This window comes from Variovorax sp. UC122_21 (assembly GCF_044056785.1).
Lineage (GTDB): Bacteria > Pseudomonadota > Gammaproteobacteria > Burkholderiales > Burkholderiaceae_C > Variovorax.
Genome location: NZ_CP172004.1, coordinates 3,428,046 through 3,481,479 on the forward strand (window position 1 = coordinate 3,428,046; position 53,434 = coordinate 3,481,479).

52 protein-coding genes, 1 tRNA gene and 9 pseudogenes (2 of these 62 only partly in view) are annotated in these 53,434 nt (G+C 69.3%); 20 read left to right on the forward strand and 42 right to left on the reverse strand.

The annotated features are described in order from the left end of the window. Positions 1–594, forward strand: the 3' portion of a protein-coding gene (locus ACHMXE_RS28520) for a hypothetical protein (RefSeq protein WP_209544917.1). 111 nt of this gene lie to the left of the window's left edge; 594 of the gene's 705 nt are visible here — the last part of the coding sequence; its start codon lies off the left edge, out of view; the stop codon is at positions 592–594. A gap of 144 nt (positions 595–738) precedes the next feature. On the opposite strand, the gene ACHMXE_RS28525 is transcribed toward ACHMXE_RS28520, so the two are convergent. From ACHMXE_RS28525 to tolB, 5 genes are all read right to left on the reverse strand, one after another. Continuing rightward, positions 739–814: transfer RNA gene (locus ACHMXE_RS28525), tRNA-Lys, on the reverse strand. Positions 815–897: 83 nt separating this feature from the next. After that, on the reverse strand, positions 898–1,686 hold the full coding sequence (locus ACHMXE_RS28530) for a ThiF family adenylyltransferase (RefSeq protein WP_395347568.1): 789 nt from the start codon (positions 1,684–1,686) through the stop codon (positions 898–900). A 109-nt stretch (positions 1,687–1,795) separates the two neighbouring features. Then, the gene (gene ybgF, locus ACHMXE_RS28535; protein WP_203205876.1) at positions 1,796–2,554 is read right to left on the reverse strand and encodes a tol-pal system protein YbgF; all 759 of its coding nucleotides are present in this window, start codon (positions 2,552–2,554) and stop codon (positions 1,796–1,798) included. After that, the gene (gene pal / locus ACHMXE_RS28540) at positions 2,554–3,078 is read right to left on the reverse strand and encodes a peptidoglycan-associated lipoprotein Pal (RefSeq protein ID WP_203205875.1); all 525 of its coding nucleotides are present in this window, start codon (positions 3,076–3,078) and stop codon (positions 2,554–2,556) included. The genes ybgF and pal overlap by 1 nt, the downstream gene beginning before the upstream one ends. Positions 3,079–3,102: 24 nt before the next feature. Next, complete coding sequence (gene tolB, locus ACHMXE_RS28545) at positions 3,103–4,428, reverse strand: Tol-Pal system beta propeller repeat protein TolB (protein WP_172705446.1); 1,326 nt, start codon at positions 4,426–4,428, stop codon at positions 3,103–3,105. Between the two features lie 200 nt (positions 4,429–4,628). Here tolB and msbA point away from each other — a divergent pair, with 200 nt between their 5' ends. Next, the gene (gene msbA / locus ACHMXE_RS28550) at positions 4,629–6,419 is read left to right on the forward strand and encodes a lipid A export permease/ATP-binding protein MsbA (RefSeq protein ID WP_395347570.1); all 1,791 of its coding nucleotides are present in this window, start codon (positions 4,629–4,631) and stop codon (positions 6,417–6,419) included. On the opposite strand, the gene ACHMXE_RS28555 is transcribed toward msbA, so the two are convergent. Beyond that, positions 6,401–7,144, reverse strand: coding sequence for a GntR family transcriptional regulator (locus ACHMXE_RS28555; protein ID WP_209544909.1), 744 nt, complete (start codon positions 7,142–7,144; stop codon positions 6,401–6,403). The two genes, msbA and ACHMXE_RS28555, sit on opposite strands and share 19 nt — an antisense overlap. A gap of 100 nt (positions 7,145–7,244) precedes the next feature. On the opposite strand from ACHMXE_RS28555, the gene ACHMXE_RS28560 reads away from it, so the two are divergent. From ACHMXE_RS28560 to ACHMXE_RS28570, 3 genes are all read left to right on the forward strand, one after another. Next, positions 7,245–8,027, forward strand: coding sequence for an SDR family oxidoreductase (locus ACHMXE_RS28560; RefSeq protein ID WP_203205872.1), 783 nt, complete (start codon positions 7,245–7,247; stop codon positions 8,025–8,027). A gap of 40 nt (positions 8,028–8,067) precedes the next feature. Beyond that, positions 8,068–9,000 (forward strand): 3-keto-5-aminohexanoate cleavage protein, encoded by a 933-nt coding sequence (locus tag ACHMXE_RS28565; protein ID WP_395347571.1) that lies wholly within the window; start codon positions 8,068–8,070, stop codon positions 8,998–9,000. Between the two features lie 91 nt (positions 9,001–9,091). Further along, positions 9,092–10,426 (forward strand): MFS transporter, encoded by a 1,335-nt coding sequence (locus ACHMXE_RS28570; protein ID WP_395347572.1) that lies wholly within the window; start codon positions 9,092–9,094, stop codon positions 10,424–10,426. A 12-nt stretch (positions 10,427–10,438) separates the two neighbouring features. On the opposite strand, the gene rng is transcribed toward ACHMXE_RS28570, so the two are convergent. The 8 genes and pseudogenes from rng to ACHMXE_RS28610 all read right to left on the reverse strand — a co-directional run bounded on the left by rng (position 10,439) and on the right by ACHMXE_RS28610 (position 17,460). Continuing rightward, positions 10,439–11,965, reverse strand: coding sequence for a ribonuclease G (gene rng / locus ACHMXE_RS28575; protein ID WP_395347573.1), 1,527 nt, complete (start codon positions 11,963–11,965; stop codon positions 10,439–10,441). Positions 11,966–11,990: 25 nt separating this feature from the next. Beyond that, positions 11,991–12,602, reverse strand: coding sequence for a Maf family protein (locus ACHMXE_RS28580; RefSeq protein WP_395347574.1), 612 nt, complete (start codon positions 12,600–12,602; stop codon positions 11,991–11,993). Between the two features lie 73 nt (positions 12,603–12,675). Further along, positions 12,676–13,143 carry a 23S rRNA (pseudouridine(1915)-N(3))-methyltransferase RlmH gene (gene rlmH, locus ACHMXE_RS28585; protein ID WP_395347576.1) on the reverse strand — a complete coding sequence of 156 codons (468 nt, stop codon included), beginning with the start codon at positions 13,141–13,143 and terminating at the stop codon, positions 12,676–12,678. Continuing rightward, positions 13,140–13,826 (reverse strand): ribosome silencing factor, encoded by a 687-nt coding sequence (rsfS, locus tag ACHMXE_RS28590; protein WP_395347577.1) that lies wholly within the window; start codon positions 13,824–13,826, stop codon positions 13,140–13,142. The genes rlmH and rsfS overlap by 4 nt, the downstream gene beginning before the upstream one ends. Continuing rightward, a complete protein-coding gene (gene nadD, locus ACHMXE_RS28595; RefSeq protein ID WP_395347578.1) occupies positions 13,826–14,452 on the reverse strand; it encodes a nicotinate (nicotinamide) nucleotide adenylyltransferase in 627 nt (208 codons plus the stop codon). The genes rsfS and nadD overlap by 1 nt, the downstream gene beginning before the upstream one ends. After that, the gene (hemF, locus tag ACHMXE_RS28600; RefSeq protein ID WP_395347580.1) at positions 14,449–15,375 is read right to left on the reverse strand and encodes an oxygen-dependent coproporphyrinogen oxidase; all 927 of its coding nucleotides are present in this window, start codon (positions 15,373–15,375) and stop codon (positions 14,449–14,451) included. The genes nadD and hemF overlap by 4 nt, the downstream gene beginning before the upstream one ends. Then, positions 15,375–16,676: pseudogene (purD, locus tag ACHMXE_RS28605) on the reverse strand (phosphoribosylamine--glycine ligase). The gene hemF and the pseudogene purD overlap by 1 nt, the downstream one beginning before the upstream one ends. A gap of 57 nt (positions 16,677–16,733) precedes the next feature. Next, a pseudogene (locus ACHMXE_RS28610) lies at positions 16,734–17,460 on the reverse strand (YebC/PmpR family DNA-binding transcriptional regulator). A gap of 391 nt (positions 17,461–17,851) precedes the next feature. Between ACHMXE_RS28610 and ACHMXE_RS28615 the strand changes: the two are divergent. After that, a pseudogene (locus ACHMXE_RS28615) lies at positions 17,852–18,217 on the forward strand (hypothetical protein); the annotation flags it as partial. Next, a complete protein-coding gene (locus ACHMXE_RS28620) occupies positions 18,132–18,749 on the forward strand; it encodes a Rid family hydrolase (protein WP_395347581.1) in 618 nt (205 codons plus the stop codon). The pseudogene ACHMXE_RS28615 and the gene ACHMXE_RS28620, both read left to right, overlap by 86 nt. Before the next feature lie 207 nt (positions 18,750–18,956). On the opposite strand, the gene ACHMXE_RS28625 is transcribed toward ACHMXE_RS28620, so the two are convergent. Beyond that, the gene (locus ACHMXE_RS28625) at positions 18,957–19,124 is read right to left on the reverse strand and encodes a hypothetical protein (protein ID WP_395347583.1); all 168 of its coding nucleotides are present in this window, start codon (positions 19,122–19,124) and stop codon (positions 18,957–18,959) included. On the opposite strand from ACHMXE_RS28625, the pseudogene ACHMXE_RS28630 reads away from it, so the two are divergent. The 3 genes and pseudogenes from ACHMXE_RS28630 to ACHMXE_RS28640 all read left to right on the forward strand — a co-directional run. Then, positions 19,072–19,299 (forward strand): annotated as a pseudogene (locus ACHMXE_RS28630) (lysophospholipid acyltransferase family protein); the annotation flags it as partial. The gene ACHMXE_RS28625 and the pseudogene ACHMXE_RS28630 overlap by 53 nt on opposite strands. Positions 19,300–19,352: 53 nt before the next feature. After that, on the forward strand, positions 19,353–19,583 hold the full coding sequence (locus ACHMXE_RS28635; RefSeq protein ID WP_395347584.1) for a hypothetical protein: 231 nt from the start codon (positions 19,353–19,355) through the stop codon (positions 19,581–19,583). Further along, positions 19,550–20,326 carry a glycosyltransferase family 2 protein gene (locus tag ACHMXE_RS28640; protein WP_209544898.1) on the forward strand — a complete coding sequence of 259 codons (777 nt, stop codon included), beginning with the start codon at positions 19,550–19,552 and terminating at the stop codon, positions 20,324–20,326. The genes ACHMXE_RS28635 and ACHMXE_RS28640 overlap by 34 nt, the downstream gene beginning before the upstream one ends. Before the next feature lie 4 nt (positions 20,327–20,330). Here ACHMXE_RS28640 and ACHMXE_RS28645 read toward each other — a convergent pair whose 3' ends face one another. The 13 genes and pseudogenes from ACHMXE_RS28645 to ACHMXE_RS28705 form a co-directional block, all read right to left on the reverse strand. Continuing rightward, positions 20,331–21,716: an efflux transporter outer membrane subunit gene (locus ACHMXE_RS28645; RefSeq protein WP_395347585.1), complete on the reverse strand. Its 1,386-nt coding sequence runs from the start codon at positions 21,714–21,716 to the stop codon at positions 20,331–20,333. Further along, positions 21,709–22,137 carry an FtsX-like permease family protein gene (locus ACHMXE_RS28650; RefSeq protein ID WP_395352846.1) on the reverse strand — a complete coding sequence of 143 codons (429 nt, stop codon included), beginning with the start codon at positions 22,135–22,137 and terminating at the stop codon, positions 21,709–21,711. Before ACHMXE_RS28650 ends, ACHMXE_RS28645 begins: the two co-directional genes overlap by 8 nt. Positions 22,138–22,245: 108 nt before the next feature. Further along, a pseudogene (locus ACHMXE_RS28655) lies at positions 22,246–22,802 on the reverse strand (ABC transporter permease); the annotation flags it as partial. A gap of 721 nt (positions 22,803–23,523) precedes the next feature. Continuing rightward, positions 23,524–23,700: pseudogene (locus tag ACHMXE_RS28660) on the reverse strand (ATP-binding cassette domain-containing protein); the annotation flags it as partial. Continuing rightward, positions 23,697–24,863 carry a macrolide transporter subunit MacA gene (macA, locus tag ACHMXE_RS28665; protein ID WP_395347586.1) on the reverse strand — a complete coding sequence of 389 codons (1,167 nt, stop codon included), beginning with the start codon at positions 24,861–24,863 and terminating at the stop codon, positions 23,697–23,699. The gene macA and the pseudogene ACHMXE_RS28660, both read right to left, overlap by 4 nt. A gap of 250 nt (positions 24,864–25,113) precedes the next feature. Continuing rightward, positions 25,114–25,617 (reverse strand): disulfide bond formation protein B, encoded by a 504-nt coding sequence (locus tag ACHMXE_RS28670; RefSeq protein ID WP_203205857.1) that lies wholly within the window; start codon positions 25,615–25,617, stop codon positions 25,114–25,116. After that, the gene (locus ACHMXE_RS28675; RefSeq protein WP_057593361.1) at positions 25,614–26,714 is read right to left on the reverse strand and encodes a sulfate/molybdate ABC transporter ATP-binding protein; all 1,101 of its coding nucleotides are present in this window, start codon (positions 26,712–26,714) and stop codon (positions 25,614–25,616) included. The genes ACHMXE_RS28670 and ACHMXE_RS28675 overlap by 4 nt, the downstream gene beginning before the upstream one ends. Positions 26,715–26,728: 14 nt before the next feature. After that, positions 26,729–27,621 (reverse strand): annotated as a pseudogene (gene cysW, locus ACHMXE_RS28680) (sulfate ABC transporter permease subunit CysW). 1 nt (position 27,622) lies between these two features. Then, entirely contained in the window at positions 27,623–28,510 is an 888-nt protein-coding gene (gene cysT / locus ACHMXE_RS28685) for a sulfate ABC transporter permease subunit CysT (RefSeq protein ID WP_093341567.1), read from the reverse strand. Continuing rightward, a complete protein-coding gene (locus tag ACHMXE_RS28690; RefSeq protein WP_093341565.1) occupies positions 28,511–29,527 on the reverse strand; it encodes a sulfate ABC transporter substrate-binding protein in 1,017 nt (338 codons plus the stop codon). Further along, positions 29,524–30,099, reverse strand: coding sequence for an RBBP9/YdeN family alpha/beta hydrolase (locus ACHMXE_RS28695; protein ID WP_395347589.1), 576 nt, complete (start codon positions 30,097–30,099; stop codon positions 29,524–29,526). The genes ACHMXE_RS28690 and ACHMXE_RS28695 overlap by 4 nt, the downstream gene beginning before the upstream one ends. A 34-nt stretch (positions 30,100–30,133) precedes the next feature. Continuing rightward, positions 30,134–30,775, reverse strand: a complete 642-nt coding sequence (locus ACHMXE_RS28700) for a peroxiredoxin (protein ID WP_093341562.1) — start codon at positions 30,773–30,775, stop codon at positions 30,134–30,136. Between the two features lie 128 nt (positions 30,776–30,903). Continuing rightward, positions 30,904–31,818: a LysR family transcriptional regulator gene (locus ACHMXE_RS28705; protein WP_395347591.1), complete on the reverse strand. Its 915-nt coding sequence runs from the start codon at positions 31,816–31,818 to the stop codon at positions 30,904–30,906. 135 nt (positions 31,819–31,953) lie between these two features. Here ACHMXE_RS28705 and ACHMXE_RS28710 point away from each other — a divergent pair, with 135 nt between their 5' ends. From ACHMXE_RS28710 to ACHMXE_RS28725, 4 genes are all read left to right on the forward strand, one after another. Then, the gene (locus ACHMXE_RS28710; protein WP_057593400.1) at positions 31,954–32,601 is read left to right on the forward strand and encodes an FMN-dependent NADH-azoreductase; all 648 of its coding nucleotides are present in this window, start codon (positions 31,954–31,956) and stop codon (positions 32,599–32,601) included. A 133-nt stretch (positions 32,602–32,734) separates the two neighbouring features. After that, a complete protein-coding gene (locus ACHMXE_RS28715) occupies positions 32,735–34,141 on the forward strand; it encodes a hypothetical protein (protein ID WP_395347593.1) in 1,407 nt (468 codons plus the stop codon). Then, the gene (locus tag ACHMXE_RS28720) at positions 34,138–34,875 is read left to right on the forward strand and encodes a hypothetical protein (protein WP_395347594.1); all 738 of its coding nucleotides are present in this window, start codon (positions 34,138–34,140) and stop codon (positions 34,873–34,875) included. Before ACHMXE_RS28715 ends, ACHMXE_RS28720 begins: the two co-directional genes overlap by 4 nt. Positions 34,876–35,137: 262 nt before the next feature. Continuing rightward, entirely contained in the window at positions 35,138–35,884 is a 747-nt protein-coding gene (locus ACHMXE_RS28725) for a hypothetical protein (RefSeq protein ID WP_395347595.1), read from the forward strand. 19 nt (positions 35,885–35,903) lie between these two features. On the opposite strand, the gene ACHMXE_RS28730 is transcribed toward ACHMXE_RS28725, so the two are convergent. Genes ACHMXE_RS28730 through ACHMXE_RS28745 form a run of 4 tightly spaced genes read right to left on the reverse strand, consistent with a single transcriptional unit; the run spans position 35,904 to position 38,794 of the window. Then, positions 35,904–36,461, reverse strand: coding sequence for an NADPH-dependent FMN reductase (locus ACHMXE_RS28730; protein ID WP_203205848.1), 558 nt, complete (start codon positions 36,459–36,461; stop codon positions 35,904–35,906). A 56-nt stretch (positions 36,462–36,517) separates the two neighbouring features. Beyond that, the gene (locus ACHMXE_RS28735; protein WP_395347596.1) at positions 36,518–37,249 is read right to left on the reverse strand and encodes an amino acid ABC transporter permease; all 732 of its coding nucleotides are present in this window, start codon (positions 37,247–37,249) and stop codon (positions 36,518–36,520) included. Next, positions 37,246–37,947: an amino acid ABC transporter permease gene (locus ACHMXE_RS28740; RefSeq protein ID WP_395347598.1), complete on the reverse strand. Its 702-nt coding sequence runs from the start codon at positions 37,945–37,947 to the stop codon at positions 37,246–37,248. Before ACHMXE_RS28740 ends, ACHMXE_RS28735 begins: the two co-directional genes overlap by 4 nt. Before the next feature lie 13 nt (positions 37,948–37,960). After that, the gene (locus tag ACHMXE_RS28745) at positions 37,961–38,794 is read right to left on the reverse strand and encodes an ABC transporter substrate-binding protein (protein ID WP_395347600.1); all 834 of its coding nucleotides are present in this window, start codon (positions 38,792–38,794) and stop codon (positions 37,961–37,963) included. A gap of 197 nt (positions 38,795–38,991) precedes the next feature. Between ACHMXE_RS28745 and ACHMXE_RS28750 the strand changes: the two genes are divergently transcribed. The 3 genes and pseudogenes from ACHMXE_RS28750 (at position 38,992) to ACHMXE_RS28760 (ending at position 42,211) form a co-directional block, all read left to right on the forward strand. Then, positions 38,992–39,975, forward strand: a complete 984-nt coding sequence (locus ACHMXE_RS28750; RefSeq protein ID WP_395347601.1) for an aliphatic sulfonate ABC transporter substrate-binding protein — start codon at positions 38,992–38,994, stop codon at positions 39,973–39,975. Between the two features lie 13 nt (positions 39,976–39,988). Next, a pseudogene (gene solA / locus ACHMXE_RS28755) lies at positions 39,989–41,204 on the forward strand (N-methyl-L-tryptophan oxidase). A 65-nt stretch (positions 41,205–41,269) separates the two neighbouring features. After that, on the forward strand, positions 41,270–42,211 hold the full coding sequence (locus ACHMXE_RS28760; protein ID WP_395347603.1) for a ketopantoate reductase family protein: 942 nt from the start codon (positions 41,270–41,272) through the stop codon (positions 42,209–42,211). A 157-nt stretch (positions 42,212–42,368) separates the two neighbouring features. Here ACHMXE_RS28760 and ACHMXE_RS28765 read toward each other — a convergent pair whose 3' ends face one another. Next, entirely contained in the window at positions 42,369–43,739 is a 1,371-nt protein-coding gene (locus ACHMXE_RS28765) for an NAD(P)/FAD-dependent oxidoreductase (RefSeq protein ID WP_395347604.1), read from the reverse strand. A gap of 106 nt (positions 43,740–43,845) precedes the next feature. Here ACHMXE_RS28765 and ACHMXE_RS28770 point away from each other — a divergent pair, with 106 nt between their 5' ends. Both ACHMXE_RS28770 and ACHMXE_RS28775 read left to right on the forward strand, forming a co-directional pair. Then, on the forward strand, positions 43,846–44,724 hold the full coding sequence (locus ACHMXE_RS28770; RefSeq protein WP_395347605.1) for a GyrI-like domain-containing protein: 879 nt from the start codon (positions 43,846–43,848) through the stop codon (positions 44,722–44,724). Further along, a complete protein-coding gene (locus ACHMXE_RS28775) occupies positions 44,721–45,716 on the forward strand; it encodes an alpha/beta hydrolase family protein (RefSeq protein ID WP_395347607.1) in 996 nt (331 codons plus the stop codon). The genes ACHMXE_RS28770 and ACHMXE_RS28775 overlap by 4 nt, the downstream gene beginning before the upstream one ends. Here the strand turns inward: ACHMXE_RS28775 and ACHMXE_RS28780 are convergent. From ACHMXE_RS28780 to ACHMXE_RS28800, 5 genes and pseudogenes are all read right to left on the reverse strand, one after another. Then, positions 45,713–47,593: a family 2A encapsulin nanocompartment cargo protein cysteine desulfurase gene (locus tag ACHMXE_RS28780; protein ID WP_395352848.1), complete on the reverse strand. Its 1,881-nt coding sequence runs from the start codon at positions 47,591–47,593 to the stop codon at positions 45,713–45,715. The two genes, ACHMXE_RS28775 and ACHMXE_RS28780, sit on opposite strands and share 4 nt — an antisense overlap. 90 nt (positions 47,594–47,683) lie before the next feature. Further along, positions 47,684–48,616: a family 2A encapsulin nanocompartment shell protein gene (locus tag ACHMXE_RS28785; protein ID WP_395347608.1), complete on the reverse strand. Its 933-nt coding sequence runs from the start codon at positions 48,614–48,616 to the stop codon at positions 47,684–47,686. Positions 48,617–48,749: 133 nt separating this feature from the next. After that, the gene (locus ACHMXE_RS28790; protein ID WP_057593379.1) at positions 48,750–49,019 is read right to left on the reverse strand and encodes a helix-turn-helix domain-containing protein; all 270 of its coding nucleotides are present in this window, start codon (positions 49,017–49,019) and stop codon (positions 48,750–48,752) included. A 7-nt stretch (positions 49,020–49,026) separates the two neighbouring features. After that, positions 49,027–49,939, reverse strand: a pseudogene (epsC, locus tag ACHMXE_RS28795) (serine O-acetyltransferase EpsC). 32 nt (positions 49,940–49,971) lie between these two features. Beyond that, positions 49,972–50,451 (reverse strand): rhodanese-like domain-containing protein, encoded by a 480-nt coding sequence (locus ACHMXE_RS28800; RefSeq protein WP_395347609.1) that lies wholly within the window; start codon positions 50,449–50,451, stop codon positions 49,972–49,974. Between the two features lie 247 nt (positions 50,452–50,698). Here ACHMXE_RS28800 and ACHMXE_RS28805 point away from each other — a divergent pair, with 247 nt between their 5' ends. Continuing rightward, positions 50,699–51,046 (forward strand): hypothetical protein, encoded by a 348-nt coding sequence (locus tag ACHMXE_RS28805; RefSeq protein WP_203205835.1) that lies wholly within the window; start codon positions 50,699–50,701, stop codon positions 51,044–51,046. A gap of 77 nt (positions 51,047–51,123) precedes the next feature. Here ACHMXE_RS28805 and ACHMXE_RS28810 read toward each other — a convergent pair whose 3' ends face one another. The 4 genes from ACHMXE_RS28810 to ACHMXE_RS28825 all read right to left on the reverse strand — a co-directional run. Further along, complete coding sequence (locus ACHMXE_RS28810; protein ID WP_042579699.1) at positions 51,124–51,339, reverse strand: molybdopterin-binding protein; 216 nt, start codon at positions 51,337–51,339, stop codon at positions 51,124–51,126. Positions 51,340–51,399: 60 nt separating this feature from the next. After that, positions 51,400–51,996 carry a malonic semialdehyde reductase gene (locus ACHMXE_RS28815; protein ID WP_395347610.1) on the reverse strand — a complete coding sequence of 199 codons (597 nt, stop codon included), beginning with the start codon at positions 51,994–51,996 and terminating at the stop codon, positions 51,400–51,402. Positions 51,997–52,016: 20 nt separating this feature from the next. Beyond that, complete coding sequence (locus tag ACHMXE_RS28820; protein ID WP_395347611.1) at positions 52,017–53,306, reverse strand: O-acetylhomoserine aminocarboxypropyltransferase/cysteine synthase family protein; 1,290 nt, start codon at positions 53,304–53,306, stop codon at positions 52,017–52,019. Positions 53,307–53,410: 104 nt separating this feature from the next. Next, positions 53,411–53,434, reverse strand: the 3' portion of a protein-coding gene (locus tag ACHMXE_RS28825) for an ATP-binding cassette domain-containing protein (protein WP_395347612.1). It continues 822 nt past the right edge of the window; only the last 24 of its 846 coding nucleotides appear in the window; its start codon lies beyond the right edge, outside the window; its stop codon occupies positions 53,411–53,413.

The window sequence follows — 53,434 nt, forward strand, 5'->3', positions numbered from 1 at the left end:
TTGATTGCAGGGCACAACGCCAGTACGGGATGGGCCGGCGCTTTTCACTACCCCTCGGGAGAACTGAGTTCGAACGCTCCATTGGAGATCATGTTCAAGAGATCTCGCAGGGGCTATGACAGCGATATCGACGAGTTGGATTGGTCTCTGGAGAATCTGTCGGAAGTCAAAAGACGGCTTGAATGCGGCATCAAGACGACTGACGGATTGCTCTCCTGGATTCAGACCCTGCGACCGACGACGTGTGCGGTATTGGAGGGGCGCGAATCCGACCCGAGCGATATGAACAGGCTCCAGGTCTTTCTGGAAGGCCACGGAAGAATGAGCGTCACCCGTTCGAAGGCGCTGGGCGCCGAAGTCGCGATGAGGTCGTCCAGCGAACAAGCTTTGGTGGTGGCCGATCGGAGCAGGTTCGAGGGCATCGCGTTTCAACCTCGCCTCGATGTCCAGAACATTCCAGCGGGTCGCCATTGGTTCGGTGACCCACAGGAAATGTTCATCGTGGATGGACACAACGTCTCCGCCAAGGTGGCGCGCTGGGTCGCGAAGAACAACGAAGCGAGGGTGCGTGAAGCGAGGCGCTCCTGGGCATAGGTCGCGTGGCAGATCGCACGTCCCGCTGGAATGCTTTTGTCCTGCGCGGTGGAAACGAGCAAGCGCACGTGGGCAAAAAAATGCCCCAAGTGAAGATTTCACTTGAGGCTGTCGGACCCATTCGAAGATCGATGGATCTGGTTCTGGTAGGACGTACTGGATTCGAACCAGTGACCAACGGATTAAAAGTCCGCTGCTCTACCAACTGAGCTAACGTCCCGAATTCGGTTTCCCTTCGCAGGGACTTCCTCGTTCTTGTTTTTCTTGGTGCTTTGCCGCCGTCAAACGCGGCAAAGCCAAAGATTATAGCGTGGTATTTGCAGCCACCCGATCGAGAACCCACCCGGCCGCGCACTGGCCGAAGGTCGCGGTCACGCTGACCACCGATCCGTAGCCGTGGCAGTTGAGCGAGCCGTCGCCGCTGTCGATGGCGCACGACGCATCGGGCGGGGCCACGCTCTCGCGGCTGAAGACACACGTGACGCCGATCTTGCGGCCTTCGCGCGGCGCGCCGTGCGACTTGCGCAGGCGCTGCCGCAGTTGCGCGAGCAGCGGGTCGTGCGTGACCTGCGAGAGGTCGTCGATGTCGACCTTGTGCGCGAGCCGCTTGCCGCCCGCGGCGCCGACCGTGATGAAGTCGGTGCCGCGCGCAACGCCACGAGCCCAGGCGGCCATTGCGAGCTTGGCCTTCACCTGGTCGCAGGCATCGATGACGGCATGCACGGGGCCGTTGGCGGCCTGCGCTGCTTCGAGCAGCGCGGGCCAGTTGTCGGGCTCGACGAACTCGTCGATCGGCAGCACGCGGCACTCGGCATTGATCTGCGCGATGCGCTCGCGCATGGCTTCGACCTTGGCCTGGCCCACGGTGCTGTCGAGCGCGTGGATCTGGCGATTGATGTTCGATTCGGACACGTGGTCGAGATCGATCAACGTGAGGCGCCCCACCCCGCTGCGCGCCAGCGCCTCGACGGCCCACGACCCGACGCCGCCGATGCCCACGACGAGCACATGCGCGTTGCGGATGCGCGCGGCACCGCTCACGCCGTACAGGCGCTCGAGGCCGCCGAAGCGGCGTGCGAAATCGGGCGCCATGGCATCGTCGCCAGACGCGACAAAACCGGCGGCTGCCTCGGAGGCAGTCGCCGGTTCGATCGTGGAGACGGGCTCGTGAACGGTGCTCAAGCGGAAGGCTCCGCCGGCACTAGCGCAGGCGCGAGAGACGCTCGCGGCCGGCCTGCGCGGCTTCCGATTGCGGGTAGGCCTTGGTCAGGTCTTCCAGCGTGCGGCGCGCGGCGCGCGTGTCCTTCAGTTCGATCTGGCAGTTCGCGATCGACAGCACGGCCTCGGGGGCCTTGGCGTGGTCGGGCGCGAGCGAGAGCATCGAACGGAAGTTGGCGATGGCCTCGTTGTAGTTGCGCGTGGCGTACTGGGCGTTGCCAAGCCAGAACAGGGCCGAGGCGTTGTAGCCGCTTTGCGGGTAGCGCTTGACGAACTCGGCGAAGGCGGTCTGCGCCTGCGCGAACTGGCCGGCGCGGAACACGCCGAGCGCGGCTTCGAAGTCGGCCTTCTCGCGCGGATCGGCATTGAACTCGCGGCCATCGACCGTGACCTTCGACGGCTCGTTCTGCTTGAGTCGATCGTCGATGGTGGTCTGCTTGGACTGCAGCTCGCTCACGGCCCGCGTGAGCTGCTCGTTCTGGCCGGTCATGCGCGCGAGATCGCCGCGCATCTGCTCGATCTGCGTCTGCAGGTCGAGCAGGCTGCGCCGCAACTGACCGTTTTCGTCGGTCAGACGCTGATCGGTCTGCTGGCGCACGGCCTCCACGCGCTGGCGCAGGTCGAGGATGGCCTTGCGGGCCTCGTCATCCTCGAACAGCGCGGCCTGCGATCCGGCCGAGGCGCACAACAGCGCGGCCGCGAGAGCCGCGCCACGCCATAGAGCGCTTTGGGCGGGACGCATCACCGGGTGTAGCGGATTTCGGCGCGACGGTTCTGCGCCCAGACTTCTTCACCCGCGCCGGTCACGGCGGGCTTTTCCTTGCCGAAGCTCACGGCTTCGATCTGGCTGTCGTTCACGCCCAGCAGCGTGAGCGCGCGGCGCACGGCTTCCGAACGCTTCTGGCCCAGCGCCAGGTTGTACTCGCGGCCGCCGCGATCGTCGGTGTGGCCTTCGATCGAGACGCGGCGCTGCGGGTTGGCCTTGAGGAAACGGGCATGGCCGTCGATCACCGACTGGAACTCGGGCTTGACCGTGTAGCTGTCGTAGTCGAAATACACGATGCGCTCGACGCCCATCGGACCCTGAGCGGTGCCGGCATTGGGATCGATCGTGACCGGCGCCACGGCCGTGGCCGCGCCCTGGTTGCCGGCGCCACCCATGCTGCCGGAGCGGTCGGTCACGGGCGTGTCGTTGAGCTTGGTGCCCGACGAGCAGCCTGCGATCAGCGCCACGATGGCCAGCGAATAAATCGTACGTTTCAACATTTCGAACTCCTCAGATAAACCTAATCATTGCTTTTGAAACGGACCCCAGTCCGGTTCCCTGATGTCTCCTGCCTGACCCGCCAGCCGTGCCTTTATTTTTCCGTCCAGCGTGGTCGTCATGAGGGCTTCGCGACCTTGCAGTTGCGTGGCATAGACGATCAGCTTGCTATTGGGGGCAAAACTCGGACTCTCGTCCGCCGAGGTGTCGGTGATGGCGGTGACGTTGCCGGAGGCCAACTCCATCACATGGAGTTTGAACGCCCCACCCACTCGGGAGATGTAGGCCAACCACCGGCCGTCGGCGCTGACGGAAGGAGAAATGTTGTAGGTACCGCTGAAGGTGACCCGCGTCGGGTTGCCACCATTGGCACCCATCTTGTAGATCTGCGGCGCGCCGCCGCGGTCGCTCACGAAGTAGATGGTGCTGCCGTCGGCCGAGTAGACCGGTTCGGTGTCGATGCTCGCGCTCTGGGTCAGCCGGCGCGGCTCGCCGCCGCTGGCCGGGATGGTGTAGAGCTGCGAGCCGCCGTCGCGGCTCAGCGTGACGGCCAGCGTGCTGCCGTCGGGCGCCCAGGCCGGCGCGCTGTTGGAGCCGCGGAAGTTGGCGACCAGCCGGCGCTGGCCGCTGGCCACGTTGTGCACGTAGACGACGGGCTTGCGCGACTCGAAGGACACGTAGGCCAGCTGCTGGCCGTTGGACGACCAGACCGGCGAGATGATCGGCTCGGGGCTGGCGAGCGCGGCCTGCGCGTTCTCGCCGTCGGCGTCGGCCACCCACAGCGAATAGCGGCTGCCACCCTTCGTGACGTAGGCGATGCGGGTCGAGAAGATGCCCTTGTCGCCCGTGAGCTTCTCGTAGACGTAGTCGGCGATGCGGTGCGAGGCGAGCCGCAGGTCGCCCTGCGGGACGATGTAGCTCTGGCCACCGAGATCGCCGCCGTTCGGTCCGCGCACCACGTCCCAGAGACGGAAGCGCACGTCGTAGCGACCGTCGGCCAGCCGCGTGACGCTGCCGACCACGAGCGAGTCGGCGGTGCGCTGGCGCCAGACCGAGAAATCAGGACGCGAGCCCTCGTCGAGCGCCTGGCCCGAGGCATCGACGCCGCGGAACTGGCCGCTGCGTTCGAGGTCGGCCTGGACGATCTCGGAGATCTTCTGCGGCGAGGAATCCTGGCCGCGGAACGGCACGAGCGCAATGGGCAACTGGGTCAACCCCACGCCCGACACCTCGACCTTGAACTGGGCGAGTGCGGGCAGGACGGGGGAGGCAGCCAGGGCCGCGATGACCGTGCGGCGACCCAAAAGCGATGAAGAAGGAGTTGGAGAGAGGGCTTGCAACGGCTTGTTCATGCGGTTTCGGAGAGATCTCGGGTTGAAAAAGTTTCTCCCCTTGTAACGGGGCCACATGGTACACATTGCTTTGATGGCGCCATGGCAAAACGTTCCATGCGGCGCCAGGTCCTACATACAAAATGCTTCCGGAAAACGCCGCGGCACCGGGCCCGGGGCGCTGAAAGGGTGTTCCGACCCGCCCCGTAGAATCCGCCGCCATGCAGACACCCCCCGGCAGCGAAGCCGTACGCCCTCCCCTGATGCGCCGGCTGGCGCGGCTCATGACCTGGTTCGGCGGTTCGCGCCAGTGGTGGGCGCTGGGACTGAGCGGCGCGATGCTCGCCGCCATCACCGAGCCGCTGATGGCGGCCCTCCTCAAGCCCTTGCTCGACCGCGGCTTCACGCGCGGTGAGATGCCGCTGTGGTTCGTGCCGGCCGCCGTGCTGCTGCTGTTCGCGGTGCGCGGCATCGCCCAGTTCATCTCGCAGTACGCGCTCTCGCGCATCGCCAACGAAGGCATGCAACGGCTGCGCAAGGTGCTGTTCGACCGGCTGCTGGGCGCCGAGCTCGCGCTGTTCGCGCGCCAGTCGGCCAGCACGCTGTCGAACACCGTGGTCTATGAAGTGCAGACCGGCGCGATGCTGCTGGTGCAGGCGCTGCTGGGACTGTCGCGCGACGGCTTCACGCTGGTGGCGCTGCTGGGCTATCTGGTCTACCTGAACTGGAAGCTCACGCTGATCGTGGCCTTCCTGGTGCCGAGCATCTCCTGGATCATGAAGGTGTTCTCCAAGCGCCTCTACAAGCTGACGCAGCAGGGGCAGCAGGCCACCGACGAGCTGGCCTATGTGGTGGAAGAGAACGTGCTGGCCCACCGCATGGTGCGCCTGCACGGCGCCGAGACGGCCCAGGCCAGGCGCTTCGAGCAACTGAGCCAGAAGCTCAACCGGCTGGCCGTGAAGTCCACCATCGCCCAGGCCGCGACCACGCCGCTCACGCAGATGATGGCCTCGCTGGCGCTGTCGGTGGTGGTGATGATCGCGCTCTGGCAGAGCGGCAAGCAGGGCTTCACGGTCGGCGGTTTCGTCGCCTACATCACGGCGATGCTGATGCTGATCGCGCCGATCCGGCGCCTCGCCGAAGTGGCCGGTCCCATCACGCGCGGCCTGGCGGCGCTCGAGCGCGGCCTGGCACTGGTCGACGAGGTACCGACCGAGCCGCAGGGCAGCTTCGGCATGGCGCATGCCCAGGGCCGCATCGAGTTCCGCGACACGCGCGTGAGCTACCGCGGCGACGACGAGCGTCCCGCCCTCGACGGCGTGAGCATCGTGATCGAGCCGGGCCAGAACGTGGCCTTCGTCGGCCCCTCGGGCTCGGGCAAGACCACGCTGATGAACCTGCTGCCGCGCTTCGTGCTGCCCAGCGGCGGGCAGGTGCTGCTCGACGGCAACGACATCTCGGAATGGGAGCTCAAGAGCCTGCGCTCGCAGTTCGCGATGGTGAGCCAGGACGTGGTGATGCTCAACGACACCCTCGCGGCCAACGTGGCGCTGGGCGCCGGCGCCGAGATCGACCGCGACCGCGTGCTGGCCTGCATCGCGGCCGCCAACCTCAGCAGCCACGTCGAGGGCCTGCCCCAGGGCATCGACACCGTGCTGGGCCACAACGCCACGCAGCTTTCGGGCGGGCAGCGCCAGCGCCTCGCGATCGCGCGCGCGCTCTACAAGGATGCACCGGTGCTGCTGCTCGACGAGGCCACCTCGGCGCTCGACACCGAATCCGAACGCCTGGTGCAGGACGCCCTGCAGCGCCTGATGCAGAACCGCACCACGCTGATCGTGGCGCACCGCCTGTCGACCATCCAGCATGCCGACCGCATCATCGTGATGGAACAGGGCCGCGTGGCCGAGCAGGGTTCGCACGCGCAGCTGATGGCGCTCGACGGCCTCTATGCGCGGCTGCAGACCAATGCGGTGCGCAGCGCGGCCGCGGGTCAGGATCCGACGCTCTGATCCCGGCCGCCGGCCGGCGCCGGCGCTGAGGCGCCCTCCGCCACGAGCACACCCGCCGAGAGGATGAACTCTGCCGCACTGCGGATGTCGCCCTCGAGCGCGGCCCGCGCCTTGGCACCATCGCGCCGCTTGAGCGCCGCGAGCAAGGCCGCATGGTGCGACACCGCCACCTTCTCGCCCACGCGGCGTGAGCCGGCGCGCAGGTCGTAGTTGAGGATCGGGCCGATGCGCAGCCACAGCGCCTCGATCATCTGCAGCAGCATCGGCATGTCGGCCGCGGCATAGACCGCGAAGTGGAATTCCTTGTTGAAGGTGACCAGCCTCGAGCCATCGGGACTCGCGGCCTTCATCTCGGCGACGAAGGCATCGTGGCGCTCGGCGATCTCGCGCAGCGCCACCGTGCCGACCGCCGCGGCCGCGGCCTCGGTCGCCAGCCCTTCGAGGTTGGTGCGGATCACCGTGATCTCCTTGAACTGCGCGGGCGTCATGCGCGGCACGCGCAGGGTGCGGCTGGGCGTCAACTCGAGCGCCTGCTCGGCCACCAGCCGCTGCATCGCCTCGCGCACCGGCATCACGCTCACGCCGAGTGCCGCGGCGGCGCTGCGCAGCGAGATCTGCTCGCCCGGCATCATCTGCCCGCTCATCACCAGGTCGCGCAACTGGTCGTAAACGTTGGCGCTGAGCGTCTGGCGCTTGAGCGGGGTGACGAGGTCGGCGAGCTCCATGCCGAGGAGTATACGTTTCGGGGTATACCCTATGCGATATCTGTGATCACAGATCTACGATGCCGAGCATTCCCTGTCACACCCCAAGGAGCTATTCAGAATGTGGAACGGCAATTCCCTCGCCGGCAAGCGCGTGCTCGTCACCGCCGGCGCCAGCGGCATCGGACTGGACATCGTGCGCGCCTTCGCCGCGGCCGGCGCCCGTGTCTTCGTCTGCGACGTGCAGGCCGAGAGCCTGGACCGGCTGTCGACCGAGCTGCCAGAGGTTGGCAGCTGCCTTGCCGACGTCTCGAGCGAGGAACAGGTGGCCCGGCTGTTCGAAGCCGCGGACCGCAAGCTCGGCGGCCTCGACGTGCTGGTCAACAACGCCGGCGTGGCCGGCCCGACCGGCGGCGTCGAGACCCTCTCGCTCGACGACTGGAACCGAACGCTGGCCGTCAACATCACAGGCCAATTCCTTTGCGCCCGGCTCGCCGTGCCGCGGTTGCGCCAGGGCCGCAATCCCTCGATCGTCAACCTGTCCTCGGCCGCCGGCCACCTCGGCATGCCGGGCCGCTCGCCCTACGCGGCCTCCAAATGGGCCGTGATCGGTTTCACCAAGACGCTCGCGCTCGAACTCGGCCCCGACGGTATCCGCGTCAATGCGATCCTGCCGGGCGCGGTCGACGGGCCACGCATCCGCGCCGTGATCGCCGCCAAGGCCCAGGCACTCGGCAAGCCCATCGAGGACGTCACGCGCAGCTACACCTCGCAGTCCGCGCTCAACCGCATGGTGACGGCCGGCGACATCGCGAACATGGTGCTGTTCGCCGCCAGCGACCTGGCCGCGAGCGTCACCGGCCAGGAGCTCGTGGTCGACGGCCACACCCAGGCGCTGAGCTGAGCGCCCTCTTCCCCTTCCCAGTTTCAAACGGACCGTATTCATGGCCACCCGCACCAAAGCCATCATCACCTGCGCCCCCACCGGCGCGATCCACACGCCGAGCATGTCGCCGCACCTGCCGGTGACGGCCGACGAGATCGCCACCGCCTCGATCGAGGCGGCCCGCGCCGGCGCCGCGATCCTGCACCTGCACGCGCGCGATCCGAAGGACGGCCGCCCCTCGCAGGACCCGGACCTGTTCCGCCCCTTCCTCTCGAAGATCAAGGCCGCCACCGACGCCGTGATCAACATCACCACCGGCGGCAGCCCGCACATGAGCGTGGAGGAACGCATGCGCCCGGCCACCACCTTCAAGCCCGAGCTGGCCTCGCTCAACATGGGCTCGATGAACTTCGGCCTGTTCCCGATGCTCGAGCGCTTCAAATCCTTCGAGCACGACTGGGAGCGCGAGCACCTCGAGAACAGCCGCAACCTGATCTTCAAGAACACCTTCGCCGACATCGAGAACATCCTGCGTCTGGGCGAGGCCAACGGCACCCGCTTCGAGTTCGAGTGCTACGACGTCAGCCACCTCAACAACCTGCGCCACTTCATGGACCGCGGCCTGGTGCGCGCGCCAGTGTTCGTGCAGACGGTGTTCGGCATCCTCGGCGGCATCGGCGCCGATCCCGAGGACCTGATGCACATGCACCGTACGGCGGCGCGCCTGTTCGGCGACCGCTTCCAGTGGTCGATCCTCGGCACCGGCCGCAACCAGCTGCCGCTGGCCACCATCGGCGCGGCCATGGGTTCGCACGTGCGCGTCGGGCTCGAGGACTCGCTGTGGATCGGCCCGGGCCGGCTCGCCGCCTCGAGCGCCGAGCAGGTGCTGCGCATCCGCGCCGTGCTCGAGGCGCTGAACATCGACATCGCGACACCCGACGAGGCGCGCGAGATCCTCGGCCTCAAGGGCGCGGCCAAGGTCGACTTCTAAGCCCTCGCCCCCCATCGCCCGCAGCGCCGCCGCCTCGCACGGCGCGCCGCCGCATTCCTTCATCAGAACAAGACTTCAGAGAGAGACACCGATGGCACACACCTCCATCCCCGGCGCCCGTCTCGGGCCCGCGGCCGACACGGCCACCACCGACGAGCAGGCCTCGCTCAATGCGCTGATCTTCCGCAAGCTGATGCCGCTGCTGGTGCTGGCCTACGTGATCAGCTTCATCGACCGCACGAACATCGCGCTCGCCAAGAACCACATGGCGGTCGACATCGGCATCTCGGCCGCGGCCTACGGCCTGGGCGCGGGCCTGTTCTTCCTGAGCTACGCGCTGCTCGAGGTGCCGAGCAACCTGGTGATGCACCGCGTGGGCGCGCGCTGGTGGATCGCGCGCATCATGATCACCTGGGGCCTGCTGTCGGCCGGCATGGCCTTCGTCACCGGCGAGACCTCGTTCTACGTGATGCGCGTGCTGCTCGGCGCGGCCGAGGCCGGCCTGTTCCCGGGCGTGATGCTCTACCTGAACTACTGGTTCGGCCGCAAGGACCGGGCGCGCGCCACCGGCTACTTCCTGCTCGGCGTGTGCATCGCCAACATCCTCAGCGGCCCGGTCGGCGGCGCGCTGCTGCAGATGGACGGCCTGCTGGGCTGGCACGGCTGGCAATGGATGTTCGTGATCGAGGGGCTGCCGGCCGTGGCGCAGGCCTTCGTGGTCTGGCGCAAGCTGCCCGACGGGCCGGCCGATGCGAGCTGGCTCACGCCTGCGCAGGCCCGGGCAATCGAGCAGGGCCTCGCCGACGAACGCGCCGAGGACGCGGCCCATGGTCAGGTCGGCGAATCGTTCCGTGCCTGCCTGGTCGACAAGCAGATCTGGCTCGCGATCTTCGTCTACTTCTGCCACCAGATCAGCATCTACACGGTGATCTTCTTCTTGCCGAGCATCATCGGCACCTACGGCAAGCTCACGCCGCTGCAGATCGGCGCGCTCAACTCGCTGCCCTGGGTCGCCGCCGCGGTCGGCGCGATCGCGCTGCCGCGGCTCGCGGTCACGCCGCAACGCGGCCGTCTGCTGCTGCTGATCGGGCTGGCCGCCATGGCCGTGGGGCTGTGCATCGCGGCCTTTGCGAGCCCGGCCATCGCGCTCGCGGGTTTCTGCCTCACGGGATCGATGTTCTTCGTGGTGCAGTCGGTGATCTTCCTGTTCGCTTCCTCGCGCCTGGCCGGCGCGGCGCTCGCGGGCGGGCTGGCGCTGGTCAACACCTGCGGCCTCGTGGGCGGCTTCATCGGGCCGTCGGTGATGGGATGGATCGAGCAAAGCACGGGCCGCACGACCAACGGCCTGCTCGCCATGGCCGTGCTGCTGGTGCTGGCGGCGCTCGCCAGCATCGGGATGCGTCAGGGCCGCGAATCGCGGCGTTGAAGGACTAAGGGCTCAGAGCAGCACGATGTCGTACTGCCCCTGCCCGATCGCCGGCTCGGCCTGCAGCGAGATCGGCTTGCCGATGAAGTCGCTGAGCCCGGCCAGGTGCTGGCTCTCCTCGTCGAGGAACAGCTCGATCACCTGCGGCGACGAGACGATGCGGAATTCGCGTGGCGTGAACTGCCGCGCCTCGCGCAGGATCTCGCGCATCACGTCGTAGGCCACGCTGCGCGCGGTCTTCACGATGCCCTGGCCGCCGCAGGCCACGCAGGGCTCGCACAGCATGTGGGCCAGCGATTCGCGCGTGCGCTTGCGCGTCATCTCGACCAGGCCGAGCTGCGAGAAGCCGCCGGCCGTGGTCTTCACGCGGTCGCGCGCGAGCTGCTTGCGGAACTCGCCGAGCACCTGCTCGCGATGGTCGTCGCGCGCCATGTCGATGAAGTCGACGATGATGATCCCGCCCAGGTTGCGCAGCCGCAGTTGGCGCGCGATGGCCTGCGCCGCCTCGAGGTTGGTCTTGAAGATGGTGTCGTCGAAGTTGCGGGCGCCGACGAAGCCGCCGGTGTTCACGTCGATGGTGGTCAGCGCCTCGGTCTGGTCGACCACGAGGTAGCCGCCCGACTTGAGATCGACCCGGCGCCCGAGCGCGCGCGCGATCTCCTCGTCGACCGAATAGAGGTCGAAGATCGGCCGCTCGCCGCGGTAGTGCTGCAACTTGCCGGATGCCTTGGGCATGAACTCGAGGCCGAACTTCAGCAGCAGCTCGAACTGCTCGCGCGAATCGATGCGGATGGTCTGCGTGTCCTCGGTGGTGAGGTCGCGCAGCACCCGCTGCAAGAGGCTCAGGTCCTGGTGCAGCAGCGACATCGGCGGCAGCTGCGTCGAGGCCTCGCGGATGCGCGACCAGGTCTTGCGCAGGTAGGCGATGTCGTCGGCGAGCTCGGCGTCGGTCGAGTCCTCGCCGTTGGTGCGCAGGATGAAGCCGCCGGTGTTCTCGGGCACCACGCCGCCGCTGTCGGCGGCCGCGGCGGCCTCGATCAGCGCGAGCATGCGCGAGCGCAGCGCATCGCGCAGGTCGGCCGGGATCTTCTGCGACACGCCGATGTGGTTGTCCTGCGGCAGGAACACGAGCAGCCGGCCCGCGATGCTGATCTGCGTCGACAGCCGCGCGCCCTTGGTGCCGATCGGGTCCTTGATGACCTGCACCAGCAGCGATTGGCCCTCGAACACCTGCTTCTCGATCGGCACCATGGTGCCGCCATTGCGGTGGTCGCGTTCGGCCGGCGCGGCGCTGGGCCGCGAGCCCGGCGTGAACGGCGCGACGATGTCGGCCACGTGCAGGAAGGCGGTGCGTTCGAGGCCGATGTCGATGAAGGCCGACTGCATGCCCGGCAGCACGCGCGAGACCTTGCCCAGGTAGATGTTGCCGACCAGTCCGCGCTCGAGCGTGCGCTCGACGTGCAGCTCCTGCACCGCGCCGTGCTCGACCACCGCCACGCGGGTCTCCTGCGGGGACCAGTTGATCAGGATGTCTTGCATGGAGTTCTCGGTTGTCTCGGTTGTCTCAAGTGGGGAAACCGGCGCGCCGCAGCAGTTGCGCGGTCTCGAACATGGGGAGGCCCATGATGCCCGAATAGGAGCCGGCGATGTGCTCGACGAAGGCAGCCGCCGCGCCCTGGATGCCATAGGCGCCAGCCTTGCCCAGCGGCTCGCCGCCTTCGACGTAGCGGCGGATCTGCGCACGGGTCATCGTCGCGAAGCGCACGCGCGACACGCTGAGCGCGGCCTGCCGGCGGCGGCCCTGCTGCAGCGCCACGGCGGTCAGCACGCGGTGCGTGGCGCCCGACAGCAACGCCAGCATGCGCTCGGCATCGCGCGCGTCCTCGGGCTTGCCGAGGATGGTGCGGCCCAGCGCCACCGTGGTGTCTGCGCACAGCACGGGCGCATCGGCCAGGCCGCGGCGACGCAGACGCGCCACGGCGGCATCGAGCTTGAGCGCCGTCACGCGCTGCACATAGCCAGTGGGCGATTCGCCGGACAGCACGGTCTCGAGCGCCTCGGCGTCTTCGTCGTCGGCGGCCAGCAGCAGTTCATGGCGCACGCCGAGCTGGCCGAGCAACTGGGCGCGGCGCGGGCTCTGCGAGGCGAGATAGAGGAAGGTCGGAGTGGTCGGCACGGCGGTCGTTCCTGGGGTGCGGAAGAAAGGACGGGGTCGATGCGAGGACGCGGCGAGGCCCTCGCCGCGCCGCTCATTCGCGGTGGTAGGGATGGCCCGCGTTGACCGACCATGCGCGGTAGAGCTGCTCCACCAGCAGCACGCGCGCCATCGCATGCGGCAGGGTCAGGTCGGACAGGCGGATGCGCTCGTGGGCCGCGGCCTTGAAGGCCGGGTCGAGCCCGTCGGGGCCGCCGATCACCAGCGCGACGTCGTCGCCCTCGCCCTGCCAGCTCTGCAGCCGCACGGCCAGGGCCTTGGTGGTCAGCGCGGTGCCACGCTCGTCGAGCACCACGATGCGCATGCCGCGCGCGATGGCGGCCTCGATGCGTTCGCGTTCGGCGGCGTAGAGGGTCTCGAGCGACTTGGAACCGCGCGGCTCGGTCTTGACCGCGCGCAGTTCGAGCTTGAGTTCGGGCGGGAAGCGCTTGGCGTAGTCGTCCCAGGCAGTCTGTGCCCAGTCGGGCATGCGCTGCCCGACTGCAACCACCAGCAGCTTCATGCGCCGCGCGAAGCGGTCTTGCGCGCGGGTGCCTTCTTCGCCGCGGGCTTGGCAACGGTCTTCTTGGCGGCGGCCTTCTTGGCCACGGGCTTGCCGACCACCACCACCGGGGCCTTCTTGGCCGGTGCCTTCTTCGCTGCGGTCTTGGCGCCTGTCTTGCCCGCCGCCTTCTTCGGCGCGGCCTTGGCTTCCTTGGCCTCGCGCTCGGCGGCACGGATCGCGGTCTTGGCGGCGCTCGCGCGGCGCAGCGAGGTCGGCGCCTTGGCGGCCGCGGGCTTGGCTTCCTTGTCCTCGGAGGCGCGGGCCGGCTTGCTGGCGCCGAGCTTCAGGCGCACGGGCTTGTCGCCCCAGATTTCCTCGAGGTGGTAGTACTGGCGGATCGCCGGCTGCATGATGTGCGCGACGGCCTGTCCGCAGTCCACGATGATCCACTCGCCGTTTTCCTCGCCTTCCACGCGCGGCTTGCCGAAGCCGGCATCGCGCACCGCGTCGCGCACGCTCGCGGCCAGCGCCTTGGTCTGGCGGTTCGAGGTGCCCGAGGCCACGATCACGCGCTCGAACAGCGGCGAGAGATGCTCGGTGTCGAATACCTGGATGTCCTGCGCCTTGACGTCTTCGAGCCCATCGATGATGGCTCGCTGGAGTTTCTGGGTGTCTTTCTTGGCGGCGGCTTCAGTGGTCATCAGGCAGGGCGATAGAGGAAGTGTTGGTCAATATAGCGTGCAACCGTGGACGGAACCAGTGAGGAAATCTCCTCGCCCAGCGACGCACGCCGCCGGATGTCGGTGGCGCTGATGTCCATGGCAGGCAGTTCGAGCGCCTCGAAACGCGCGCCAGCCGGGAGGCCGGGCAGTGTATTCGGATCAAAACGGGCGGTGTCGGCCGTCGATAGTGCGCGATACGCTACAGAAATAGTAGCGACCGCGAGTATATCCTGCCAGCCGTGCCAGCTCGGCAGGGCCCGCGCCTGGTCGGCGCCCATGACCAGCACCAGCTCGGCATCGGGCCGCGCCTGCCGCAGTTCGTGCAGGGTGTCGATGGTGTAGGTGGGGCCGTCGCGCAGCATCTCGCGCGAATCGACCACCACGCCCGGGATGTCGCCGAAGGCCAGCTGCGCCATCGCCAGGCGGTCTTTCGCGGCCGTGAGTTCGCGCACCTTGTGCCAGGCATGCCCGGTCGGGAAGACGTAGAGCGCTTCGAGGCCCAGTTGCTCGAGCGCGGCCCGCGCGAGCGCCACATGGGCGTTGTGCGGCGGATCGAAGGCGCCGCCGAACACGCCGATGCGCGGCGCGTTCTTCGGGACGTTCACGGCAGCCACGCGCGGCGCACGATGAAGTCGCTGTAGAGCGCCGCCTCGGGCGAACCCGGCTCGGGCTCGCGGCGGTAGGCCCAGCTCGCCTGCGGCGGCATCGACAGCAGGATCGATTCGGTGCGCCCGCCCGACTGCAGCCCGAAGTGCGTGCCGCGGTCCCACACGAGGTTGAACTCGACGTAGCGGCCGCGCCGGTAGAGTTGGAAGGCGCGTTCGCGCTCGCCCCAGGCCATGTCGCGGCGGCGTTCCACCAGCGGCAGGTAGGCCGGCAGGAAGGCATCGCCGACCGAGCGGATCAGCGCGAAGCCGTTGTCGACGCCACCCTCGGCGAAGTCGTCGAAGAAGATGCCGCCGATGCCGCGCTGCTCGTTGCGGTGCTTGAGGAAGAAATACTCGTCGCACCAGGTCTTGAAGCGCGGGTACTTGTCCTCGCCGAAGGGCGCGAGCGCATCGCGGCAGACGGTGTGGAAATGCACCGCGTCGTCTTCGAAGCCGTAGCAGGGCGTGAGGTCCATGCCGCCGCCGAACCAGCAGACCGGCTCGCCGCCGGCCGGCAGTGCGGCCAGCATGCGCACGTTCATGTGGACGATCGGCACATAGGGGTTGCGCGGGTGGAACACCAGCGACACGCCCATCGCCTCGAAGGGCGCGCCGGCCAGCTCGGGCCGGTTCTGCGTGGCCGACGGAGGCAGCTTCGGCCCGCGCACCTGCGAGAAGCCGCAGCCCGCGCGCTCGAACAGCTCGCCGCCTTCGAGGATGCAGGTGAGTCCGCTGCCCTGCAGCGGCTCGTCGGGCGCCTTGTGCCAGGCATCGCGCACCGCGGTGCCGCCATCGGCCGCCTCGACCGCGGCGACGATGGATTGCTGCAGCCCGCGCAGATAGTCGCCGACCGCCTGGGGATCGGAGGGTTGCCGCTGCATCAACCGTTGGTGCCGTGGCTGCGCGCCTGCACGGCACGGAAGCCGATGTCGCGGCGGTACTGGGCGCCGTCGAAGCGCACTCGCGCCGCCACTTCGTAGGCGCGCTGCTGCGCGAGCTTCACGCTGTCGGCCAGCACGGTCACGCAGAGCACGCGGCCGCCGCTGGTCTGGAGTTCGCCGTCTTTCACGGTGGTGCCGGCATGGAACACCACGGCATCGGGCGCCTCGGCGGGAATGCCGTCGATGCGGTCGCCCTTGCGCGGCGAGAGCGGATAGCCGTGCGCGGCCATCACCACGCCGAGCGCGACGCGGCGGTCCACTGCAGCTCGACCTGGTCGAGCGTGCCGTCGGTGGCGTGCCAGAAGACCTCGAACAGGTCGGACTTCAGCCGCATCATGATCGGCTGGGTCTCGGGGTCGCCCATGCGGCAGTTGAACTCGAGCGTCTTGGGATGGCCCTGGGCGTCGATCATCAGGCCGGCGTAGAGGAAGCCGGTGTACGGAATGCCGTCCTTCTCCATGCCGCGGATGGTCGGCAGGATGATCTCGCGCATCGCGCGCGCATGCACCTCGGCCGTGACCACGGGCGCGGGCGAGTAGGCGCCCATGCCGCCGGTGTTGGGGCCCTCGTCGTTGTCGAGCAGGCGCTTGTGGTCCTGGCTGGTGGCCAGCGCGGTCACGTTCTTGCCGTCGCACAGCACGATGAAGCTGGCTTCCTCGCCCTGCAGGAACTCCTCGATCACGACGCGCGCGCCGCCTTCGTTGTGCGACACGCCGAACTTGTTGTCGACCAGCATGAAGTCGACCGCGTCGTGCGCTTCCTGCGCGGTCATGGCCACGACCACGCCCTTGCCGGCAGCCAGGCCGTCGGCCTTGACCACGATCGGCGCGCCCTTGGCGTCGATGTAGGCATGGGCGGCGGCGGCGTCGGTGAAGGCCTCGTACTCGGCCGTCGGGATCTTGTGGCGCTTCATGAAGGCCTTGGAGAAGGCCTTCGAGCTCTCGAGCTGGGCGGCCGCCTTGGTCGGGCCGAAGATGCGCAGGCCGTGCGCGCGGAACTCGTCGACCACGCCCGCGGCCAGTGGGGCCTCGGGCCCGACCACCGTCAGCGCGATCTTTTCCTTGATCGCCCACTCGCGCAGCGCGGCGGGCTCGGTGATGTCGATGCTGTCGTAGCGCGGGTCGGTGACCGTTCCGCCATTGCCGGGCGCCACGTAGATGCGGCTCACCCCGGACGGCCTGCGCCAGCCGCCATGCCAGGGCGTGTTCGCGGCCCCCTCCCCCAATCACCAGTACCTTCATTCTCGGGCCTTCATACGCTGTGTTCTTTCCATCATTGCTGCTGCCGGGTGCCGGCCCTCATTCGGACAGCGAGGCGTTGTGATAGACCTCCTGCACGTCGTCGAGGTCCTCGAGCACGTCGAGCAGCTTCTGCATCTTCGCGGCGTCCTCGCCGGTCACGTCGATGGTGTTCTCGGCCCGCATCGTGACCTCGGCCACCTCGGGCTTCAGGCCCGCCGCCTCGAGCGCGTTCTTCACCGCCTCGAAGTCGCCGGGCGCGGTGATCACCTCGATGGCGCCGTCGTCGTCGGTCACGACGTCTTCGGCACCGGCCTCGAGCGCCACTTCCATCACCTTGTCTTCATCCGTGCCCGGAGCGAAGACGAACTGGCCGCAATGCTTGAACTGGAAGGCGACCGAGCCCTCGGTGCCCATGTTGCCGCCGTGCTTGGCGAAGGCGTGGCGAACTTCGGCCACGGTGCGCACGCGGTTGTCGGTCATGGTGTCGACGATGATCGCCGCGCCGCCGATGCCGTACCCTTCGTAACGAATTTCTTCGTAGTTGACGCCTTCGAGATTGCCCGTGGCCTTGTCGATGTTGCGCTTGACCGTGTCGGCGGGCAGGTTGACCGCCTTGGCCTTCTCGACCGCCAGCCGCAGGCGGGGGGTTGGCGCTCAGGTCGCCGCCGCCGGCCCGGGCCGCCACCATGATTTCACGGATGGCGCGGGTCCAGAGCTTTCCTCTTTTTTCGTCCTGCCGGCCCTTCCGGTGCTGAATATTTGCCCATTTGCTGTGTCCGGCCATGGCTTTTCTCTCGCTGTCCTGTGTTTTCGAAGCAGGCTGCGAGTTTACTGTCCGGCGCGCACAACGGACCGGCGGCGCGGCCGGGCGGGCCGGTCAAACCTTTTGGTGATAATCCCTCGATGACGCCATTGCCTTTCGCCGGGTCGGGACATCCGACGCTGCTGCCCACCCGCCACGCCTCGCGCGCGACCGGGGCGGACCGCCCGCAGGCAGGCCCCGATCCCCTCGCAAAGGCTTCCTGATCGTGCGCTTCCAGGGCGAAACACCCTCCTCCTCTTCCTCCTCCCTGCGCGTGGAGCGCCTGTCGTTCGCGGACAGCCTCGCGCTGGCCGCCGACGGACCGGCGCCCTTCGCCGCCATCGGCTACGGCACGCCCGACCGCATCGAGTGGATGCCGCCGGTCGACGCCAGCGTGCTCTCGGCGCGCGGCGCCGTCGCCGACGTCTGGCATGCCACCGGGCCGGCCGTGCGGACCGGCCGCACCGGCCTCGTGCGCTGGCGCGCCGACGAGCACTGGCTGCTGGGCGCGATCGACCTCGACGAAAGCGTCGAGAAGCAGGGCCTGGCCGAGCTGGCCCACCGCGCCTACCGCGACCTGTTCGCCACGCTCGACCAGAGCGGCATCGCCCATCCGCTGCGGATCTGGAACTACCTGCCGCAGATCAACGGCGATGGCGGCGGGCTCGAGCGCTACCGCCAGTTCAACCTGGGTCGGCAGGACGCCTTCCTCGAAGCCGGCCGCGCCGCCTTCGAGGGCGCGCCGGCCGCCTGCGCGCTGGGCATCCACCGCGGCGCGCTGTCGGTGCGCTTCCTGGCCGGGCGCCCGCGCCCCGCTGCCGATCGAGAACCCGCGCCAGGTCTCGGCCTACCGCTATCCCTCGACCTACGGGCCGCGCGCGCCCACCTTCTCGCGCGCGGCGCTGGCCGACATCGGCGACGACCGTTGCGCGCTGTTCATCTCGGGCACCGCGAGCATCGTCGGCCACGAAACCGTACACCGCGGCGACGTGCGCGAGCAGACCCGCGAGACGCTGCGCAACCTCGAGGCCGTGGTGACCGCCGCCAACGCGCAGGGATCGGCGCGCTTCTCGCTGGCCGCGCTCGACGGCGTGGTCTACGTGCGCCACCCGGCCGATCTCGAAGCCGTGCGCGGCGTGCTCGAAGACGCGCTCGGGTCCGACGCGCCGATGGTGCGCGGCGCGGTATACCTCGAGGCCGACATCTGCCGCGGCGACCTGCTGGTCGAGATCGAAGCCCATGCCACCGCCCCCGGGCGGCGGCGGGACTGACGCTCGAACGGCAGCCCCCACCCCTTCCCGATGATCCTCCGCGTGCTGGCGCACTCTCACGGCCGTCCCGCTTGCGCTGATGCTCTATGCGCTGCTGCTGTTCCTCGGCGTGATCTCGCTGGTCTGGAACGCCTTCGCGATGCTGATCTACCCGGTGATGCCGGTGAAGCCGGCGCGCGCGCTGGGCCGCGCCACCATCGCCTTCGCCTACCGGACCTTCTGGGGCCTGGCCTCGGTCACCGGCATGATGCGCATCGACGCGAGCTGCCTCGATGCGCTGCGCGACGAGCCCGGCGTGATCTTCGTGGCCAACCACCCCACCATGCTCGACGCGCTGCTGCTGGTGGCGCGGCTGCCGCGCAGCGCCTGCATCATGAAGGCCGAGCTGCTGCACAACATCTTCCTGGGCGCGGGCGCGCGGCTGGCGCGCTACATCAGCAACGAATCGGCGCGCACCATGGTGCGGCTGGCGGTGGCCGACCTGCGCGAGGGCGGCCAGCTGGTGATCTTTCCCGAAGGCACGCGCACCGTCACGCCGCCGCTCAATCCGTTTCGCCCCGGCGTCACGCTGATCGCCAAGCTCGCGCAGGCACCGATCCGACCGTGTTCATCGACACCGACTCGCCCTACCTCGGCAAGGGCTGGCCGATCTGGCGCGTGCCGCCGCTGCCGATCGTGTTCAAGCTGCGCCTGGGCCAGCGCTTCGCGCCGACACAGGACAGCGACGTGTTGCAATCCGAGCTCGAACAATATTTCCGACACCAGCTGGAACGGCGCGCCGCCGACGCCGAATCTCCCGAATGCCAGACGCCTCGCGCACCCACCTTGTCCTGATCCCGAGCTACAACACGGGCGAGCGCCTGTTCTCCACCGTCGAGGCGGCGCTCGCGCAATGGAGCCCCGTGTGGGTGGTGGTCGACGGCAGCGACGACGGCACCGGCGAGCGGCTGCAGCGGATGGCCGCCGACCGCCCCGGCCTGCGCGTGTGGCTGCTGCCCGAGAACCAGGGCAAGGGCGCGGCGGTGCTGCACGGGCTGCGCGCGGCGCGCGACGCCGGCTTCACGCATGCGCTCACCATGGATTCCGACGGCCAGCATCCGGCCCCGCTGATCCCCGCCTTCATGCAGGCCTCGCTGGCACGGCCCGAGACCATGGTGCTGGGCCGCCCGGTGTTCGACGCCAGCGCGCCGCTGCTGCGCGTGCGCGGGCGCCGCGTCTCCAACGGCTGGACGCAGCTCGAGACGCTGTTCGCCGGCGTCGGCGATTCGCTCTACGGCTTTCGCGTCTATCCGGTGACGGACCTGATCGCGGTGATGCAGCGCCAGCCCTGGATGCGCCGCTTCGACTTCGACACCGAGGCCGTGGTGCGGCTGGCCTGGCGCGGCGTGAAGCCGGTGAACATCGACGCACCGGTCAAGTACCTGACGGCCGAGGAAGGCGGGGTCTCGCACTTCCGCTACGGGCGCGACAACGTGCTGCTGACCTGGATGCACACGCGGCTGATGGTGGAGTTCGTGCTGCGGCTGCCGGGCCTGCTGTGGCGCAAGCTGCGCGGCGCACCGCCGTTCCAGCCCTGACGAGCTACTCCAGCGCACCGCCGCCGAGCGCCTTGTAGAGCGTCATGGTCGCGTTGAGCTGGTTGACCCGGTTCTGCGCCAGCGACACCTCGGCCGCGCGCCGCCGGTCCTTCGCATCGAGCACCGGCTGCAGCGCCGTCGCCCCGGCGCGGTAGCGCACCTCCGACAACCGCTCGGCGCGCTGCGCCAGCTCCAGCGCCACCATCGGCTTCGCGCTCTCGTCGCGCAGTTGCGTGCGCGACGACAACGCGTTCTCCACCTCCGACAGCGACGTGTACAGCGCTTGCCGGAAGCCCACCACCGCTTCCTCGTACTGGCTCTGCGACACCGCCACCGTCAGCCGCGCCGTGTTCCATTGCAGGAACGGCAGCGCCAGGCCCGCGCCCAGCGTCGCGACCGGGTTGCGCAGCAGTTCGCCCAGCGCGGTGCTCGAGGTGCCGAGCGAGCCCGTGAGGCTCAGCGCCGGATAGAAGCCGGTGCGCGTCGCGTCGACATTGGCGAGCGCGCCACGCAGCCGCTGCTCGGCCGCGCGCAGATCGGGGCGCCGACCCAGCAGGCTGGCGGGCAGGCCCGCGTCGATCGCGGGCAGCGCCGCGTCGGGCAGGCTCGCGGGCTCCTCGGCCGCCACCTCGGGCGGACGGTCGAACAGGATCGCGAGCGCATTGCGCGTTTCCAAGCGCTGCTGCAGCAGTTGCGTGTGCGCCGCCTCCTGGCTCGCGAGGTTCTGGCCGGCCTGCGCCACGTCGAGGCCCGAGACCGCGCCGGCCTCGTAGCGCGCGCGCACCAGCGCCACGATGCGCCGCGCGTCTTCCATGCCGGCCTCGCTCAGCGCGATGCGCTGGTTCAGGTAGCCGGTCTGCCAGTAGAGATTGGCGGTGGTGGCGACCAGCGCCAATGCCGCCGCCTGCCGGTCGGACTGGGTCGCCTTGAGCTCCCAGTCGGCCGCGCTGCGCACCGCCGCGAGACGGCCCCAGAGGTCGAGCTCGTAGCTCAGCGTCACGAGCGAGCTGGAAGTCGAGCCTGCGACGCCGCCGCGCTTCAGGTCGTAGCCGCGGCTGGTGGCGGCCTGGCCGACCACGCCGGGCGTGAGATTCGTATCGGCCAGGCCGGCCTGCAGCTGCGCGCGCTGCACCCGGATGCCGGCGGCCGCGAGGTCGTTGTTGACCTGCAGCGCCTGGTCGACCAGCGCATCGAGCCGCGGATCGCCGAAGGTCGACCACCACTTCGCGGGGAACACGGCCGCCGCGCTGGAGCTGCCCGACTGCGGCTGCTGCCAGGCCGCGGGCAGCGCGAGCGGCTTCTCGGGCCGGCGCTCGGGCTGGAACGCGGTGCAGCCGGCCGCGAGCAGCGCCGCCGACAGGGCCACGGGGAGCAGGCGCGCGCTACTCACGGGCCAGTGCCTCGATGGGGTCGAGCCGCGCCGCGTTGCGCGCCGGCAGGTAGCCGAACAGCACGCCGATCAGCGAGGCGCAGAAGAAGGCCGACAGCACGGCACCGAGCGAGAAGATCATCTGCCATTGCTTCACGAACAGGGAGAACAGGAAGCTGATGCCATAGGACAGCAGCACACCGATCAGCCCGCCGACCAGGCACACCAACACGGCCTCGGTCAGGAACTGCTGCAGCACGTCGCTCTGGCGCGCGCCCACCGCCATGCGGATGCCGATCTCGCGCGTGCGCTCGGTCACCGACACCAGCATGATGTTCATCACGCCGATGCCGCCCACCACCAGCGAGATCACCGCGATCAGCGACAGCAGCAAGGTCAGCGACTGGCTGGTGCGCTCGGCGGTCTTCACGATGCTGTCCATGTTGAAGGTGAAGAAGTCCTTGCCGCCGTGGCGCAGGGTCAGCAGCTTCACGATGCCGTCCTCGGCCGCCTTGGTCGGCTGCTCGTCGCGGATGCGCACCGTGATGCCGTCGAAGTGCTGCTGGCCGAACAGCCGGCTCGCCGCCGTGCTGTAGGGCAGCCAGATGTTGAGCTGCTTGTTCTCGCCGAACATGCTCTTCTTCTCCTGCGCCACGCCGATCACGGTGCACGGCAGGCTGCCGACCAGGATGATCTTGCCGAGCGGGTCCACGCCCTCGGGGAACAGCTTGCGGCGCGTGTTCTGGTCGATCACCACCACCTGCGACTGGTGCCGCACGTCGTTGGCGTTGAAGGCGATGCCGCTGGCCATCTGCACGTCGCGCACCGCGAAGTAGCTGTCGCTGACGCCGTTGACGTTGCCGTTGATGTCGATGCTGCGGTAGCGCAGCCCGCAGGCTGCGCATGGGTGGCGGGCGTCACGCTGTGCACGAAGGGCTGCGCCGCGATCGCCTGCAGGTCGGCCGGCACCAGCGTGCGGATGCTCTGCGCCTTGTCGTCGCCGAAGTCGCGGCCCGGATAGATGTCCAGCGCGTTGGTGCCGATGGCGCGGATGTCGGACAGCACGAAGCGCTTGGCGCCCTCCCCGATCGCCACGATCGAGACCACCCGAGGTGATGCCGATCACGATGCCCAGCATGGTGAGCGCGGTGCGTTATGCGGTGCGACATCATCGAGCGCCAGGCCATGCGGAAGGCCTCGGCGAAGCGCGACCAGCCGGTGCTCAGCCGACCGCCCGTGGCGGGCCGGGTCACCGGCTGTGGTGCCTCGCCACCGCCGGCGGCTTCGGGCGCGGGCACGGTCGGCACGTTGGGCCGGTCGCCGACGATGCGGCCGTCGGCGATCTCGATGATGCGTTCGGTGCAGCTCGCCACCTGCATGTCGTGGGTCACGATGATGATGGTGTGGCCCTGCGCATGCAGCTGGCGCAGGATCGCGATCACCTCCTGGCCGCTGCGGCTGTCGAGCGCGCCCGTGGGCTCGTCGGCCAGGATCACCTGGCCGCCGTTCATCAGCGCGCGCGCGATGCTCACGCGCTGCTGCTGGCCGCCCGAGAGCTGGCTCGGCCGGTGATCGCCGCGGTCGTCCAGGCCCGAGTCGCGCGAGCAGCTGCCGCGCCCTCGCCTCGCGCGCCGCGCCGTCGGTGCCCGCGTACACCGCCGGCACCTCGACGTTGCCGGTGGCCGTCAGGTGCTGCATCAGGTGGTAGCGCTGGAAGATGAAGCCGAAGTGCTCGCGCCGCAGCTCGGCCAGCGCGTCGCTGTCGAGCGTGCCCACGTCGTGGCCCGAGACCGTGTAGCTGCCGCTGCTGGGCCGGTCGAGGCAGCCCGAGGATGTTCATCAGCGTCGACTTGCCCGAGCCCGAGGCGCCGACGATCGCGAGCATCTCGCCGTGGCCGATGTCAAGGTTCACGTCCTCGAGCACCTGCACCCGCGTCTCGCCCGAGGGGAAGCTGCGCCCGATGCCGCGCAGCGACAGCAGGGCTTGCTGTGGCGCCTGCGTCATGGGCCCTTGCCGCGGCGCTCGCCGCCGTTGGCCTCGCCCTCGCGAGGTTCCACGGCCGAGGCGTCGCCGGTGATGACCCGGTCGCCCTCCTTCAGCCCCTCGAGCACCTGGGCCTGGAAGTTGTTGGTGATGCCGGTGCGCACCTTGCGCGTCTCGGGCGTGTGGTCGGCCTTGAGCACGCGCACCTCGTAGCGGCCCTCCTTGTCGCGGTTGCCGAGCGCGGTCAGCGGCACGGTCAACGCCTGCTTGGCCTCGCCGAGCATGATCGCGACCTGGGCCGTCATGTCCACGCGCAGGGTGCGGTCGGGGTTCGGCACGTCGAACAGCGCGTTGAAGAACACCGCGTTGTTGATCTTCTCGGGCGAGGGCTGCACCGCGCGCAGGGTGCCGTGGTAGCGCTTGTCGGGGTCGCCGAGGATGGTGAAGTAGACGGGCAGGCCGGCGCGCACGCGCACCACGTCGGCTTCTGACACCTGGGCCTTGATCGTCATGGTCGACAGGTCGGCCAGGGTCATCAGCGTGGGCACCTGGAACGAAGCCACCACGGTCTGGCCCTCGAGCGTCTTGATCGAGATCACGTCGCCGTCGATGGGCGCGATGATGCGGGTGTACGAGAGATTGGTCTGGGCCGAGGACACGGCCAGGCGCTGCTGGCGGATCTGCGCGTCGAGCGACACCGCGTCGGCGCGCAGCGCGCGCAGTTCGGCATCGGCGCTCTCCATGTCCTGCCGCGCCGAGGCGTCCTGCGCCAGCATCTCGCGCTGGCGCGCCCAGGCCAGCTCGGCCTGCTTCACGCGCACTTCCTTCGCCACCTTCTGGGCCTGCAGGTTGTCGAGCCGGGCCTGTTCCTGCGCCAGCGTGTTCTGCGAGATCGCGGGATCGATCTCGGCCAGCCAGTCGCCCTTCTTGACGGTCTGGCCCAGCGACACCTTGAGCGACTCGAGCTGGCCCGTGACCTGCGCGCCCACCTCCACCTGCCGCAGCGCCTGCAGCACGCCGGTGGCCAGCACCGCGTTCTCGAGGTCGGCGCGCTGCACCGTCGCCGTCAGGTATTCGGGTTTCTTGGCCGGCGTGAGCACGATCGCGGCCGCGATGCCGAGCACGACGAGGGCCAGGATGCCGTAGAGGAGCTTGCGCGAACGCCGGGGGGGAGTCTGGGGCATGCAGCGGGAAGGAAGTGGAACGGGCGGGGGATGCATTCGCCGGGCTCTGCGGCCGGGTCGCGATGCGGGAGGGATGGGGTCATCCTAGTCCCGCTGTCTGAAGCGTTCCTAAAGACGGAGTTCCGCCGCGGGGTTACTCCGCCCCATCGCCCTCACCGCCCTCACCGCCCTCGTCACCGTGACGGGCGCCGCAAAGACGAAAGGCGGACCCGCGGTCCGCCTTCGAAGGCCGATGCGGCGAAAGCCGCGCTCAGCGTGCCGGACGCCGGCGCAACAGCAGCACCAGCAGCAGGACCGTCAGCACCGTGAAGGCGATGAAGGACCAGTTCGCGAGCGTGAGGCCGAACAGCGTCCAGTCGATCTTGGAACAGTCGCCGCCGCCGCGGAAGATCATCGGCAGCGCCCGCTTGAGCGGGAAGGTCTCGATCATGCCGTAGAGGTCGCGGCCGCACGACACCACCTCGGGCGGATACCACTGCAGCCAGCTCTGCGAAGCGGCCGTGTAGGCCCCGCCGATCGAGGCCAGCAGCGCCAGGAAGCCGCCGCCGACCTGCAGCGCGCGGCCGCGGAAAGCCCCGGCCAGCCCGGTGAACAGCGCCACCAGCACCAGCGCGTAGCGCTGGACGATGCACATCGGACAGGGCTCGAGCCCCACCACGTGCTGCAGGTAGAGCCCGAAGGCCAGCATGAGCACACAGGCCAGGCAGATCAGGCCGTAAGCGCGGCGCGGCGCGCCGAAGTACCAATCGATCAAGGAGACACCCAATCCTCTTCTACGAACACCCTGGCCTTGCGTGGCGTGGCGACGACGGTGTCGCCCTCCTTCAAGCCCAGGTCACGGAACTGTTGCGCAGGGAGTTGCGCCTCGATGATGGTTCCGGAGCCCGGATTGTCTGGATTCGTGTCGACGGGTTCAAGTTCCAGCCGCGCGATCGGACCGACGACGATCGCGCGCGCCAGCGTCGCGACGATGCCGCTCGTCGCGCCCGGCACGTGGCGTGTCACATCCAGGTCATGCGGACGGACGTAGGCCAGCGCCTTGGCGTCGCGCGCGCCGCTGTGCTCGGGCGAATCGAGGCGCAGATCGCCCAGCTGCACCGAGCCGTTGTCGGCGCGGCCGTGGAACAGGTTGACGTCGCCGAGGAAGCCGTAGACGAAGGGGCTCGCGGGCTGGTCCCAGACCTCCTGCGGCGAGCCGACCTGCTCGATGTGGCCCTTGTTGATGACCACCACGCGGTCGGCCACTTCGAGCGCCTCTTCCTGGTCGTGGGTGACGAAGATCGAGGTGACGTGCAGCTCGTCGTGCAGCCGGCGCAGCCAGCGGCGCAGTTCCTTGCGCACCTTGGCATCGAGCGCGCCGAAGGGCTCGTCGAGCAGCAGCACCTTGGGCTCGACCGCGAGCGCGCGGGCCAGCGCGATGCGCTGGCGCTGGCCGCCCGAGAGCTGCGGCGGATAGCGGTCGGCCAGCCAGTCGAGCTGCACGAGCTTGAGCAGTTCGGTCACCTTGGACTTGATCTGGGCCTCGCTCGGGCGCTCCTTGCGCGGCTTCACGCGCAGGCCGAAGGCCACGTTCTCGAACACGGTCATGTGGCGGAACAGCGCGTAGTGCTGGAACACGAAGCCGACCTGGCGCTCGCGCACGTGCACGTCGGTGGTGTCCTCGCCCGAGAACAGGATGCTGCCGGCGTCGGCCGTTTCCAGCCCGGCGATGATGCGCAGCAGCGTGGTCTTGCCGCAGCCCGAGGGGCCGAGCAGCGCGACGAGTTCGCCCGACTCGACGTTCAGGTTGACGTCGTTCAAGGCCCGGAAGGTGCCGAACTGCTTGCTGATGTTGCGGATTTCGATGCTCATGAAATTCTTTCTTCCTAGGCCGCCGTCGGCCGCTCCGGCGGCAGCTCGGCGATCGCCTTCATCTCGCGCTCGTGGCGCCATTCGATCACCGACTTGATCACCAGCGTCACCAGCGCCAGGATCGCCAGCAGCGAGGCCACCGCGAAGGCGGCCACCGACTGGTATTCGTTGTAGAGCACTTCCACGTGCAGCGGCATGGTGTTGGTCTGGCCGCGGATGTGGCCGATACCACCGACACCGCGCCGAACTCGCCCATGGCGCGCGCATTGCACAGGATCACCCCGTACAGCAGGCCCCACTTGATGTTGGGCAGGGTCACGCGCCAGAAGGTCTGCCAGCCGTTCGCGCCGAGCACGATCGCGGCCTGTTCCTCGTCGGTGCCCTGCGCCTGCATCAGCGGGATCAGCTCGCGCGCGATGAACGGGAAGGTCACGAACACGGTGGCCAGTACGATGCCGGGCACGGCGAAGATGATCTTGATGTCGTGCGCGGCCAGCCACGGGCCGAACCAGCCCTGGGCGCCGAACACCAGCACGTAGATCAGGCCCGCCACCACCGGCGACACCGCGAACGGCAGGTCGATCAGCGTGGTGAGGAAGGCCTTGCCGCGGAACTCGAACTTGGCGATGGCCCAGGCCGCGGCCACGCCGAACACCAGGTTCAGCGGCACCGCGATGGCGGCCGTGATCAGCGTCAGGCGGATCGCGCTCCAGGCATCGGGTTCCTTCAGCGCCTCGAGGTAGGCGTCGAGGCCCTTGCGCAGCGCCTCGGTCGCCACGGCCGCCAGCGGCAGCACGAGGAACAGGAACATGAAGACCAGCGCGAGGCCGATCAGCAGCCAGCGGACCCAGGCGGCCTCGGTGGTGCCGGCCTGGGTGCGGCGAATGACTTTGGACGGTGCGCTCATCTCAACCCCCTGCCCGGCGACGCTGCCATGCCTGCAGGCCGTTGATGACCAGCAGCAGCAGGAACGAAATCACCAGCATCACCAGCGCGACCGCCGTGGCGCCCGCGTAGTCGTACTGCTCGAGCTTGCCGATGATGATCAGCGGCGTGATCTCCGAGATCATCGGCATGTTGCCGGCGATGAAGATCACCGAGCCGTACTCGCCGATCGCGCGCGCGAAGGCCATGGCGAAGCCCGTGAGCAGCGCCGGCGCGATCGAGGGGAAGATCACCTTGGTGAAGGTCTGCAGCCGCGTCGCGCCCAGCGAGGTGGCGGCTTCCTCGAGTTCCTTCTCGGCGTCTTCGAGCACCGGCTGCACCGTGCGCACCACGAAGGGCAGCCCGATGAAGATCAGCGCGATCACCACGCCCGCGGGCGTGAACGCGAGCTTGATGCCGTGCGGCTCGAGGTACTGCCCGACCCAGCCGTTGCCGGCCAGCAGCGCGGTCAGCGAGATGCCGGCCACGGCCGTGGGCAGCGCGAACGGCAGGTCGACCAGCGCATCGACGATGCGCTTGCCCGGGAACTTGTAGCGCACCAGCACCCAGGCCACGAGCAGCCCGAACACCAGGTTCACCAGCGCCGCGAGCAGCGAGGCGCCGAAGGTCAGCCGGTACGAGGCCAGCACGCGCGGCGCGGTCACGGCGACCCAGAACTGGTCCCAGTTCAGCGTGAAGGTCTTGAAGACCAGCGCCGACAGCGGGATCAGCACGATCAGGCAGAGATAGAAGACCGCGAAGCCCAGCGTCATCGAGAAGCCAGGCAGCACGCGCTTGGCGCCACCGCCGCCGACCGCACGCGAAAACGGCGCTGCCGGTGAGGACAGCGCCGAGGAGGTTGCCCCGCTCATTTACCGGGCGCCGGGCGTGTAGAGCTTGTCGAACTGGCCGCCGTCGTTGAAGTGCACCTTCTGCGCTTCGCCGAGGCTGCCGAACAACTCCTGCACCGTGAACAGCTGCAGCGGCTTGAAGGTCGCGGCGTACTTCTTGAGCACGGTCTGCGAACGCGGGCGCAGTGCGTGCTTGGCGGCGATTTCCTGCGCTTCTTCGGAATAGAGCCAGTCGAGGTAGGCCTTGGCGAGTTCGCCGGTGCCCTTCTTGGCGACGGTGCGCTCGACCACGGCCACCGGGTTCTCGGCCACGATGCTGATCGAAGGGTAGACCGAGTCGACCTTGCCGGTGCCGAATTCGCGGTCGATCGAGACCACTTCGGATTCGAAGGTGATCAGCGCGTCGCCGATGTTGCGTTGCAGGAAGGCGGTGGTGGCATCGCGGCCGCCGCGCGCCAGCACCGGCGTGTTCTTGAACAGCTTGCCGACGAACTCGGCCGCCTGGGCGTCGGTGCCGCCCTTCTTCTTGACGTAGCCCCAGGCCGCCAGGTACGCGTAGCGGCCGTTGCCGCCGGTCTTGGGGTTGACGATCACGACCTGCACGCCGGGCTTGACCAGGTCGTCCCAGTCCTTGATGCCCTTGGGATTGCCGTTGCGCACCAGGAACAGCATGGTCGAGGTGGTCGGCGATGCGTTCTCGGGGAATTTCTTGGTCCAGTCCTTGGCGACCACGCCGGCGTTGGCCAGGAAGTCGATGTCGGTCGAGGTGTTCATGGTCACCACGTCGGCATCGAGGCCGTCGGCCACCGCGCGCGCCTGGGCGCTCGAGCCGCCGTGCGACTGGTCGATCTTGACGTCCTTGCCGGTGGCCTTCTTGTAGTGCGCCGTGAAGGCCGCGTTGTAGTCCTTGTAGAACTCGCGCGCCACGTCGTACGAGGCGTTCAGCAGGCCGGTGCCCTGGGCCAGGGCGCTGCTGCCGACGAGTGCGGAGGACGCCAGCGCGAGCACGGCGGCGAAGGTCTTGATTCTGGAAGTCATGTGGTTGCCAAGGTTTCTGAAAAATCACGGCCCGCCGCCCAGGGGGCGGGCTCGTCGGTCAGCGACTGGAGCAGGGCCAGGCCGAGCGGCCATTCCCCGTGCCCCGAGTCGACGTTGATGTGGCCCGCATTCTGCATGCGAACGAACTCGCTGCCCCAGGCGCGCGAGTATGCGCCGGCCAGGCGGATCGGGCAGTACGGGTCGTTGCTGCTGGCCACCACGATGCTGCGGTACGGCAGCGCCGCGTAGGGCACGGGCGCGAAGTCCGACAGCACGGCACGGCGCTCCGGATCGGCCGGCGCCACCAGCAGCGCGCCCTGGATCCGGGCCGCGGCCTCCGCCGGCAGGTGCGCCGTGGCGATGCAGCCCAGGCTGTGCGCCGCGATCACCACCGGCCCCGGCGATTCGAGCACCAGCCGCGCCAGCGTCGACACCCAGGCCTCGCGCCGCGGCGAGGCCCAGTCGTCCTGCTGCACGCGCGCGGCGCCCGGAATGCGCTCCTGCCACAGGCTCTGCCAGTGGCCGGGGCCGGAGTCGCGCCAGCCGGGGACGATGACGATGCGGGTCTGCATGCGAAGGTGGTGGGCCTGGGCCGATGCCGCCGGCTTACTTGTTCGGCTGCGGCGTCAGGCGCAGGTAGGGACGCACCGCCTTGTAGCCCTTGGGGAAGCGCTGGGCGATCTCGGCCGGGTCCTGCAGGCTCGGGATGATGACCACGTCGTCGCCGTCCTTCCAGTTCACGGGCGTCGCCACCTTGTGGCTGTCGGTGAGCTGCAGCGAGTCGATGACGCGCAGGATCTCGTCGAAGTTGCGGCCGGTCGAGGCCGGGTAGGTGATGATGGTGCGGATCGTCTTCTTCGGATCGATGATGAACACGCTGCGCACCGTGGCCGTGGCCGAGGCGTTCGGGTGGATCAGGTCGTACAGGTCCGACACCTTGCGGTCGGCGTCCGCCACGATCGGGAAGTTGACCGTGGTGTTCTGCGTGTCGTTGATGTCGCCGATCCATTCCTTGTGCTTGTCGGCGGGGTCCACGCTCAGCGCGATCGGCTTCACGCCGCGCTTCTGGAATTCGCCCGACAGGGCCGCCGTCTTGCCGAGTTCGGTGGTGCACACGGGCGTGAAGTCGGCCGGGTGCGAGAAGAACACGACCCACGAATCGCCGGCCCATTCATGGAATTTGATCGGGCCTTCGCTGGAATCCTGGGTGAAATCGGGGGCGCTGTCGCCGAGACGGAGGGTTGCCATGGTCGTTCCTTGGATGGAATGGAAGACCTGGATTGTCCGAACCCCGCCAAGGATGCCAAACGAATATCTGATTGTTTGGTTATGACGTTTTTTGCATAACGAGGCGATTCCGCGCCTCGAAATCGGCGTCAGAACATGCGGTGCGCCCCGTGCTCGAGGTGCTCGACCAGGAAATCGATCAGCCGTCGCACCGCCGGCACCAGCGCGCGCCGCGCCGGAAACACCATGTGCGCGACCACCGGCGCCGGCCCCCAGTCGCACAGCACCCGGGTCAGCCGGCCCTCGTTGAGATCGGCGCGGCACATGTAGTCGGGCAACAGCGTCGCGCCCACGCCGCCGAGCACCGCGTACTGCAGGGTGGCGAGGTCGTCGGCCACGTAGCGCGGCGTATGGGAATGCACATGGATCCGGCCCTTGGGGCCCTCGAGCCGCCATTCGCTGCGCCCCTCTCCGTTGACCGACATCGCCGCGGTCGGCAGCTTCACGAGGTCGTCCGGCCCCTCGATCGGGCCGAGCCGCCGCATGAGCTCGGGCGTGGCTACCAGCACGCCGCGGCTGGTGCCGAAAGTGCGGGCGACAAGGGTTGCGCTGTCCTCGATCTGGGGCCGCACGCGCAGCGCGATGTCGATGCCCTCCTCGATCAGGTCGACCGGCCGGTTGATCACCCGCATGTCGATGCGCACCGCCGGATAGCGCTCGAGGAAGGTCGGCAGCACCTGCGCCAGCCCGCTGTGCGAGATCGTGACCGGGCAGCTGAGCCGCACCAGCCCGCTGGGCTCGGTCTGCACCTGGGCCACCGCCTCGGAGGCCGCGCGCGCCGCGTCGCGCACCGAGGCCGCGTGGCGCAGGTAGATCTCGCCGGCCGGCGTGAGCGACAGCCGCCGCGTGCTGCGCTGCATCAGCTGCACGCCCAGTTGCTCCTCGAGCTCGGCCACGCGCCGCGACAGCCGCGACTTCGGAATGCCCAGCGCCCGGCTCGCGGCCGCGAAGCCCCCGCGCTCGGCCACTTCGGCGAAGAACACCATGTCGTTGAGGTCCTGCATGGCTTTACTGTCCTGTTTTTGAAACGATGTGGCTTATTTTTACCTACTTATCACCCACTCGCACCAAAAATAGAATTCTGACCACGCCGGCCACTTTTGAGCGCCGACATCGAAAGAAAGAAAGCGATCAACACCATGAAGCTGCTCCACATCGACTCCAGCATCCTCAGCGGCAACTCCACCTCGCGCCTGCTGACGGCCGAAACCGTGGCCGCCTGGCGCGCCGCCCATCCCGACACCACGGTCGAGTACCTCGACCTGGCGGTCGACACCCCCTCCCACTTCAGCGCCGACGCGCTCGGCATCAAGACCGGCGTGCAGGCCCAGCCGACCGAAGCCCAGCAGCGCGAGAACGCGCTGTCCGAGAAGCTGGTGAGCCAGTTCCTCGCCGCCGACGTGGTGGTCGTGGGCGCCCCGCTCTACAACTTCACCATCCCGAGCCAGCTCAAGGCCTGGATCGACCGCCTCGCGCAGGCCGGCCGCACCTTCAAGTACACCGACAAGGGCCCGGTCGGCCTGGCCGGCGGCAAGACCGTGATCGTGGCCTCGAGCCGCGGCGGCATCTACTCGACCACCGAAGGCGGCCAGGCCACCGAGCACCAGGAGAGTTACCTGAAGGTGATCTTCGGTTTCTTCGGCATCACCGACGTGCGCTTCGTGCGCGCCGAAGGACTCGGCATGGGCGACGCGGTCAAGAACGCCGCGCTGGCCTCGGCCCGCGGCGACATCGGCACGGCGACTGCCGAAGCCGCCAACCAGAGCGTCGCGGCCCTCGCGGCCTGATGACGGCGCGCCGTTCGCGGCGCTTCCGAACGACGAGCCGGCCGACGTGCCGGCTTTTTCGTGGGCGACATCCCGGCTGACATAGACGCTTCGGCCAATGGCTGGCGCATGGCGCGCTCGACAGAATCGCCGCATGCCCGCAGCCCGCCTTCCGGCTTCCCGCATCCCTCTTCTTCCCGCGACCGAGCCCATGGCGGCGGTCGCGCTGCTCGCGCTCTGTCTCGCCGCCTGGGCCGCGGGTCTGGCCGGCGGCTTCCAGTACGACGACCTGTCCAACATCGTGCTCGATCCGGCCACGGCCGGCGGCGAAGCCCTGCGCGAGCGGCTGGCCAACGGCTTCCGGCCGCTGCTTCGGTTGAGCTACGTCGCCGACCATGCGCTGTGGGGCTTCGACGGCACCGGCTTCCTCGCGACCAACCTCGCGCTGCACGCGGCCACCGTGCTCGCCGTGTGGCGGCTGGCCCTCGGCCGGCTGGCCGATCCGCTGGCGGCCTTCCTGGCCGCCGCGCTGTTCGCGCTGCAGCCCGCGCACGCGGCGGTGGTGAGCTTCGCGAGCGGGCGCTCCACCGGGCTGATGACGCTGGGGCTGGTGCTGGCGCTGCTGGCCCATGAACATGCGTGGCGCGAGGGCCTGGTCCGCGCGCGCCGCGCCGTCTTCGAGGCGCTGTCGCTCGTCGCCTTCGCGCTCGCGGTGTCGGCCAAGGAAGTGGCGCTGATCTATCCGCTGATGCTGATGGTGTGGGAGTCCACCCGACCCAGCGCCACGGCCGGCCGCATCGTGCGGCGCATGACCGGGCCCGCATTCGCCGCGCTCGCCGGTGCCGCGCTGCTCTGGACCTTCGGCCCCCGGCTGCGCGAACTGGCCGGCTACTCGCTCGCGCTGGCCGATCCGCTCGAGGCCCTGGCCCGACATGCCGCCGCACTGCCGCTGTCGCTGGCGCTGTGGCTGCGGCCCTGGGCGCTGTCGGTCGAGCATCCGGCGCCGAGCGCTGATGCGATGCTGCCGGGCGCGCTCGCGCTCGTAGGTCTGCTGCTCGCCGCGCTCGCGCTGCGCCGGCGCTGGCCGCTGGCGACGCTCGGACTGCTGTGGCCACTGGCCATGCTCGCGCCGACCCACACGCTGATCGCGCGGCTCGACTGGGTCGTGGAAAAGCCGCTGTACCCCGCGTGGATCGGTCCCGCACTGGCGCTGGGCGCCGTGCTCGCGACCTGGCTGCGCCGACCCGGTCGCGCAGTTCCGGGCCTGGTCCTGCTGGCGGCACTCGCGGCCACCTGCGCCTGGCGCGCCGCCACCTGGGCCGACCCGGCCGCGCTCTGGCGCGAGGCCACCGAACGCGCGCCGCAGTCGGCCCGCGCCTGGCACAACCGCGCGCTGGCCGAATCCGCCGCGGGCCGCGATGCCGAGGCACGCCGAAGCATCGACATGGCCCTTGCGCTCGATGCCGACGCACCGCGCACCCAGGCGCTGGCGCTCGCGATCTCGCTGGCGGCCGACGAGGCGCCGTCCCCGAACGTCCCTTCCAGGAGCCCCTCACCGTGAAGCTGCCTCCACGCCCCTCGCGCGCGCTGGCCGCGCTGGCGCTCGCGCTCGGCTGCGCCGCCGCACAGGCCGCGCCCGATTGCGACCGCTGCCAGGACCTGCCGCGGCTGTACCGCGAAATGCTCGAGCAGGAGTTCCTGCGCGCCAAGTTCCAGACCTGGATCTCCCAGGCCTACTACCCCCTGAGCATCGATGCGATGCAGACACAGGCCACCAGCGCGCTCACCGCGGCCATGCAAGGCAACCTGTACGGCGTGCTCGCGCCGCCGGCCAGCGACGCCGGCACGGCCGGGGCCGCGGCGCCGTCATTCGGCACGGTGATCAGCGGCGGCAGCTGCCAGCTGGTGGAGTACGTTCCGCGCCCGGGCCAGTCGCCGACCACGCGACCGGTGACCGAGCAGCAGATCCGGCAGAAGCTGTGCAAACCGCTGGCCGAATTCACCATCGAGCACGAGAACACGCACATCAAGGCCTGCACGGCCGCCTACAAGGCCGGCGACAAGTCGGTCGAGTCGGTCGAATGGTTCGTGCAGAGCGACGCCAAGGCCTACGACGCCGGCGTGCGCGTGCTGCGCGACCATATCGCCGCGCTGGCGCGCAAATGCCAGTGGGCCGGCTCGACCAACGTGCGCAAGCCCGACAACAGCATGGTGGTGCCGACGCCCGAGGAGATCGTCACGCTGACGAAGAACGTGAAGGCCAAGGGCAGCGCGATGCGCCGCGCCACGCAGTGAGCCCCCTCCGGAGTCATCGCCATGAACGAAGCCCTGTTGCTGAGCGCCGCGCTGCTGATCGGCGGCCCGCGCACCGAGATCCCGCCCGAGCAGGTGCTGCCGCGCTTCGAGGCCCAGTGCGTCGATGGCCGCTGGAACGCCGCCTGCCCCGGCCTGCGCGCCGAACTCGAACTGTCGCTCTACGGCGAACTGCAGGCGCTGCAGTCGCGCGGCGAGATCGACCGCGAGGTGCTGCGCAGCGCCGCGCGCGCCCGCTTCCCCCATGCTGGCCGAGATGGGCTTGCGCAGGCTCGGCAAGATCGGCTCGCCCGAGGACCGCGAGGCGGTGCTGGCCGCGCTCGACCACACCGCGCCCGGTGTGCGGGCGATCGCGCGCCAGATGCTCGAGGTGCAGGACGACCGCTTCCGCAAGGGCCTGGGACCGTGGATGCGCGCCGGCCAGCGCAACGGCTTCGGCGCGCTGGTGCCCGACGAGCAGCCCGATGCCACGCGGCTGGGCCTGGCCAGCGCCGTCGGCGCGAAGGATGCGGCCACGCTGCGCTGGCGCCCGTTCGCGAGCGACGCGCGCGAGGGCCGCGTGGTCTTCACCACGCGACTGTCGCCCGAGCAGGTGCTGCAGCTGGTGGCCAAGGGCCAGAAGACCTTCGACGGCTCGCAGGTGCCCGGCCGCAAGCAGCAGGAGGCGGCGATGAAATCGATGGATTCGATCAAGCAGGAATTGCAGGCCGCGGCGGCACGCGGCGACCTCAAGGCGCTGCAGGAACTCTCGCAGCGCGTGAACCAGCAGATGCAGGCGGTGGCGCCGCCGCCCGGCGCGACCTCGCTGCGCGCGGTGGCCGAGTTCGCTGCCGCGCCGGCGCAGGTGCGCTACGTGCAGTTGAACGCGCCCCTGCCGCCGAGGATCGACAAGGACGGCAAGGCGGGCAAGGTCGCCACCCGGCCGGTCACGGCCGCCGTGGCCCGCGACGAGGCCTTCGGCGGCGAGACCGTGCTGGTGATCCTCTATTGAACCTGCGTGCGGACCGTGCTCAGGCCGCCTTGTGGCTCTTGATCCAGCCCACGTACTTGTCCATCCAGCCCTGCAGGAACTTCTTCGAGGCTTCGTTGCCGATGTGGCCCTTGTCGTCGAACAGGTCGTCCTTGTTCTGCAGGAACACCTCGGGCGCGCCGAGCGTGGGCACGTCGAGGTAGGCCAGCACGTTGCGCAGGTGTTGCTGCGCCAGCGCGGTGCCGATGGCGCCGACCGAGATGCCGACCACGCCGGCCGGCTTGCCGGCCCAGGCGCTCTGGCCGTAGGGGCGCGAGGCATGGTCGATCGCGTTCTTCAGCACGCCGGGCACCGAGCGGTTGTATTCGGGCGTGACGAACAGCAGGCCGTCGGCCGCCGCGATCTCGGTCTTCAGGCGCTTGACCGACGCGGCCTGGTTGCCGTCCTCGTCCTGGTTGTACAGCGGCAGGTCGTCGATGCGCACGTGCTCGAAGGTGAAGTCCTCGGGCGCCAGCTTGGCCAGCGCGAGCGCCAGTTTCTGGTTGAACGAGTCCTTGCGCAGGCTGCCGACGATGACGGCGATCCGGGTCTGGGCCATGGGTGAAGCTCCTTGAATGAGAGAGTCGTAGTGAGGGTGTCGAATGACGCTGGCGATTATGCGAAGCGTTCAAGACCTTTTCCGGAAAAGTTCTTGGCCTCGGCGCCCTCGGTGCGCGCCCGCCGCAGCCAGGCGTTCGCCAGCCGGTCGAGCCCGCTGCACAGCAGCCAGTAGATCGCGCCCACCAGCATGAAGATCTCGGCCGGATAGACCATGGTGCGCGCATTCACCTGCGCGGCCACGAACGACAGCTCGCCCACGCCGACGATGTAGGCCAGCGAGCTGTCCTTCACCAGCGTGACCCACTGGTTGACGAACGAGGGCAGCATCATGCGCAGCGCCTGCGGCAGCACGATGACGCGCAAGGTGCCCCAGCGCGTGAGCCCGAGCGACAGCCCCGCCGCCCATTGCCCGGCCCCCACGCCGCGGATGCCCGCGTGCACCGCATGCGCGAGGTAGGCGCCGCCCACCAGCGACAGCGCGCACATCACCGACAGCACGCCCGGCACGCTGACGCCGAAGGCGAAGGGCAGCAGGAAGTAGGTCCAGAAGATCAGCATCAGCACCGGGATCGCACGCAGAAAGCCCAGCACCAGCACGAGCAGCGCCTTGAGGCCGCCGCGCGCCGTGACGAGCCCGATGCCCCCGGCCAGCCCCAGCAGCGCCGAGGCCACCGCCGAGCCGGCGCTCAGCAGCAGCGTGAGCGCGGCGCCGCCCAACGGCCCCTGCGGAAACGCGCCCCACAGCAGGTACGGCAGGCTGTCCCACAGCGTCTCGAACACCGTCATGCCGCCCTCGCCTGCCGCCGCGCGGCCCAGGCCGCCAGCAGCTCGATCGCGCCGATGGTCGCGATGTAGAGCAAGGTCGCGATGCCGAAGGCCTGGAAGGTCTTGAAGGTCTCGGCCTCGACTTGCCGCGAGGCATAGGACAGCTCGACCAGCCCGACCGCCATCGCGAGCGAGGTGTTCTTGACGATGTTCATGTACTGGCCCAGGAGCGGCGGCAGCGCGATGCGCAGCGCCTGCGGCAGCACTACCTGCGCCAGTACCTGGGCGCGCGTGAAGCCCAGTGCCGACGCGGCCAGCGTCTGGCCCACGGGCACGCCGCGGATGCCCGAGCGGATGTCCTCGCCCACGTAGGCGGCCGCGTAGAGCGTGAGCCCGACGAGCGCCGACAGCAGCTCGAACGACAGCACGTGGCCCGCGTAGAGCCATTCGCGCGCGGCCTCGGGCAGCACCGAGGGCGCGCCGAAGTACCAGAAGAAGAGCTGCACCAACAGCGGCGTGTTGCGGAACAGCGAGACATAGGCCGCGGTGGCGCGCCGCAGCGCGGGCCGGTCCGAGGAACGGCCGGCCGCGACCGCCACGCCCAGCACCGTGGCCCCGGCCACCACCAGCAGCGAACTCCACATCGTCGTCAGCCAGCCGTCGAGCAGCCAGCCCAGGTAGCGCGGCGCGAGCAGCTGCTCGCGCAGGAGATCGATCAAGGCCGTGGCGCCTTCAGCGCGAGGCCACGCGCTGGTCGCCGATCTTCAGCAGGCGCGGCAGCGGCGCCTTGCTGTTCGGGCCGAACCAGGTGTCGTAGATCGCCAGCGCGCGGCCGTTCTTCTCGCTCTCGGCCAGCCAAGTGTTGAGCGCCTCGAGCAGCCGCGTTTCGCCCTTCGGCACGGCCGCGCCCAGGTACTCCTTCGAGACCGTGATCGCCGGGATCTCGTACTTCTCCTTGTCGGGCAGCGCGTTCCACTGCGCCGTGAGCTTCACGCCGTCGTTAGTGATGGCCTGCACATTGCCGTTGCGCAGCGCGGCCAGCGCGAACGGCGAATCGTCGTAGAGCACGACCTTGGCCTCGGGGTAGTTCTTGCGCAGGTTCGATTCCATCGTCGTGCCCTTCTCGGTGCCGATGCGGATCTCGTTGATCTGCGCCACGTCCTTCAGCAGGCCCTTCTTCGCAAGGAATTGCTGGCCGACCAGGAAGTACGGCGTGGTGAAGTCCACCGCCTTGGCGCGCTCGTCGGTGATGGTGAAGCTCGCGAACACCACGTCGGCCTTGCCCGAGGTCAGCAGCGGGATGCGGTTGGCGGGGTTGGTCGGCACCAGCTCGATCTTCACGCCCAGGCTTTTCGCGAACTCGGTCGCGAGGTCGATGTCGTGGCCCACCTGCTTCTTGCTGGCCGGGTCGATGTAGCCGAACGGGGGATTGCCGTCGAAGGCGGCCACGCGCAGGACGCCGGCCTTCCTCACGTCGTCGAGCCGGTCGGCCCAGGCGGCGCTGGCCAGGGTGAAGGAGCCGATGGCCAGTGCCAGGCTCGAGAGAATGAATGTGCTGCGGGTCATGCCTGCTCTTCGGAATGAAAAGCCGCGACTCTAGGCAGCGCGCGCGTCCCTTCCAACGAAGCAATTTCCGCTTGCATATGCCCCGCGGAGTTGCGCATGAGCTCATGCGAAAAGCTTCGTCGCGCGATGCGCGCGCGGCCCCTAGAGTCGCCGGCCTTCCCGCTCACTTCTCCCACCGCGCCGCGCGCGGCATCGCCATGAACACTCCCCGTTTCTCCTCCTCCGCTCTCTCGCGGCGCCTCGTGCTTCGCGCCGGCGCCGGTGCCGCCATCGCCGCGGCCGCCACGCCGCTGTTCGCGCAGACCCGTGCCAAGACCCTGCGCATCGGCTATCAGAAGTTCAACACGCTCAACATCCTCAAGGGCACGGGCCGGCTCGAGCAGGCGCTCGCGAGCGCGGGCGTGAAGGTGGAATGGGCCGAGTTCCTCGGCGGTGCACAGCTGTCGGAGGCGCTGGCCGCCGGCGCCATCGACTTCGGCCATGCCTCCGACGGCATCGGCGTGTTCCAGCAGGCCAGCGGCAAGGGCCTGGTCTATCTCGCGGCCGAGAGCCCCTACCCCGGCGGCGTCGGCTTCCTGGTGCCGCGCGACTCGCCGATCCGCTCCGTGCGCGACCTCAAGGGCAAGAAGGTGGTCACGGGCCGCGGCTACAACACGCAGTACGTGCTGATCCGCGCGCTCGAGGCCGCGGGCCTGCGCTACGAGGACATCGAGCCGGTCTACATCGTCACCGCCTCCGACACCGTGGCCGCCTACCAGTCGGGCAGCGTGGCGGCCATCGGCCTGTGGGACCCGTTCCTGGCCGGTGCGCAGCAGGCCACCGAATCGCGCCTGCTGTTCGACGGCACCGGCCTCAGCGGCAACCGCACCTACCACTTCGCGCAGCCCGAGTTCGCGCGCGCCAATGCCGATCTGCTGCGCACCGTGTTCGCCGAGCTGCGCAAGGCCAACGACTGGGCCCAGGCCCATCCGGCCGAGGTGGTGGCCACCCTGGCGCCGCAGCTCAAGGTCGAGCCCAAGGTGCTGGCGCTGGCGACCGAACGGCGTCAATATGGCGTGGTCGCGCTCACGCCGGCCATCGCACGCGAACAGCAGGGCCTGGCCGACGTGTTCGCGCAGCTCAAGCTCATTCCCAAACCGATCGAGGTGAAGGACGCCTTCCTGGACCTGAACCTCGTCTGACACCGCTGCCCTCTTGACTTCCAGCTTCCACCACGACGTCATCGTCATCGGCCTCGGCGCACTCGGCGCCGCCACGCTCCACCAGCTCTCGCAACGCGGCGCGCGCGTGCTCGGCATCGACCAGTTCGCGCCGCCGCACGAGCTCGGCTCCTCGCACGGCGATTCGCGCATCACGCGGCTCGCGATCGGCGAAGGCGACGAGTGCGTGCCCTTCGTGCAGCGCTCGCACGCCATCTGGCGCGAACTCGAGGCGCGCACCGGCCGCTCGCTGATGACCACCACCGGCGGCCTGGTGCTGGCACCGCAGGGCCGCGTGGCCGAGCACCACGGCAAGCCCGACTTCGTGCGCCGCACCATCGCCTGCGCCGAGCGCTTCGGCATCGCGCACGAGGTGCTCGACGCGGCCGGCATCCGCGCGCGCTTCCCGCAGTTCCAGCTGCAGGGCGACGAGATCGGCTACCACGAGCGCGAGGCCGGCTTCGTGCGGCCCGAGGCGGCGATCGAGGCCCAGCTCGCGGTGGCGCGCGCCGCGGGCGCGCAGATCCGCACCGGCGAGAAGGTGCTGGCCGTCGAGCCCGTAGGGGAACGGCGACACCGTGCGCGTGCGCACCGAAAGCGCGAGCTTCGAGGCCGGGCGCGTCGTGGTCGCGGCCGGTGCCTGGCTGCCCGAGTTCCTGGGCCGGCAGGCACGCGCCGACTGGCAGCGCGACTTCTCCGTGCACCGCCAGGTCATGCACTGGTTCGACACCGGCGCGGCCGCCGCCGACTTCGCGCCCGGCCGCTTCCCGGTCTTCATCTGGATGTTCGGCGACGGCCCCGAGGACTACATGTACGGCTTTCCGTCCTCCGACCCCGCGCAGCCCGCGCTCAAGGTCGCGACCGAGCAGTACGTGGAAGCCACCACGCCCGACGCCATCGACCGCAGCGTGCGGCCCGAGGAGAGCGCCGCGATGTTCCGCGAGCGCGTGGCCGGGCGCTTCCCGCAGATCGAGGGCCGCGCCCTCAAGGCCCGCGCCTGCATGTACACCGTGACGCCCGACCGCCGCTTCGTCATCGATGCGCTCGACGGCCTGCCCGGCGTGCTGGTGGTCTCGGCCTGCTCGGGCCATGGCTTCAAGCATTCGGCCGGCCTCGGCGACGCCATCGCCGATCATGTGCTGGGGCGCGCGAGCACGCTCGACCTCTCGCCCTTTGCCCGCCGGCGGCTGCAGGAGAAGCCCGCGGCGTAGAGCAGCCTCGCGCGATCTTCGGCATCATCGCCGCCGGTTCTTTGTCTGATTCAGGAGCAAGCGCGATGAGATTTCTGGTGGTGGGTGCCGGCGCACTCGGTGGTTATTTCGGTGGCCGCCTGCTGGCGGCGGGACGCGACGTCACTTTCCTGCTGCGCGCGCGGCGCGCGGCGCAGATCGCGGCCACCGGCCTCGTGATCCAGAGCCCGCAGGGCAACCTGCACATTCCCTCGCCGCCCCACGTGTCGGCCGAGAACATCGGCGGCCCCTACGACGTGGTCGTGGTCGGCAGCAAGGCCTACGACCTGGCCTCGACCATGGACTCGTTCGCGCCCGCCGTCGGCCCCGAGACGATGATCCTGCCGCTGCTCAACGGCATGCAGCACATCGACGCCCTGGTCGAGCGCTTCGGCGAGGCGCGCGTGCTCGGCGGCCTGTGCCTGATCTCGGCCACGCTCGACGACGAGGGCCGCGTGCTGCACCTCAACGATTCGCACGGCCTCACCTACGGCGACCGCGCCGGCGGCATCCCGCCGCGCATCCAGGCGATCCAGCAGCAGTTCGAGGGCGCCGGCTTCGAGGCCAAGGCCAGCGACAACGTGCTGCAGGACATGTGGGAGAAGTGGGTCTTCATCGCCTCGATCGCCGGCCTCACCAGCCTGATGCGCGGCTCCATCGGCGACGTGGTCGCCGCCGGCGGCCAGGACGTGGCGCTGGCCCTGTTCGACGAATGCGCCGCCATCGCCGCCCACAACGGCTTCGCGGTGCGCCCCGGCGCCATCGAGCGCGGCCATGCCTTCATGACCGCGGCCGGCTCGCCGATCACAGCCTCGATGTACAAGGACCTCGCGCGCGGCGGCGCCGTCGAGGCCGACCACATCCTCGGCGACCTGCTGAGCCGCGCAACGCAGCCCGCGCCCGCCGTGCCCTCGGTGCTGCGCATCGCCTATGTGCACCTCAAGGCCTACGAGGTGCAGCGCGCTCGCGCGCAGGCTGCGGCGAACTGAGCCTTTGGCCGGCGCGCGCGGAGTATCTATTCACGAATCCATTCAGCTTCCCGGGTTTCCCAAGCGAAAACCCGCGTGAAGCCGCGCGATTTATCTATTCACCTTGCTATTCACGGGGGCGCCCCGCTGAATGGCAAAAGCGAGCGTGCCCGCCCCGTCAATCCGACTTGAGAATCGTCTCCCCCTTCAACATCCCCATGTCCCGGATGTTGTCGCGGTGCCGCTTCCACCCGGCCCAGGTGCGGCGCGGGTGCATCGCCGAGATGAAGTAGTACAGCGCCTTGAACATGCGCAGCGCGCCCCAGAACGGCGTGCCGCGGTAGATGTCGCCGGCCAGCAGCGACATCAGGCCCTCCTTCACGCGGAAGGGGTTGCCCGGGTACATGAACATCTCGCGGATCGTCGGGTTGGTCACGCGGTAGATGAACCACGAGTACTCGCGCGGGCCCTTGCGCATCATGGCCTCGAAGTCGGCGCGCGCGCCCGCGTACTCCATCGGGCGGTCGAGCGCCTTGGCCACGGCCTCGGCGCCGTCGAAGGCGCTGTGCATCGCGAGGTAGACGCCCGAGGAGAACATCGGGTCGATGAAGGTGAAGGCGTCGCCGAGCATCAGGTAGCGGTCGCCGGTGGCGTGGGTGCTCGAGTACGAGAAGTTGCCGGTGGCATGCACAGCGTCGTCGACCAGCTCGGCGTCCTTCAGCCGCTCGACCAGCACCGGGCACAGCGCGATGGTGTCGTAGAAGAAGTCCTTGAGCGGCTTCTCGCGCGACTTCAGGTAGTAGGGCCAGCAGACCGCGCCCACGCTGGTGGTGCCGTCGGCCAGCGGGATGAACCAGAACCAGCCGTGCGGAAACCAGCAGATGCTGATGTTGCCTTCCTTGCGGCCCTCGAGCCGCTTGGCGTTGCGGAAATGGCCGAACAGCGCGGTGCTGTTGTGCTCGGGGTTCTTCTGCTTGCAGCGGAACTGGTTGGCCAGCAGGGTGTCGCGGCCGGTCGCATCGACCACGAAGCGCGCGCGCCAGCTGCGGCGCTCACCGTCGTCCATCTGGGCACGCACCGTGGCGCCGTCGGCGTCGAAGCGCACGTCGCGCACCTTGCAGCCCTCGAGCGCCTCGGCGCCGCGCGCCGCCGCGTTGCGGAACAGGATCTCGTCGAGGTCGGAGCGGCGCACCTGCCAGGCCGAGTCCAGCGACTTGTCCCAGCCCTCGGCGAAATCGACGTAGCTGCGGTGCTCGTGGTCGGGCGAGACGAACTCGATGCCGAACTTCGGCATGCCGATCTTCTCGACCTGGTCGCGCACGCCGAGCTTGTCGAACAGCTCGACGTTGCCCGGCAGCAGCGATTCGCCGATGTGGAAGCGCGGATGGTGCTCCTTCTCGAGCAGCACCACCTTGCGGCCTTGCCTGGCGAGCAGCGCGGCGATGGTGGAACCGGCGGGACCGCCGCCCACGACGAGCACGTCGCAGGATTCATCGGTGGCCGGGGAGGCGGAAGCGGAGGCGGAGGCGGAGGCGGGAGACTGGGACATGCGAGGGGCGGCTGCGTTGTCGACGACCGCAAAGCATAGCCTGTGCGTCGCGGACTCCGCAAAGTCGGCTAAGCGGCGGCGGCCGCCCGGCGGCACACTGCGGGGCATGACCGCGCCCCGCGCCGAACACGACTACCGCGAACGCGTCGCGCGCGCCGTCGCCGCCATCGTGGCCGACCCGATGGCCGACCACCGGCTCGAGGACCTGGCGGCGCTCGCGCATTTCTCGCCCTTCCACTTCCACCGCATCTACCAGAGCATCGCGGGCGAGACCGTGGCGGCCACGGTGCGGCGCGTGCGCCTCGCCATGGCCACGCGGCTGCTGGCGCGCGGCGGCCAGAGCGTCACGGGCGTGGCACTGGCCGTGGGCTACCAGAGCCCGCAGGCCTTCACGCGCGCCTTCGGGCAGTTCACCGGGCAGTCGCCGCGCGAATTCCAGCAGCAGATGCACGCGGTGGTGCTCGATGCGATGCCCGCGGCGCGGGACCGGAGCGACGAGGCGCCGCCCGCCGTGCGGATCGTCGAGCGCCCGGCGCAGCCGGTGCATGCGCTGCGCCACCACGGGCCGGCCTCCACCATCCCGCACACGCACCGGCGGCTGCGCGCCCGGCTGGGCCCGCGCCGCGTATCGGGCTGGTTCGGCATCTCCTGCGGCAATCCCGACGCGCGGCCGGACTTCCGCTACTACGTGGCGGCGGCCTCGCCCGATCCCTGGCCGGCCGACGACGCGGAGATCGAGGCCTTCGACATGCCGGGCGGCCTCTATGCGGTGCACACCCTCGCGGGCCCCTACTCGCGCATCAACGCCGCCGTCTACGCGCTCTACGCACGCTGGCTGCCCGGCAGCGGCTACGAGCCCGACGACCGGCCCACGCTCGAGCACTACCTGAACTCGCCGCGCCAGGTCGCGCAGGCCGCGCTGCGCACCGACCTGCTGATTCCGATCCGTCCCGCCGGCCGACCCCGGCCTTCATCCCCGCCATGAACCCTCTTCGCTTCCTTCTTCCGATCGCGCTCGGACTGTGGGTGGCCTGCACCCAGGCCGCCGGCTTCAGCACCCTCGAGATACCGGCCGATGCCGACGGCCCGGCGCTGCGCGGCGCGGTGTGGACGCCCTGCGCCGCGCCCGACGGCCAGATCCAGCTCGAGCGCAACACGCTGCCCGGCGTGCGCGACTGCCCGATCGCGGGCGACCGGCTGCCGCTGGTGGTGCTGTCGCACGGCTACGGCGGCTCCTTCCTCGGCCATCACGACACGGCCGAAGCGCTCGCGAACGCGGGTTTCGTGGTCGCCGCGATCAACCACTCGGACGACAACTTCCGCATCCGCGGCGGCCCGGAAGACAGCATCGTGGCGCTCGCGACGCGCACCACCGATATCCGCCGCCTGGTCGACCACATGCTCGCGCGCTGGCCCGCGCATGCGAAGCTCGCGGCCGACAAGGTCGGCTTCTACGGTTTCTCGCGCGGCGGCTACACGGGCCTGGTGCTGATCGGCGCGCGGCCCGATTTCGAGAAGCTGCCGCCGCTGCCCGGCTCGCCCTGTACCGCGGCGCCGCAGGGCTCGGCCTGCACGGCCATGCGGCAGCGCTTTCGCGCGCTGCTCGCGGCACCGCTGGCGCACGACGAACGCATCAAGGCCGCGGTGATCGCGGATCCGCTCAGCACGCTGTTCGATGCCGAGGGCCTGAAACGGGTGAAGGTGCCGGTGCAGCTGTGGGCCTCGGCCCATGGCGGCGATGGCGTCACGCCCGACAACGTCGCGGCCGTGCGACGCAACCTGCCGACGGCACCCGACTGGCGCGTGGCCGACAAGGCCGGCCACTTCGGCTTTCTCGCGCCCTGCTCCGCCGCGCAGCTCGCGGCGAGTCCGGAGATCTGCCGCGACGGCCCGGGCTTCGACCGCACGGCTTTCCATGCGGCCTTCAACGCCGAGGTGCTGGCCTTCTTCAGGCAGCACCTCGGATCGTCGAGCTAGCCCGCGCGCCGCTGGCCCGCGAGCCGCCGCACCACCGCCACGAGCCGGTCGATCTCGTCGAAGGTGTTGTAGAAGGCCAGCGAGGGCCGCACCGTGGTCTCGACGCCGAAGCGGCGCAGGATCGGCTGCGCGCAATGGTGGCCGGTGCGCACCGCGATGCCTTCCTCGTTGAGCGCATGGCCCACCTCCTCGGTGCTGTAGCCGTCGAGCACGAAGGACATCACGCTGGCCTTGTCGGCCGCGGTGCCGATCAGCCGCACACCGGGAATCGCGCCGAGCTGCGCCATGCCGTAGACCAGCAGGTCGTGCTCGTAGCGCGCGATGTTCTCGATGCCGACCTTGTTGACGTAGTCGATCGCCGCGCCGAGGCCCACCGCGTCGGCGATGTTGCCGGTGCCGGCCTCGAACTTGTTCGGGATCGGCTGGAACACGGTCTTCTCGAAGGTCACGTCGGCGATCATGTTGCCGCCGCCCTGCCACGGCGGCATGTCCTCGAGCACCTCGCGCTTGCCCCACACCACGCCGATGCCGGTCGGGCCGAACACCTTGTGGCCCGAGAACACGAAGAAGTCGGCGCCGATGTCCTGCACGTCCACGCGCATGTGAGAGACCGACTGCGCGCCGTCGACCAGCGCCTTCGCACCCGCGCGGTGCGCGAGTTCCACGATCTCCTTCACCGGCACCACGGTGCCGAGCGCGTTCGACACCTGGGTGACGGCGACGATCTTCGTGCGGTCGTTGAGCAGCTTGCGGTACTCGTCGAGCAGCACCTGGCCCGAGTCGTCGACCGGGATCACGCGCAGCTTCGCGCCCTTGGCGGCGGCGAGCTGCTGCCACGGCACGATGTTGGCGTGGTGCTCGAGGTTCGAGACGATGATCTCGTCGCCCTCGCCAACGTGCTGGCCGCCCCAGCTCTTGGCCACCAGGTTGATGGCCTCGGTGGTGCCGCGCACGAAGATCACCTCCTCCACCTCGGGCGCGTTGATGAACCGGCGCACGCGCTCCCGCGCGCCTTCGTAGGCGTCGGTGGCGCGCGCGGCCAGCTCATGCGCCGCGCGGTGGATGTTCGAGTTCTCGTGTTCGTAGAAATAGGCGATGCGGTCGATCACCGACTGCGGCTTGTGCGTGGTGGCCGCGTTGTCGAACCACACGAGTTGCTTGCCGTTCACGCGCTCCTGCAGGATCGGGAAGTCGCGCCGCACGGCGTTGACGTCGAACGGCGGATGCTGGCCGCTGCCGGCCAGCGGCACCGCCTCGGGCCCGCGCGGATCGGCCTTAGCCGGCGTGACGAAGCCGCTGGGCAGCCGCACCGCGTCGACGAAGTAGAACTGCGCGTCGCGACCATTGACAGGCGCGGGCGGTGCCGACGGTGGCGCGGCGGGCTCGCGCGACACGGCCAGCGCCGCGAGGTCGGCGAAGGGATCGTGCACCGCGAAGCCGCCGGCACCGGCCGGCTGGCCATGGCTGCCGCCGAGGAAGTAGTACGGCGAGGCGGCGCTCGACGCGGCCTGCGAGGGCTGCACCGGCGGCACGCCGAGCACGTGGCCGCCCGAGCGCGGCTCGAAGGCCGGCGCCACCGACAGCACCGTGTCGGGCACGCCGTTGCCGGCCACCGCATGCGGCAGCAGCGCGGGTGCGCGGTTCGCGAGCGAAGGCAGTTGCGTGGGCGAGGCCGGCAGCAGGTTGGTGCCCGGCACCTGCCCCTGCGGGATCGGCGTGCCCGGCACGCTGGGCCCGAAGCCGGCCGGGCTCACGAGCGGCGAACCCGGCGGCGCGATGTTGGCGGGGAACTGCGCGCCCGGCACCAGCCCGCTGGCAGCCCCCGGCAGTGAAGTCGGCGGCGTGCCCGGCAGCGCGGCGAACATCGCGCTCGCCATGCGCGCCAGCAGCGCCGGATCGAACGGCGCTTCGGCGGACGACGGCACCGAAGGCAGGCCGCCTGGAGTCAGTGGGGAGCTCACCGCGGCTTACTTGTAGGTGTCGGGATAGTCGTGGTACTTGGCGATCTCGACGTCGTCGAGCACCGCGAGCGCGTCGGTGGTCAGCACCGCGAGCGAGCAGTACAGCGAGATCAGGTACGACGCGATCGCGTGGTTGTTGATGCCCATGAAGCGCACCGACAGGCCCGGGCTCTGTTCGCCCGCGAGGCCCGGCTGGAACAGGCCGACCACGCCCTGGCGCTTGTCGCCCACGCGCAGCAGCAGGATCTTGCTCTTGCCGTCGGCCACCGGCACCTTGTTCGACGGGATCAGCGGAATGCCGCGCCAGGTGATGAACTGCGAACCGAACAGGCTCACGGTCGGCGGCGGCGTACCGCGGCGCGTGGCCTCGCGGCCGAAGGCGGCGATCGCCAGCGGGTGCGTGAGGAAGAAGGCCGGTTCCTTCCAGACCTTGGTCAGCAGCTCGTCGAGGTCGTCGGGCGTGGGCGCGCCGGTCAGCGGGAAGATGCGCTGCTCTTCGCTGACCTGGGCCAGCAGGCCGTAGTCGGGGTTGTTGATGAGCTCGCTCTCCTGGTTCTCCTTGATCGTCTCGATCGTCAGGCGCAGCTGCTCCTTGATCTGGTCGTGCGGGCTGCTGTAGAGGTCGGAGATGCGGGTGTGCACGTCGAGCACGGTGCTCACGGCATTGAGGTAGTGCTCGCGCGGGTTCTCCTCGTAGTCGACGAAGGTGCGCGGCAGCTGGTTCTCTTCTTCGCGCGAGGTGCAGGTGACCTTGATCGACTCGGGGTTCCTGACCTTGTTGACGCGGTAGATGCCCGCCTCCACCGGCACCCACTGGAGCAGGTGCGTCAGCCAGCGCGGGCTGATGGTCTCGAGCTGGGGAACGGTCTTGGTGGCATTGGCCAACTGCCTTGCGGCGTTGTCGCCGAGCGCGGTGGTTCCACCGACGGTTGCGGTCATGAAGAAAACTCCGATGTGGTCAGGCCCACCGGGTCACCGCGAGCGGTGCCGGCGACTCCGAAAGGCCGTGGGAATGAAGAAAAGGGACGAACGCGACTGACGGCGGGAGTGTCCCGGCGCCAAGGGTTTCCCCTCAACAGGCTATAGCCGCCAAGTTGATCCGGCGTGCCAGGCGCGACTGGCCGAGCTGCTCGCAGCGCGACAGCAGATGGACGATGTTGATCTCGAGCGCGGTGGCGAGCTTGTGCGCGGTGACGATCGATGGGATCACGCGGCCGCGCTCCACCTCGCCCACGTAGGAGCGGTTGAGGTCCGAGCGCTCCGCGAGCTGCTCCTGCGACCAGCCATGGGCCTCGCGCAACTGCCGCACGGCGACTCCGAAATCTTCGACGAATGCATTCATGGTGTGTTCACCCCCTCGGTGCGTTGTTCTTCTGCAGGCTGGCCTGCGTGACGCTCGCGCCCGGCGGCACGTCGTCGGTGATCCAGACATTGCCGCCGATGACGGCCCCCTTGCCGAGCGTGACGCGCCCGAGGATGGTGGCGCCGGCGTAGATCACCACGTCGTCCTCCACCACCGGATGGCGCGGCAGGCCCTTCTGCAGGTTGCCCTCGGTGTCGGTCGGGAAGCGCTTGGCGCCCAGCGTCACGGCCTGGTAGAGCCGCACGCGCTTGCCGATGACCGCGGTCTCGCCGATCACGACACCGGTGCCGTGGTCGATGAAGAAGCCGGCATCGATGCGCGCGCCCGGATGGATATCGATGCCGGTCTGCCCGTGCGCGAGCTCGGCCACGATGCGCGCCAGCAGCGGCAGGTCGAGGCGGTAGAGCTCATGCGCGAGCCGGTGATGGATCATCGCGAGCACGCCCGGATAGCACAGCAGCACCTCGTCGACGCTGCGCGCGGCCGGGTCGCCCTGGTAGGCGGCGAGCACGTCGCTGTCGAGCAACCGGCGCAGCTCGGGCAGGCGGTTCGCGAAGCTGCGCACCGCCGCGGTGGCGGCCTCGTCGATCTCGCTCGCGCTGCGCGGTGCATGGCGCGCATTGAAATGCAGTTCCAGCCGTGCCTGCGTCAGCAGCGCCTGCAAGGCGGCGTCGAGCGTGTGGCCGACGTAGAAATCCTCGCTCTCGTGGCGCAGGTCGTGCGGGCCGAGCCGCATCGGAAACAGCGCGCCCTTGAGCGATTCCACGATCTGGGCCAGCGCGTCGCGCGAGGGAAACTCGCCGCGCGCCGGGTTCGCGCGAGCGGCGCTGCAGGTCGCGCCATTCGATGCGCACCGCATGCAGCGCGGCGACGATCTCCGCGACTTCGAAATGGGCCATGGGCCGTTCTTCCTTCCGTGCGTGGGGAGAAATCAGTCCTGCACCCACGGCAGGCCATGGAAGCGCCAGCCGTCGGAGCCGCCGCGATGCTGCTGCCCGTCGATCTCGCCCTCGAAGCCTTCGAGCACGTTGTAGACCTGCGAGAAGCCGGCCTTGGCGGCGGCCTCGGCCGCGAGCGCCGAGCGCTTGCCGCTGCGGCACAGCAGCAGCGCCACCGCGTCCTTGCCGCCGTCCTTCTCGAGCCTGGCCTCGAGCTCGCGCACGAAGCGCGGATTGCGCGTGAGCGCGGTGCCGGTGGCCCAGGCCACGTGCACGCTCTCGGGCACGTGGCCCACGAACTTGCGTTCCTCGCCCGAACGCACGTCGACCAGCACCGCCTTGCCTTCCTGCACGAGCTTCCAGGCCACGGGCGGGGTCACTCCGCCGGCGTAAGGCCAGCCGGCTTCGACGGCATGGGCGCGCGCCTTCTCGAGCGCTTCGGGCAGGACGAGTTCTTCAACTTCCACGGACATGGTGTGCGGGCTCCTGGTGTGCGTTGCTGTGTGGATGCATGCGCCATTGGTGGCGATGACCACCACTGTAGGAGCGGGCCCGCGATCTTCAAACAACTGAAAAGTCGGTTCTTAACAACCGGCTGTTCTAAGCGCTTCGATCGACGGCGAGAGCGTTCCTCGCACGTGCCGGCAGCGTGCTCGCCGCTCGCCGGTTGTCGGCCATCGCCTACGCCGTGGCCGGCCTCGATGGTGTCTGCTCGGCTCGATGGATATTCGCATTCGCTCCACCCTGATCCTGGCCGCCGGCTGCACCGCCGCCGCCCTCGCCCGGGCCGAAGAGCCCAAGCTCCCGGTGAAGACCGACGACGGCACCGTCCTCTACGTCGCGCCCAAGATCGTGCCCACCGAGAAATCGGCCGACACCCTCGGCGCGACCGTCGGCGTGCAGCGCCCCAGCGGCGCCACGGCCTATGGCGGCATGGACACCTCGGGCTCGCGCCCAATCTATTCGGTGGGCGGCAGCACCGGCGGCAACACCTCGTTCTCGGCCGGCGTCGAGTCCGACGGCAAGCAGAACAACGGCGTGAAGGCCGGCATCACGATCAAGTACTGAGCCGGCCGACGAAAAAAAGCCCGGCACCATCGCTGGCGCCGGGCCGAGGGGAATGCGCCACGCGCACTCCAGGGGATTCAGAGCTTGGCGATCGACACTTCGGTGGACTTCACCAGCGCGACGACGTCGGAGCCGACCTTGAGCTGCAGCTCGTCGATCGAGCGCGTGGTGATGACCGAGGTCACGATGCCCCAGGCGGTCTCGACATCGACTTCGGAGACGACGTCGCCGCGGATGATCTCGCGGACCTTGCCCTTGAACTGGTTGCGCACGTTGATGGCTTGAATGGACATGATGGTTCCCTTTGGTTGGATGGTGTGGATGGATGGATCGGTGAAGGAAGAACGTGGCGCTCAGACGATCTCGGCCACGTCGTCGAACGCGAGCCGCGGCCCGCGCTCGAAGGTGCCGGCGTGGTCGGCCACGCCGAGGTTGACGAGGAAGTTGGCGCGCCAGCGGCCGTCGGGGAAGAAGGCCTTGTCGACCAGCTCGGCGTTGAAGCCCGACTGCGGCCCGGCATCGAGGCCGAGCGCGCGCGCCGCGAGGATCAGGTAGGCGCCCTGCAGGCTGCTGTTGCGGAACGCCGTGGCCTGCGCCGCCTCAGCGCTCTTCTCGAAGAAGGGCTTGGCGTCGTAGGCCGGAAACAGCACCGGCAGGTGGTCGTAGAAGCGCGTGTCGTGCGCCACGATCACGGTCACGCCCGCGGCCAGCGTCTGCGCGGTGTTGCCCGACGACAGCGCCGGCTTGAGCCTGGCCTTGGCCTCCTCGCTGCGCACGAACACGTAGCGCGCGGGCTGGGCGTTGTAGGCCGTCGGGCCCCACTTCAGCAGCTCGTAGAGCTGGCGGATGGTCTCGTCGCTCACGGGCACCGGCTTGAAGGCATGCACGGTGCGCGCCTTCCGGAATAGCTGGTCGAGCGCGGCGTCGGGAATGGATTGCAGTGTTGTCATGGTTTTGCTTTCGCGCGGCTTCAGGCCGCGGCCGCGGCCAGCGCCTGGTCGAGGTCGGCGCGCAGGTCGTCGATGTGCTCGATGCCGACCGACAGGCGCACGGTCTCCTCGCTCACGCCGGCGCGCGCGAGTTCCTCGGGCGAGAGCTGGCGGTGCGTGGTCGAGGCCGGATGGGTGGCGAGCGAGCGCACGTCGCCGATGTTGACGAGGCGCGTGAACAGCTTGAGCGCGTCGAGGAACTTCGCGCCCGCCTCGCGGCCGCCCTCGATGCCGAAGGTCAGCACGCCGCTGGCCTTGCCGCCCAGGTACTTCTGCGCCAGCGCATGATCGGGATGGTCCTCGAGCGCCGCGTAGTTGACCCATTTCACCGACTTGTTCGCCTTCAGGTGCCGTGCCACGGCCAGCGCGTTGTCGCTGATGCGCTCCACGCGCAGCGACAGCGTCTCGATGCCCTGCAGGATCAGGAAGGCGTTGAACGGCGAGATCGCGGCACCCGTGTTGCGCAGCGGCACCACGCGCGCGCGGCCGATGTAGGCGGCCGGGCCCAGCGCGTCGGTGTAGACCACGCCGTGGTAGCTCACGTCGGGTTCGTTCAGGCGCTTGAAGCGCTCTTTGTGCTGCGCCCACGGGAACTTGCCCGAATCGACGATCGCGCCGCCGATGCTGGTGCCGTGGCCGCCGAGGTACTTGGTCAGCGAGTGCACGACGATGTCGGCGCCATGCTCGATCGGCCGGCTCAGGTACGGCGAGGGCACGGTGTTGTCGACGATCAGCGGCACGCCGTGGTGGTGCGCGATCTCGGCGATGGCCGCGATGTCGGTCACGTTGCCGGCCGGGTTGCCCAGCGACTCGACGAACACCGCCTTGGTCTTCTCGTCGAACAGCTTCTCGAAGCTCTTCGGATCGCGATGGTCGGCGAAGCGCGTGGTGATGCCGAACTGCGGCAGCGTGTGGGCGAACAGGTTGTAGGTGCCGCCGTAGAGCGCCGTGCTGCTGATGATGTTGTCGCCGGCCTCCGCGATGGTCTGGATCGCGTAGGTCACGGCCGCCTGGCCCGAGGCCAGCGCCAGCGCGGCGATGCCGCCCTCGAGCGCGGCGATGCGCTGCTCGAGCACGTCCTGCGTCGGGTTGTTGATGCGGGTGTAGATGTTGCCCGGCACCTTGAGGTCGAACAGGTCGGCGCCGTGCTGCGCGCTGTCGAAGGCGTAGGCCACCGTCTGGTAGATCGGCGGCGCCACGGCGCGCGTGGTCGGGTCGGGCGAATAGCCGGCGTGCACCGACAGGGTCTCGAATTTCCAGTTTTGCGACATACAAGAGCCTTTCAGATAGGAAGAAGAACAAGCCCGTTCACGCTGAGCCTGTCGAAGCGCCGCGCGAGGCTTCGACAGGCTCAGCCCGAACGGTTCCATCCGTCTCAGATCGCCCAGCGCAGTTCATG

Excerpts from the sequence above, each read along its gene's own strand:
- ACHMXE_RS28530 (WP_395347568.1), bottom strand. The coding sequence starts at position 1,686 with ATGGCGCCCGATTTCGCACGCCGCTTCGGCGGCCTCGAGCGCCTGTAC.
- ybgF (WP_203205876.1), bottom strand. The coding sequence starts at position 2,554 with ATGCGTCCCGCCCAAAGCGCTCTATGGCGTGGCGCGGCTCTCGCGGCC.
- pal (WP_203205875.1), bottom strand. The coding sequence starts at position 3,078 with ATGTTGAAACGTACGATTTATTCGCTGGCCATCGTGGCGCTGATCGCA.
- tolB (WP_172705446.1), bottom strand. The coding sequence starts at position 4,428 with ATGAACAAGCCGTTGCAAGCCCTCTCTCCAACTCCTTCTTCATCGCTT.
- msbA (WP_395347570.1), top strand. The coding sequence starts at position 4,629 with ATGCAGACACCCCCCGGCAGCGAAGCCGTACGCCCTCCCCTGATGCGC.
- ACHMXE_RS28555 (WP_209544909.1), bottom strand. The coding sequence starts at position 7,144 with ATGGAGCTCGCCGACCTCGTCACCCCGCTCAAGCGCCAGACGCTCAGC.
- ACHMXE_RS28560 (WP_203205872.1), top strand. The coding sequence starts at position 7,245 with ATGTGGAACGGCAATTCCCTCGCCGGCAAGCGCGTGCTCGTCACCGCC.
- ACHMXE_RS28565 (WP_395347571.1), top strand. The coding sequence starts at position 8,068 with ATGGCCACCCGCACCAAAGCCATCATCACCTGCGCCCCCACCGGCGCG.
- ACHMXE_RS28570 (WP_395347572.1), top strand. The coding sequence starts at position 9,092 with ATGGCACACACCTCCATCCCCGGCGCCCGTCTCGGGCCCGCGGCCGAC.
- rng (WP_395347573.1), bottom strand. The coding sequence starts at position 11,965 with ATGCAAGACATCCTGATCAACTGGTCCCCGCAGGAGACCCGCGTGGCG.
- rlmH (WP_395347576.1), bottom strand. The coding sequence starts at position 13,143 with ATGAAGCTGCTGGTGGTTGCAGTCGGGCAGCGCATGCCCGACTGGGCA.
- rsfS (WP_395347577.1), bottom strand. The coding sequence starts at position 13,826 with ATGACCACTGAAGCCGCCGCCAAGAAAGACACCCAGAAACTCCAGCGA.
- hemF (WP_395347580.1), bottom strand. The coding sequence starts at position 15,375 with ATGCAGCGGCAACCCTCCGATCCCCAGGCGGTCGGCGACTATCTGCGC.
- ACHMXE_RS28620 (WP_395347581.1), top strand. The coding sequence starts at position 18,132 with ATGGCGGCGGGCTCGAGCGCTACCGCCAGTTCAACCTGGGTCGGCAGG.
- ACHMXE_RS28625 (WP_395347583.1), bottom strand. The coding sequence starts at position 19,124 with ATGATGCAGGCGCTGCGCGGCAGCCGCGCCACCAGCAGCAGCGCGTCG.
- ACHMXE_RS28640 (WP_209544898.1), top strand. The coding sequence starts at position 19,550 with ATGCCAGACGCCTCGCGCACCCACCTTGTCCTGATCCCGAGCTACAAC.
- ACHMXE_RS28650 (WP_395352846.1), bottom strand. The coding sequence starts at position 22,137 with ATGGACAGCATCGTGAAGACCGCCGAGCGCACCAGCCAGTCGCTGACC.
- macA (WP_395347586.1), bottom strand. The coding sequence starts at position 24,863 with ATGCCCCAGACTCCCCCCCGGCGTTCGCGCAAGCTCCTCTACGGCATC.
- ACHMXE_RS28675 (WP_057593361.1), bottom strand. The coding sequence starts at position 26,714 with ATGAGCATCGAAATCCGCAACATCAGCAAGCAGTTCGGCACCTTCCGG.
- cysT (WP_093341567.1), bottom strand. The coding sequence starts at position 28,510 with ATGAGCGGGGCAACCTCCTCGGCGCTGTCCTCACCGGCAGCGCCGTTT.
- ACHMXE_RS28690 (WP_093341565.1), bottom strand. The coding sequence starts at position 29,527 with ATGACTTCCAGAATCAAGACCTTCGCCGCCGTGCTCGCGCTGGCGTCC.
- ACHMXE_RS28695 (WP_395347589.1), bottom strand. The coding sequence starts at position 30,099 with ATGCAGACCCGCATCGTCATCGTCCCCGGCTGGCGCGACTCCGGCCCC.
- ACHMXE_RS28700 (WP_093341562.1), bottom strand. The coding sequence starts at position 30,775 with ATGGCAACCCTCCGTCTCGGCGACAGCGCCCCCGATTTCACCCAGGAT.
- ACHMXE_RS28705 (WP_395347591.1), bottom strand. The coding sequence starts at position 31,818 with ATGCAGGACCTCAACGACATGGTGTTCTTCGCCGAAGTGGCCGAGCGC.
- ACHMXE_RS28710 (WP_057593400.1), top strand. The coding sequence starts at position 31,954 with ATGAAGCTGCTCCACATCGACTCCAGCATCCTCAGCGGCAACTCCACC.
- ACHMXE_RS28715 (WP_395347593.1), top strand. The coding sequence starts at position 32,735 with ATGCCCGCAGCCCGCCTTCCGGCTTCCCGCATCCCTCTTCTTCCCGCG.
- ACHMXE_RS28725 (WP_395347595.1), top strand. The coding sequence starts at position 35,138 with ATGCTGGCCGAGATGGGCTTGCGCAGGCTCGGCAAGATCGGCTCGCCC.
- ACHMXE_RS28730 (WP_203205848.1), bottom strand. The coding sequence starts at position 36,461 with ATGGCCCAGACCCGGATCGCCGTCATCGTCGGCAGCCTGCGCAAGGAC.
- ACHMXE_RS28735 (WP_395347596.1), bottom strand. The coding sequence starts at position 37,249 with ATGACGGTGTTCGAGACGCTGTGGGACAGCCTGCCGTACCTGCTGTGG.
- ACHMXE_RS28745 (WP_395347600.1), bottom strand. The coding sequence starts at position 38,794 with ATGACCCGCAGCACATTCATTCTCTCGAGCCTGGCACTGGCCATCGGC.
- ACHMXE_RS28750 (WP_395347601.1), top strand. The coding sequence starts at position 38,992 with ATGAACACTCCCCGTTTCTCCTCCTCCGCTCTCTCGCGGCGCCTCGTG.
- ACHMXE_RS28760 (WP_395347603.1), top strand. The coding sequence starts at position 41,270 with ATGAGATTTCTGGTGGTGGGTGCCGGCGCACTCGGTGGTTATTTCGGT.
- ACHMXE_RS28765 (WP_395347604.1), bottom strand. The coding sequence starts at position 43,739 with ATGTCCCAGTCTCCCGCCTCCGCCTCCGCCTCCGCTTCCGCCTCCCCG.
- ACHMXE_RS28770 (WP_395347605.1), top strand. The coding sequence starts at position 43,846 with ATGACCGCGCCCCGCGCCGAACACGACTACCGCGAACGCGTCGCGCGC.
- ACHMXE_RS28775 (WP_395347607.1), top strand. The coding sequence starts at position 44,721 with ATGAACCCTCTTCGCTTCCTTCTTCCGATCGCGCTCGGACTGTGGGTG.
- ACHMXE_RS28780 (WP_395352848.1), bottom strand. The coding sequence starts at position 47,593 with ATGGCGAGCGCGATGTTCGCCGCGCTGCCGGGCACGCCGCCGACTTCA.
- ACHMXE_RS28785 (WP_395347608.1), bottom strand. The coding sequence starts at position 48,616 with ATGACCGCAACCGTCGGTGGAACCACCGCGCTCGGCGACAACGCCGCA.
- ACHMXE_RS28790 (WP_057593379.1), bottom strand. The coding sequence starts at position 49,019 with ATGAATGCATTCGTCGAAGATTTCGGAGTCGCCGTGCGGCAGTTGCGC.
- ACHMXE_RS28800 (WP_395347609.1), bottom strand. The coding sequence starts at position 50,451 with ATGTCCGTGGAAGTTGAAGAACTCGTCCTGCCCGAAGCGCTCGAGAAG.
- ACHMXE_RS28805 (WP_203205835.1), top strand. The coding sequence starts at position 50,699 with ATGGATATTCGCATTCGCTCCACCCTGATCCTGGCCGCCGGCTGCACC.
- ACHMXE_RS28810 (WP_042579699.1), bottom strand. The coding sequence starts at position 51,339 with ATGTCCATTCAAGCCATCAACGTGCGCAACCAGTTCAAGGGCAAGGTC.
- ACHMXE_RS28815 (WP_395347610.1), bottom strand. The coding sequence starts at position 51,996 with ATGACAACACTGCAATCCATTCCCGACGCCGCGCTCGACCAGCTATTC.
- ACHMXE_RS28820 (WP_395347611.1), bottom strand. The coding sequence starts at position 53,306 with ATGTCGCAAAACTGGAAATTCGAGACCCTGTCGGTGCACGCCGGCTAT.